We start from the raw sequence: 54,001 nt of genomic DNA, 5'->3' as shown, positions 1-54,001 counted from the left end.
GTGTACGAGGCCGGGCACCCGCAGGGGCTGAGGTTCAGCGCCGCCTACACCGACGCCGGGCGCTGCGTCGGCGCCGCCGGCTGGCGGATCGTCGACAACACCAGCTCCCTGCGCCAGCTCTACGTCGACGACCTGGTGACCGCCGCCGCCGACCGCTCCACCGGCGTCGGCCACGCGCTCATCGCCTACCTGGAGGGCCACGCCCGCGCGGCCGGCTGCCACGAGCTCAACCTCGACTCCGGCACCCACCGCACCGGAGCCCACCGCTTCTACCTGCGCGAGCGCTTCGACATCGTCGCCTTCCACTTCACCCGGTCGCTGACCGCGCAGGAAGACGCCTCCTAGCCGGCAGCTGGCCCCGGGTCGGGGCGCAGGTCGAGCCGCCAGTCGTTGCAGAGCATCGGACGGCCCGGCGGGTACTCGAAGTCGCGCTCCCCGAGCAGCTCGAAACCCGCCTTGCGGCACACCGCGTTCGACGCGATGTTGTCCGCCGACGGGAACGCGTGCAGATGGCGGCGGAGGCTCGCGGCCCGGGCCTCCGCCGCCACCGCGCGCGTGGCGGCCGTCGCGACGCCCCGGCCCTGGAAGCCGGGCAGCACGGTCCACCCCGTCTCGTACACCGCCTCGCCGTCCCAGGTCTGCGCCCAGAAACCGATGCTGCCCACGACCACGTCCTCCGGCAGCAGCCGGATCCGGAACATCCGCCCCGCGCCCGTGTCGTCGGCGCTCAGCGCCACGTACCGCCGGTGGCGGCCGGCGAGCTGTTCCTCCGTCTCCGGGCCGCCGAGGTGCTCCATCAGCTCCGGTGCGTTCAGCGCGCGCAGCAGCCCCGCGTCCTCTTCGGACCAGGGCTCCAGGCGTACGGGAGAGGTGTCGTCGTCCATGGTCCGTACGGTAGGTCAGGGCACTGACACCCCGCGGGCGTACGCCGTCGGCGGCACCCCGATCGTCGCCGTGAAGTCCCGTACGAGATGGGCCTGGTCGCTGTAGCCGAGCTCGGCCGCGAGCCGGCCCCAGTCGGGGACGACCGCCGTCCCGGCGGACTCGGCACGCTCCAGGGCCTCGTGGATGCGGTAGCGCAGGATGACCCACTTCGGCCCGACGCCGACGCAGGTGGCGAAGAGGCGCTGGAGCGAGCGGGCCGACAGGCCGGAAGCGGCGGCCAGCCCGGACACCCTGCGGAGCCCGCGGTCCGCGCGGATCAGGTCCACGAGCTCCATGGCCTGTTCGGCGGCCGGGTCGGGCGCCGGGCCGTGCGCCAGGAGGAAGGCGTCGAGCGCCGCCACGCGCGCGTGGTCGCCGTCGGGGGAGAGGACCGCGGACAGCGGGTCGGGACTCCCGTCCTCGCCACCCTCCGGGAACACCTCGGTGAGGGGAATCCGGCGGCCCGTCCACGTCGAGACCGGCCACGCGGGCGCGAACGGCCGGAAGCCGCCGGGCCGGAACTGCACCCCGCAGACCCGGCCCACGCCGGTCAGCTTCTGCGTGAACAGGCCGAGCCCGATCCCGGAGACCTCGGCGGAGATGTCGGCGGACGGATGGGCCCCGCCGGGGGAGCCGTCGAGCGGGGCGTACCGCTGGAAGACGACGTTCACCGACGGGTGCGGGACGACATGGCTCGCGTACGGCTCCGTCAGCTCCCAGTCGATCAGCCAGTAGTGCTCCAGGTAGGGCCGCAGCTCCGGCGCCGGCGTGTGGCGGCGGAAGCGGACGCGGGCGAGCAGCTCGGCGGGGTCGACGATGCCCCGGGTGTCCCGGCGCGGGGCGGAGGCGGCGGAACCGGAGGAATCGACGGACATGATCCGCATGCTAGGGGCCGTCGGCGGCGGCTCGGGGTCTTCCTTAGGGGATCTTTCGGGGGCGGGGGCCGGCCTCGGCGCGTTTCTTCAAGACCGGGGCGGGCAGATTCTCTAGCGTCGACGCATGACCTACGACGCCCCGCCCCGCATCGGCGATCTGCTTCGCACCGCCGCCGCCCACGCCGCTCCCGTGGTCGGTGGCACCACCGACGCATCGCTCGGCGCGCCCACGCCCTGCGCCGCGTACGACGTGCGTGCCCTGCTCAACCACCTCTTCGCCGTCGTCGTGAACTTCCAGGCCCTCGCGGCCAAGGAGGAGGCCGACTTCACCGAGACCCCGGACCGGCTCGCGGAGGACGGCTGGCGCGAGCGGTTCTCGGTGGAGACCGGGAAGCTCGTCACCGCCTGGTCGGCGCCCGGCGCGGAGGAGGGGACCTCCGGGGCCATGGGGCTGCCCGCGCGGACGGTCGGCTCGATGGTCCTGCTCGATCTGACCGTGCACGCATGGGACCTGGCCCGTGCCACCGGACGCGGCTTCGAACCGGATCCGGCCGTGGTGGCCGGCCTTGTGGAGGAGGTGGAGCGGATGGCGCCGATGGCCCGGAAGATGAACGTCTTCGGGGAGGGCGTCGACCTGCCCGCGGGGGCGACGGCGTTCGAGCAGCTCCTCGCGGCGACGGGGCGCGACCCGCGCGCCTGGGCGGCCTGAGGTCGCGTGCCTGGGGGCGCGAGCGTGAGGTCACGAGCCTGAGGTCACGAGCCTGAGGTCACGAGCCCGAAGTCGCGAGCCTGGGGGGCGCGAGCCCGAAGTCGCGAGCGTGAGGTCATGAGCGTGCCGCAGCGAGCCTGGGGTCACGAGCGTGCCGTCGCGAGTGTGCCGGGCGCGGCTCAGCGCAGGCGGCCCGGGGCGCCCAGGGAGAGGCGGGAGACGACCTGGCCGAAGGCGTGCTCTTCCGCGGGGGTCAGCGGCACCGACTCCTGCGGGTGCCAGACGCGCGCCAGCGGCCCGGCGGCCCGGTCGCGGCGCGCCCGGGCGCGGGCCCGCAGGCCCAGCGTCAGCCACACGGCCGTCGAGACGGCGAGCAGGCCGAAGAGCGTGAGGACACGGGGGTCGGAGAACTGGCCGGGCAAGGACATGGCTCACTCCATGGCGTGAGGGCCGTCCGTACGCGCTGCGCCCCGGCAGGTGGCGCGCGGGCACGAAGGCGCTGGCGATTCCTACTACTTCCTCCCGATCTGTTCAGTTAACACCACGCCGGGGGCCTTTCGGCAGGGGGGTTCGGGACCAAAGTCCCGGGCGGTCGGCGGGCGGCGGGGGCGCTCGCGGGTGGTCGCAGGCCCTCTTGTGCGGGCCGGGGAACCGTTCCAAGGTGGCGGAGGAGGCAGTCTCGGCCGGGGAGGGAGCAGCCGCATGTCCGGAGCGCAGCCATGGGGATTCACGGACGACAGGGGTACGGAACTGGGGGCGGCCCGCGTGCCGGAGCGCGTCGTCGCGTACGTACGGGCCGGGGCGGCGCTGCTCGACCTGGGGGTGACACCGGTCGCCGTCTACGGCTCCGGGCACGACGGCCCCGGGTACGACCCGGCCAAGGCGGGCGGCCTCGACGCTGCCGGGGTGCCGTACCTCGGTCCCGGCCGGGCCCTGGACGAGGGGCTCCTGCGAGAACTGCGGCCGGATGTGATCGTCGACGTCACGTACGACGGGAAGAGTCCGTACGCGCTGGACGAGGCGGTCGCCGACCGGCTCGGGGTGCCGCTCGCCGCGCTCTCCGTCGGCAACGAGCTCACCCTTCCGGAGATCCTCGACCGCTTCGGTGAGCTGAGCGGCTCGCTCCGGGCGGCCGGGGTGGCCGGGGTGGCCGGGCCGGTCCCGTCGGCCGGGGCGGCAGACGGGACCGGCCCGACGGCTCCGACGGCTCCGGCGGGGCTGAGGGATCTGGTGGAGGCCGAGGCCGTCCTCCGGGGGGTCGCCGGGCGGACCGGGCTCGCCGTGCTCGCGCTCTCCGGGGCCGGCCCCGACCAGGTCCATCTGGCCCGCCCGCAGGCCTGGCCCGAGCTGGCGCGCCTCGCGGCGCTCGGCGTCCGGCTGCTCGACCCCGGTCCGGGGCCCGGCGCCAACTGGCTCACCGCCGACTGGGGCCGGGTCGCCGAGCTCCGTCCCGATCTGATCCTCTTCGACGACCGCTTCCACGCCGTCCCGCCGTACGAGACCCCGCCCGGTACCCGCCTCGCCGCGTGGAACCCCGAGACCCCGCCGAGCCCGGCCGCGTACGCCCGCTTCTTCCGCGATCTCGCGGAGGTCCTGGCCGCGTAGGGCTCCGGGGCTCAGGGGCTCAGGGTCAGGCCGGGGTGGACGTGAGGCGGCCGCGGAGGGACGTGGCGAACTCCTCCGCGCGGGCCAGCTGGGTCCGCAGTTCGGTGACCCGCTCCGCGGCCGCCTGCTCGTAGCGGCGGACGCGGGTCACGAGCGCGGCGCGGTCCTCCGGGGCGAGCTCCGTGTCCGTGCCCGGGCGGTCGGCGGTGAGCCGGTCGATGGCCGTGAGCAGCTCGCGGGTCTCGTCGAGGGTGAAGCCGAGCGGCTTCATCCGGCGGATCACCATCAGCCGGGAGACGTCCGCGTCCGTGTAGAGGGGGAATCCGCCGGGCGAGGCCGCCGACGGCACCACCAGGCCGTTGTCCTCGTACTGGCGGATGGTGCGCAGGGACAGTTCCGTCCGTGCGGCGACCTCGCCGATCTGCATGGGTTCGCCGGCCATTCGTACTCCGCTCACGCGTGACGTCCTTCCTCGTACAGGGCGTACAGGGCTCCCACAGGGCGCGGCTTCCGCGCATTACATACCATTCGTCCTAACTTCAGCACTTATGAGAGCTGGAAGTGCGGCGAAACGCCTGCTCGTAGGACGTCCGTTGGACAGCGGTCGGCTCGGTGAGACCCTGCTGCCGAAGCGGCTGGCCCTGCCGATCTTCTGCAGCGACCCGCTCTCCTCCGTCGCCTACGCGACCGAGGAGATCCTGCTGATCCTCGCCCTCGGTGGCCTCGCCGTGCTCCATCTGACCTGGTACGCGGCGGCCGGCATCGTGATCCTGCTGCTGGTCGTCGTCGCGTCCTACCGGCAGACCTGTTACGCCTACCCGGGCGGCGGCGGGGCCTATGTCGTCTCCGCCGAGAACCTGGGGCAGACCGCCGCGCTCACCGCCGCCTCCGCCCTGCTCATCGACTACGTGATGACCGTCGCCGTCTCCGTCGTCTCCGGGGTCGCCGCGATCACCTCGGCCGTCCCCTCGCTCGACGGGCACGCCGTGGCCCTGTCGGTGGGCTTCGTGGCGGTGCTGGCCTGGCTGAACCTGCGCGGTGTGCGCGAGTCGGGGCGGTGGTTCGCGCTTCCCACGTACGCCTTCATCGCCGTCATCTACGTCATGTTCGCCGTGGCGGCCGTCCGCATGGCGACCGGGACCACGATCCGCGCCGAATCCGCCGACCTGCCCGTCAACGCGGTCTCGTCCTACTCCGGGCTCGCGCTCGTCCTCCTCGCCCTGCGCGCCTTCGCCTCCGGCTGCACCGCGCTGACCGGCGTCGAGGCCGTCAGCAACGGCGTCCCCGCCTTCGCCAAACCGAAGAGCCACAACGCGGCCATGACCCTCGCGATCATGGGCGTGCTCTCGGCGACCATGTTCTCCGGGATCACCGTGCTCGCCATGGTCTACGAGGTCCACGTCGCCGAGGACCCCACCGAGCTCGGGCTCGCTCCCGGCACCCCGATGTCCACGGCGCTCGCCCAGATCGGCCGGGCGACCTTCGGCGACTGGCACGTCCTCTTCTACGCGCTCCAGGCCGTCACCGCGGGCGTCCTGATCCTGGCGGCCAACACCGCCTTCAACGGCTTCCCGATGCTCGCCTCGGTGCTCGGCCGCGACCGCTACGCGCCCCGCCAGCTCTTCCACCGCGGGGACCGGCTCGTCCACTCCAACGGCATCGTCCTTCTCTCGCTCGCCGCGATCGTCCTCATCGTCGCCTTCGACGCGCAGCTGACCCGGCTGATCCAGCTCTACATCATCGGCGTCTTCGTCTCCTTCACCCTTTCCCAGGCCGGGATGGTCAAGCACTGGCGGCGAGAACTCGCCGCGCCCACCGGGGCCGACCGCCGCCGCCCCGCCCCGGCCCGCCGCCCTGCCCCGTCCCGTAGCCCCGCCCCGTCCCGTAGCCCCGCCCTGACCCGTCGCTCCATCAGGATCCGCCTCGCGATCAACGCCTTCGGTGCCTGTCTGACCGCGGTCGTCCTCGTCATCGTCCTCATCACCAAGTTCACGCACGGCGCCTGGCTGGTCGTCATCGCGATGCCGGTGCTCTTCGCCGGGATGAAGGGGGTGCGGCGGCACTACGACGCCGTCGCCGCCGAGGTCGCCGTCGGCCCCGGCGCACGCCCCCACGCCCTCGCCGAGAACCACGTCCTCGTGCTCGTGGCCTCGGTCAACGCGCCCAGCCTGCGCGCCCTGTCGTACGCGAAGACCCTGCGACCGGCCTCCCTCACGGCCGTGACCGTCGCCGAGGACCCGGCGGAGGTGGAGGTGCTCCGCGCGACCTGGGAGGCCCACGGCATCGACGTGCCGCTGCGGGTGCTCAGCTCCCCGTACCGCTCGCTCGTCCAGCCGATCCTGCGGCACGTCAGGGAGACGACCGAGCGGGCGCCCGACTCGGTCGTCTCGGTGGTCATCCCCGAGTACGTGGTGGGGCACTGGTGGGAGCAGCCCCTGCACAACCAGAGCGCGCTGCGCCTCAAGACCCGGCTGCTGTTCATGAAGCACGTCGTGGTCATCGACGTGCCGTACCGGATCGCCTCCGCCCGCGAACTCGCCGAACAGGAGCGAGAGCAGAGAGAGCAGCGAGAGCAGAGCGAATGACAAGGCTTCCAGTTCCGCCGGTTGCGCCCTATCCGTGATCGATACCGTGACCGCATGCGCCACTACTCCGAGCCGCGGCGGGGCCGCAGGGCCCTCGTCATCGGCCTGATCACGCTGGTGGTCCTGGCCGTGCCGGCCGCGCTCGTGTTCCTCTGGGTCGCCGTCGTGCGCGGCATGTCCGACCCCGTCGGCCCCAGCCTCCTCGGGCTGCGGATCGACGGGGACACGGTCACGGTGAAGGCCGCCCAGTGCCCGTCGGAGCGGGTGCGGCGGGTGGAGCTCCGGGACAGCGACAAGGAGAAGCTCGTGTGGCGGGCCGACGGGCCGCTGACCGAGGAGGGGCGGGGCGGGGTGCTGCGGCTGTGGGCCGCGGAGGAGTACCGGACGTCCCTTCCGGCCACCCGTCCCGCGGAGCTGCCGAAGCTGCTCGACGTGTCGGTCGGCTACGGCTCCGAGGACGGGGCGGGCGCGGTCTTCGACCTCGCGGCGGTACGGGCGGCCGCGCCGCCCGCCGGCTCGTACTGGACTGCCCAGGGGGTCGTGACGGGCCGGGAGCTCGACGAGCTCGTCGACTGCGGCGGCGGAGGCGGGACGGCTCCGTAGAAGTGCAAGGCCGCCTGTGGTCGTACCACCGGCGGCCCTTTCCTCTCGGAGCGGGGTTACGGCCAGACCAGGCAGTACGGCTGGTGGCCCGCCTCGTGGAGGCGGACCGAGAAGTCCTGCCACTCGTGGAGCAGCTGGTAGACGTCGAAGGCGTCGCGCGGGCCGCCGCGGTCGGGGACCGTGGACCAGATGAAGGCGGCGGCGCCGACCGACTCCTCGCCGATCCCGCGCAGCGGGTCGACCACGGTCATCGGGAGCTTTACGACGGCGTAGTCAGGGTGGAGGACGACGAGCTCCAGCGGGGGCACCTTGTGCAGGGGCATGCCCTGGATGCCCGTCAGGACCATCGCCGCTATCGTCTCCGGCTTGATCTTGGTGAACATGCCACCCATGCCGAGCTCGTCACCGCCGAGTTCCTCGGGGCGCATCGAGATCGGGACGCGGGCCGCCGTGGCGCCGTCGGGCGCGCCGAAGTACTTGTACGTCACTCCCAACGACCGGCCACTCCCGCTTCCGGGTCCGGGATCCGCCTCGGGGCCCTGGCCGCCGGGGTTCCCCGGAGTGCCGGGCGCGCCCGGAGTCGGCCCGTCCGCCCGCCGGCGCCGGTGCCTCCCCCGCCGGGCAGACTCCGGACCCAGGTCGTCCGTCCCCTCGCCCGGTCCGCCACCGCGATGCATATCTCCACCCGACTGCTTTTTCTCGGCAACACGACCCCGCCGCGCAACCCGATCATCGTGTCAGTGACCTCCCCCACGTTCGTACGGTGAAACACCTGTCCGCAAGAACGCCGTGGCCTCTGACACCATGGATTCCGTGAGCCATCCCTATGACGCCCCAGTTTCGCAGACGCGGCGGACAGCCGCCCCGGCGTCATACCAGGGTGTTCACGCCGTTCCTCCGAACTCGATGCCGTACCCGAAGTAGCACCCGAAGCCGTTCCCGAAGTCGTCACCGAAGCTGTAACCGAAGTCGTACTCGCAGCCGTACTCGCAGGTCAGGATCACAGTGCCGTATTCATACGAAGCCCCAGTCTCACAGACGCTTTTCGACCGCGCGTCCCTCGTGACGCCCGGCGGCGTGAACTCACCGGTGCGTGCCTTCCGAGCCGTGGGCGGTACGCCCCGGTTCATGGTCTCCGGTACCGGTCCGTACCTCACCGACGCCGACGGTCGTGAGTACGTCGACCTGGTCTGCTCGTGGGGGCCGATGATTCTCGGCCACGCGCACCCCGAGGTCACCGCCGTGGTGCAGGCCGCCGTGGCCCGCGGCACCTCCTTCGGTACGCCGGGCGAGGGCGAGGTCGCGCTCGCGGAGGAGATCGTCGCGCGCGTCGAGCCGGTCGAGCAGGTCCGCCTCGTCTCCTCCGGTACGGAGGCCACGATGTCCGCGATCCGGCTCGCCCGCGGGTTCACCGGGCGGGCAAAGGTCGTCAAGTTCGCCGGCTGCTACCACGGTCACGTGGACGCGCTGCTGGCCGCGGCCGGTTCCGGTGTCGCCACCCTCGGCCTCCCGGACACGCCCGGCGTGACCGGCGCCCAGGCCGGGGACACGGTCGTGCTGCCGTACAACGACCTCGAAGCGGTGCGGGCGGCCTTCGCCGCGCACCCGGGCGAGATCGCCTGTGTGATCACCGAGGCCTCGCCCGGCAACATGGGCGTCGTGCCGCCGGCGGAGGGCTTCAACCAGGGCCTGGCGGACCTGTGCCGGGAGAACGGCGCGCTGTACATCTCCGACGAGGTGATGACCGGTTTCCGTACGTCGCGGGCCGGCTGGTACGGCGTCGACGGCGTCAAGGCCGACCTGCTGACCTTCGGCAAGGTCATGGGCGGTGGCTTCCCGGCCGCCGCGTTCGGCGGCCGCGCCGACGTCATGGGACACCTGGCCCCGGCCGGGCCGGTCTACCAGGCGGGCACGCTCTCCGGTAACCCGATCGCCACCGCCGCCGGTCTCGCGCAGCTGCGGCTGCTCGACGACGCCGCGTACGAGAAGGTGAACGCGGTGTCGAAGGAGATCCAGGGGCTGGTCACGGGCGCCCTCGCCAAGGAGGGCGTCGCGCACCGGCTGCAGACCGCCTCCAACATGTTCTCGGTCTTCTTCACCGCGGACGAGGTGCGGAACTACGACGAGGCGAAGCAGCAGGAGGCCTTCCGCTTCAACGCCTTCTTCCACTCGATGCTGGCCGACGGCGTGTACCTGCCGCCGTCCGCCTTCGAGTCCTGGTTCGTGTCGGCCGCCCACGACGAGCGGGCGATCGAGCGGATCGCCGCCGCGCTGCCGGCCGCCGCCCGCGCCGCCGCGGAGGCCACGGCATGAGCGAGACGACGAACACGCGGAGGGCCGGCGAGGACATCACCGTCGTCCACCTGATGCGGCACGGCGAGGTCCACAACCCGGACGGGGTCCTCTACGGCCGCCGCCCCGGCTACCACCTCTCCGAGCTCGGCCGTCAGATGGCGGACCGGGTCGCCGAGCACCTGGCCGGCCGGGACGTCACGTACGTCGTCGCCTCCCCGCTGGAGCGGGCGCAGGAGACGGCGATGCCGGTCGCCAAGGCGCACGGGCTCGACCTGGCGAGCGACGAGCGGCTCATCGAGGCGGCGAACGTCTTCGAGGGCAAGACCTTCGGCGTCGGCGACGGGGCCCTGCGCAAGCCGGGGAACTGGAAGCACCTCACCAACCCGTTCCAGCCGTCGTGGGGCGAGCCGTACGTCGAGCAGGTCGTCCGGATGATGGGCGCGCTGGACGCGGCGAAGGACGCGGCCCGCGGGCACGAGGCGGTCTGCGTCAGTCACCAGCTGCCGATCTGGATCGTCAGGAGCTTCGTGGAGAAGCGGCGCCTCTGGCACGACCCGCGGCGCCGGCAGTGCACGCTGGCCTCGCTGACCTCGTTCACGTACCAGGGCGACCGGATCGTCTCGGTCGGGTACAGCGAGCCGGCCCGGGACCTCGTCCCGGCGCACCTCCTCGCCGGGGCGAAGCCGGTGAAGGGGAAGTCGAAGGCTTTCGGGGCGTAATTCCGAGGGAATCTTCGGAGCGTGGTTCCGAGGGTCTTCGGGGCGTGGTTCCGGGGATCATCGGGACGTGGTTCCGAGGATCTTCGGGACGTGGTTCCGGGGATCTTCGGGGCATAGCCGTAGTCCTGGGATCTTCGGGAACGGCCCCACTGGACACGGCGCGCGAAGAGGTCCATCGTCAGGGCGGTCAGGTGGTGTACATGCCATCCGGCCGCCCTTGAAATTTATGTGCGAATTTCCGGAACCTCCGTGTTCCTCCCTGCATCTCACTCATTGTCGGTTTGGATGACGTTTAGGTCATACGTCAGCGCGAATGGGGATGTCATGCGCGGGATCAGCGGAATCAGTCGAAGGGGGCTCCTCGGGGCAGGCGTTGGCGCCGCCGCGGCGATGGGAATCGCCGGCTGCGGCAGCAACAACGAGGACAAGCCGGGACGTTCCGGACCCGGCAAGGGGGGCGACGCGTCAGCGCAGCCGACCACACCCGCTCCGACCAAGGACGACGCCAAGCTCATCGGCGACGGTTCCACCGCCGACACCGGCAAGCAGCCGCACCAGCCCGACGCCCCCGTGCCGCTCGAACCCGGCCAGACCCCGCCGCAGTTCGTGATCTTCTCCTGGGACGGCGCCGGAGAGGTCGGCAACGGCCTCTTCCCCCGCTTCCTCGAACTCGCCAAGAACCACGACGCGGCGATGACCTTCTTCCTCTCCGGGATCTACCTCCTCCCCGAGTCGAAGAAGGACCTCTACCGCCCGCCGAACAACCGCGTCGGCGCCTCCGACATCGGCTACCTCACCGACGACCACATCAAGGACACGCTGAAGTACGTCCGGCAGGCCTGGCTCGAAGGCCACGAGATCGGCACCCACTTCAACGGGCACTTCTGCGGCGGCTCCGGCTCCGTCGGCAACTGGACCCCGGCCCAGTGGCAGAGCGAGATCGACCAGGCGATGAAGTTCGTCACCGAGTGGAAGACCAACAGCGGCTGGACCGACCTCGACCCGCTGCCCTTCGACTACTCGAAGGAGCTCGTCGGCGGCCGTACCCCCTGCCTCCTCGGCCAGGACAACCTGCTCCCCACCGCCAAGCGGCTCGGCTGGCGTTACGACGCCAGCTCGCCCGGCGGCCGGCAGACCTGGCCGGTCAAGCGCCAGGGCATCTGGGACCTGCCGCTCCAGGCGGTGCCCTTCCCCGGGCACTCCTTCGAGGTCCTCTCCATGGACTACAACATGCTCGCCAACCAGTCGAAGAACACGACGAAGGGCATGCCGTCCCGCTACCCGGGCTGGCGCAAGCAGGCCACCGACGCCCTGCTCGGCGGCTTCAACCGCGCGTACGAGTCGAACCGCGCGCCCTTCTACATCGGCAACCACTTCGAGCAGTGGAACGGCGGCATCTACATGGACGCCGTCGAGGACGCCATCAAGGGAATGGCCGGAAAGAAGGACGTCCGGCTCGTCTCCTTCAAGCAGTTCGTGGACTGGCTCGACGTGCAGGACCCGAAGATCCTCGCCACGCTGCGCTCGCTGGAAGTGGGACAGAAGCCCACAGGCGGGTGGAACACCTTCCTCAAGCCCACCCCGACGCCTTAAGCGACCTTGACAAGGGGCTTTACGGGCACGTAGGGGGGTGCCCAAGATCCCCCAAACGCCCATGCGAAACTTTTCACATGAGCCTTAGCCGTGCCAGCCGTGCCCCACGACGCACCCTGCTCGCCGTCGGAGTGCTGTCCGCCGCCCTCACGCTCTCGGCCTGCGGCGGCGACAGCAACGGCAAGTCCGGCGGCGGTGGCAACACCAACTTCGTGACCAACACGGGCGGCATCTCCACCGCCGCCAAGGGCGAGCGGGCGAGCACCGGGAAGCTCGCCGGCGAAACCCTCGACGGCAAGCAGCTCGACGTCGCCGACCTCAAGGGCAACGTCGTCGTCCTCAACGCCTGGGGCTCCTGGTGCGCCCCCTGCCGTGCCGAGGCTCCCCACTTCGCGAAGGTCGCCAAGGACCTGGAGGGCAAGGGCGTCGAGTTCGTCGGACTCAACACCCGCGACCCCAACAAGCAGCCCGCGCTCGCCTTCGAAGAGGACTACGGGGTGCCCTACCCGAGCCTCTACGACCCGCAGGGCAAGCTGATCCTCTTCGGCTTCCCCAAGGGCACCCTCAGCCTCCAGGGCATCCCCTCCACCGTCGTCCTCGACAAGGAGGGCAAGATCGCCGCCCGTTCCCTCATGGCGCTCGACGAGGAGAAGCTCCGGTCGATGATCGAGCCGCTCCTCAAGGAGAAGTGAGCCCGTGATCGAGACGGTCAACAGCGGAGCCCTGCTGCTCGCCCTGCCCATCGCGGTCCTCGGCGGTCTGGTCTCCTTCTTCTCGCCGTGCGTGCTCCCGCTCGTCCCCGGTTACCTCTCGTACGTCACCGGGGTCACCGGCGCCGACCTCGCGGAGAGCCGCCGCGGCCGGATGACCGCCGGCGCCGTCCTCTTCGTCCTCGGCTTCACCGCCGTGTTCGTCTCCGGCGGCGCCCTCTTCGGCTACTTCGGGTCGACCCTCCAGAAGTACAGCGAGACGCTCACCACGATCCTCGGCGTGCTCATGATCCTCATGGGCGTCTTCTTCGCCGGCCTGATGCCCTGGTTCACGCAGCGCGAGTTCCGCTTCCACAAGAAGCCCGCCGCCGGACTGATCGGCGCCCCGGTGCTCGGCGCGCTCTTCGGCATCGGCTGGGCCCCGTGCATCGGCCCGACCCTCGCCTCCGTCCAGGCGCTCGCCTTCCAGGAGGCCAGCGCCGGACGCGGCGCGATACTCGCCTTCGCGTACTGCCTCGGCCTCGGCGTACCGTTCGTGCTCGCCGCCATCGCCTTCCGCAAGGCGCTCGGCGCGTTCGGATGGGTCAAGAAGCACTACGTGTGGGTCATGCGGATCGGCGGCGGCATGATGATCGTCACCGGCCTCCTGCTCCTCACGGGCGCGTGGGACGACATGGTCGCCACGATGCAGGGCTGGTCCAGCGGTTTCACGGTGGGGATCTGAGTTCCATGAGCACGACCGATACATCCGGTAGGCCCGGCGCGGCTGACACGCCCGACACCCCCGGTGCACCCGGCACGGCTGACGCGTCCGGCACGGCTGACGCGTCCGGCGCGGCGGAGACCGAGCGCAAGGCCGACGAAGCGGCCGGCGCCCAGCTCTCCACCGCCCCCGCCGAGGACCGCGGCGAGACCCCCCTCGGCGGACCCGTCCTCGGGGTCGTCGGCTGGATCCGCTGGTTCTGGCGGCAGCTGACCTCCATGCGGGTCGCGCTGATCCTGCTCTTCATGCTCTCCCTCGGCGCCGTCCCCGGCTCCCTCATCCCGCAGACCAGCGCGGACGAGCTGAAGGTCCAGGCCTTCAAGGACGCCCACGAGACGCTCACGCCGATCTACGAGAAGCTCCAGTTCTTCGACGTCTACAGCTCCGTGTGGTTCTCCGCGATCTACATGCTGCTGTTCGTCTCCCTCATCGGCTGCATCGTGCCGCGCAGCTGGCAGTTCGTCGGCCAGCTCCGCAGCCGTCCGCCGGGCGCCCCCCGCCGCCTGGACCGGCTCCCCGCGTACACCACCTGGCGCACCGAGGCCGAGCCCGAGCAGGTCCGCGCGGCCGCGCTCGCCGTCCTCAAGGGCCGCCGGTTCCGCGCCCACACCGCCGGCGACGCGATCGCCGCCGAGAAGGGCTACCTGCGCGAGGCGGGCAACCTCCTCTTCCACGTCGCCCTGATCGTGATCCTCGTCGCCTTCGCCTGGGGCCAGCTCTTCAAGTCCGAGGGCGGCAAGCTGATCGTCGAGGGCGACGGCTTCTCCAACACGCTCACGCAGTACGACGACTTCAAGTCCGGCTCGCAGTTCGGTACGGAGGAGCTGGAGCCGTTCACCTTCACCCTCGACGCCTTCGACGGCACGTACGAGAAGAGCGGCCCGCAGCGCGGCACCCCCCGCACCTTCGAGGCGAAGGTGCGGTACTCCGAGGCCGACGGCGCGGAGAAGAAGGCGGTCATCCGGGTCAACGAGCCGCTCAAGGTCGGTTCGTCCAAGGTCTATCTGATCGCCCACGGCTACGCGCCCGTCGTCACCGTCAAGGACGGCAGCGGCAAGACCGTCTACCACGGCGCCGTGCCGCTCCTGCCGATCGACAACAACATCACGTCGACCGGCGCGATCAAGGTGATGGACGGCTACCGCGCCGGGAACGGCAAGGGCAAGAAGGAGCAGCTGGGCTTCCAGGCCTTCTTCGTGCCGACCTTCGCGGGCGCGGGTGCGGGCACGATGTTCTCGCAGTTCCCGGCGCTCGACTTCCCGGTCATGGCACTCACCGGCTACCACGGCGACCTGCGCGTGAACTCCGGTCTGCCGCAGAACGTGTACCAGCTCGACAAGTCCAAGATGACCCAGTTCACGGACGAGTCGGGCAACAAGCTCGCCGACCGCCTGCTGCCCGGCGAGACGATGAAGCTCCCCGACGGGGCCGGCTCGATCACCTTCGAGAAGGACGTCAAGGAGTGGGCCAGCTTCCAGATCTCGCAGCAGCCGGGCAACGGCCTCGCCCTCGCGGGTGCGATCGCGGCGATCGCCGGTCTGGCCGGTTCGCTCTTCATCCAGCGGCGCCGGGTCTGGGTCCGTGCCGTACGGGGTGAGGACGGCGTGACCGTCGTCGAGATGGCCGGCCTCGGCCGGAGCGAGTCCGCCAGGCTCCCGGAGGAGCTGGGCGACCTCGCGGTCGCGCTCACGGCGCAGGCGCCCCCGGCTCACGACGCGCCGCCGCCCACAGCGCCAGAACCCGCGCCAGAACCCGCGCCAGAACCCGCGGAAGAACCCGCAGAAGACCCTGCCCCTTCTGGAGAGGCCGACAAGTGATCCTCGCCGCCACCACCAACGAAGGCCTGGCGAAGATGAGCGACCTGCTCATCTACTCCTCCATGGCCGTCTACACCCTGGCCTTCTTCGCGCACATCGCCGAGTGGGTCCTCGGCAGCCGCAGCAAGGTCGGCCGCACCGCCGCCGCCCTCACGCGGCAGACCCCGGCCGCGGCTGCCGCCGTGACCGTCCAGGTCAAGCAGGCGGCCGGCTCCACCGCGGTCCTCGACAAGCCGAAGATCGTCACGCGCTCCGCGGCCGGCACCCGGGACGTCCCGGACGGCCCCGGCGCGTCCGGCGGCACCTTCAAGGGCGACCTGTACGGCCGGATCGCCGTCTCGCTCACCGTCCTCGCCTTCGCGGTCGAGGCGGCGGGTGTGGTCAGCCGGGCCCTCGCCGTGCAGCGCGCCCCCTGGGGCAACATGTACGAGTTCTCCACCACCTTCTCGACGGTGGCGGTCGGCGCGTACCTCGGCTTCCTCCTCGCCAAGAAGAACGTGCGCTGGATCGGCCTGCCGCTGGTCACGACCGTCCTGCTCGACCTGGGCCTCGCCACCACCTGGCTGAAGACCCCCAGCGACCAGCTCGTGCCGGCGCTCGACTCGTACTGGCTGTGGATCCACGTCTCGACCGCGATCTTCTGCGGCGCGGTGTTCTACCTCGCGGCCGTCGGCACCGTCCTGTACCTCTTCCGCGACTCGTACGAGAGCAAGCTCGCGAGCGGCGGCTCCCCGAGCGCCTTCGCCCGCTCCGTCCTGGAGCGGCTGCCCTCGGCGGCCTCGCTCGACAAGTTCGCGTACCGGGTCAACGCCGCCGTCTTCCCGCTGTGGACCTTCACGATCATCGCGGGCGCGATCTGGGCCGGCGACGCGTGGGGCCGCTACTGGGGCTGGGACGCCAAGGAGGTCTGGTCCTTCATCACGTGGGTCGGCTACGCGGCGTACCTGCACGCGCGCGCCACGGCCGGCTGGAAGGGGCGGAAGGCCGCGTACATCGCGCTCATCGCCTTCGGCTGCTTCCTCTTCAACTACTACGGCGTCAACATCTTCGTCACCAGCAAGCACTCCTACGCGGGCGTGGAGTAACGGAGCAGGTAGCGGAGTCGCGGTAGGCGCGGAGTCGCGGGCGGGGGACCCCGGGGCCACGCTGGAGGTATGAGCGAGATACCCCGGGGCAGGTGCGAGACCCACGACGGCGACACGCACCTGCTGCGGTACGTCATGGAGCTCCCGCATCCGCCGGCGGAGGTCTGGGAGGCCGTCTCGACCCCCGAGGGCCTGCCGGGCTGGCTGTGCGCGGCGGACCCGCTGGAGCCCCGGCTCGGCGGCCGGGTCACGCTCCGCTGGCTCAACAGTGAGACGGAGGTCTCGGGGCGGGTGACCGCCTGGGACCCCGAGTACGTCGCCGAGTACACGGTCGATCCGCCGCACGGCCGGATCCGGTTCCATCTGGAGCCGGGGTCCGGGAGCGGCGGGTCGACCGTGCTGCGTTTCACCAACGAGTTCCGGGGGACGCGGGAGTACCGGCTGGACTGTTTGGCGGGGTGGCACGACCACTTCGAGCGGCTCGCGGCGGCGCTGGAGGGCCGCCGGACGGACTGGGCCGCCTGGTCGCCCGAGCGGTGGCGGGACCTGCGGGCGCTGTACGAGCGGGACGAGGCGCCCTGGCCGAAGTGGGTGCCGTAGGCGAGCTCCTCACCCCCGCTTCGGCGGGAGGCAGGACGTGCTCGGGGGGTTCTTCTCCGGCCAGGCGATCTGGACGAAGCGCTGGGAGCCGTCCAGGGCCAGCTCCACGATCGGGACGGCCTTGTTGTACGGGTTGCCGTAGTTGTCGAGGCAGATCCAGCCGCTCGCGCCCTGCACCCGCAGCGAGCCCTTCACCTGCGGCCACTGCGTGACCACGTCCGAGAGCTCCGGGTACCGGGCGTCGAGCGGTGTGGCCTGGCGGATCGCGTGGACGGCCGTCGCCATCGCGTCGTACGCGACGATCGCCTGCCCGTCCGCGAGCGCCACCGGCTTCTTCGAGGCGCGGGCGATGTCCGTCTCGAAGGTCGTGTACGCCACCACCGAACCGCCCGTCGCCGGGACCGTCCGCCCGGGCGCCGGCTTCCAGGCGTCGGGGTGGGCGAGCGCGGCGTAGCGGACGGTCAGCTTCGCCTTGAGCGCGTTCCGGTCGAGCTGCTTGTCGGCGCCCAGGTACGAGCCCTCGTCGCCGGTCAGGATCGTGAAGGCGCGGTCGGTGCAGCCCCGCGATCCCAGCGCGTTGATGAACTGGCGCAGCTGGGTGTGGCGGCCCGCGAAGAAGACCGTCTCGGCGCGGGTGTCGCAGATCAGGTGGGTGATCTGGCGGAAGGTGTTGGCGGTGGTGCCCTCGTCGGTCGGATCGGGCGGCGAGGTGAACAGCTGCGGCTCGTAGGGCGCGCCCTTGAGGGAGGCGGCGAAGGCGGACTTGAGGGTGTCCGTGTAGTGGTCGCCGCTGCGGGTGTCCTGGACGAGGAGGGCCTTGGCGGCGTTGACGCGGCCGAAGTGGGCGAGGGCCTTGGCCTCGTCGCTGTTGGTGGGGGAGACGCGGGCGAGGCCGGGGTAGCGGTTGTTCCCGGCGCCGGGGCCGTTGGCGATGTCGTCGGCGGTGATGGTGGTGCCGACGACGGCGATCCCGCCCTGGGTGAGGGCGGTCACGGCCTCCCGCATCGCGGTCGAGGAGGTGGCGACGCCGGAGACGACCCGCAGCCGGTCCGGGGCGCCGGTCATCGACGCGAGCTGCCGGGTGGTGGCCTGCCAGTGGGCGTTGCCCCGGCCGGTGTTGGCGAGGACGAGCCGGATCTTCGGGGTCTGGCTGTTGGACTCGTGGTTGGCGCGGTACTGGTAGGCGTAGGCGCCCTGGACCTCGTGGAGCACTTTGGTCCGCATGCCTCCGTCGGGGGAGGTCAGGGGCAGGAGCACGGCGACGGTCGCGTACTCGTCGGGCTTGAGCGTGGCGTTCTCGCGGCCGATGGCGCCGGCGACCTCGGTGAGTTCGGCGATGCCGAAGTCGTGGCCGTCGCCGTTGACGCCGACGCACTCGGAGCTGCCCTCGGGGCGTTCGACGCCGGCCGCGCAGGAACGGTCCTCCGGGGTGGTGAGCCGGGCGATCCCGTATCCGCCGAGACCGATGACGACGGCGGCCGTGGCGAGTGAGGCGACGAGCTTCTGGCGGGGGGTACGGACGCGGCGGCGCAGCCGGCCGGGAAGGCTGCCGGGGATGCGGCCGGGGACACGGCCGGGGGCACGGTCGGGCATGGCGTCAGACTCCGTCCTCGCGGCCCGGCGGCAGCGAGAGCTCCCGCCAGGCGCGGATGTCGCGCGGCCAGTGGGTGGCCGCGTCCCAGAGCGAACCGCTGCCCGTCAGATGGCGGCCGGAGAGCCTGCGCAGTTCGTGCGCGAGGCGGTCGGCCACGTCGTCGTCGGGCAGTGCGAGCGGATCGGTGAGCAGCCATACGGCGTGCAGCAACCGCCGTACGGACAGGTGGAGTTCGGTGCTGTCGGGGTCGAGCCCGGAGAAGGCCGGGTCGCCGACCGGTTCCTGGCCCAGGGCGATCGCCCGGCGCGGGTCGGGCCCCGGCCGGCCGCGCTCGCGCGGGTACGGGGCGGCGGCGACGAACCGCAGCCGCCCGAGCCAGCCGAGGACGTCCTGCTCGGGGAAGGTGACCCGCAGGTGGGTGACGGCCTCCTCGGTGCGGCCGAGCGCGAGGTCGTGATGGAGGCGGTACGGGCCGGGCGCGGGCCCGTAATGCCGGTGCAGGGTCTCGTGGGCGGCGCGCCAGGCCGCGTAGCGCGGATGGTCGTCGTCCTCGAAGCGGAGCCGGTGGAGGAGCAGGGATCGCAGGAGGGGGTCGGCGACGAAGTGGCGGGGTCCCTCCTGCCAGTCCTCGGAGCGGAGCTGGTCGCGGACGCGCAGCGCCACGTCCCCGTCCAGGGACTCGCCCTGGAGGCGGGCGTGGGCGAGGAACCGCGCGGACTCCTCGTCGTGGGTGGCGGCGAGCACGGCGTACGGTCCGGGCCGCCGTACCGGGAGGAGTTCGGCGAGGAGGGTGGGGGCGACGGGCACCGGCGGGGCGTCCTCGCGCAGTTCCACCGTCAGGTCGAGGAGCCCGCCCGGGGTGAGGTCGGCCCGGAGCTCCGCGGGGGCCTCGCCGGCGGCCCGGCCGAGGAGGGCCACGCCGAGCGGCCGGCCGCCGGTCAACCGGTGGACGGCGCGGGCGAGTTCGGCGGGGGTGCGGCCGGCCGGGTCGTGGTGGTCGAAGGCGGTGCGGGTCTGGGCGGGGGAGAGCGGCGTGAGCTCGACGGCGAGGATGCCGGAGCCGACGCTCGTCCCGCGCGGGCAGGGCGCGCGGTGCGCGGTCTCCGGTAACCGGGTCCGGACGGCGTGCCGCAGGCCCTCGTGCTCGCGGACCCGGGAGGTGGCGAGGACGACGACCCGGTCGCGGCGGCCGTCGGCGCGGGCGCGCAGGATCGGCTCGACGAGCTGCCGGCCGAGCGGTTCGTGGGCGTTGTCGAAGAGCAGGAGGGGCCTCCCGATCCGGGTGCCGCGCCGGAGCCCCGTATAGGCGTGGAGCAGGTCCTCGGTGAGGGCGCCGACGAGGAAGTCCTCGGCCTCGCGGCGGCGCCGGCCGCCCTGCTCGAAGTCGATCGCGAGCTGCTGGAGCCCGGCTTTGCCCCGGCCGCCGGCGTTGCGATAACTGCCGTACCAGTTCTCGGAAGTGCGCTGGAACCGCCCGAAGACCTCCTCCAGGACGGTCTCCACCGTCGCCTCGGCGAGCAGCCCGGCGAGCGGCGCGGCGCTCTCCGCGAAGGTGGCGGCCAGCTTGGAGAGGACCTTGGAGACCCAGTTCCCGGCGGCCCCCTTCGTCGCGTCGACGGTCGCGAGCAGCGGCCCGAGCCGCTGGAGGTCGGTACGGGCCCGCTCGTCGTCCTCCTGGGACCAGCCGAGCGAGGCGACGGCCACGAGCCCCAGCGAGAGCCTCGGGAACTGCACGGGCTTCGCCGCGAGCACCTTCGGCGACAGCTGCACGGCCAGCTCGGTGAGCGCCCCGGTGACCTCGCTCCAGCCGGGCCCGTGCTCGGCGGGCGGCTCGACGTGGGCGCAGTCGAGCAGCGCGAGCGGCGTGTACCCCTTGTACCGGTTGCGGACCTCCTTGAGCAGGGCGGTCTTCCCCATGCCGCGCCCGCCGGTGAACACGGTCACGGGCGGATCGTCACCGTGCTCGTACGCGACCCGCGCGGCACCGTGCCGGGTGAGCCCGCTGAGCCGTGCGACCAGACCACCGTCGTGCAGGACCGCCTCGCGGCCGTAGAGCTCCCTGTCCACCCGCCACCCCCCTGCTTCCCCCTGCTACCCCACGAGATGCGCCCCGTCACATCTCAAATCAAGGATATCGACAGGGTGTTGGGATCACGTCAACCTTTGCGAGGTTGTTGTGAGGACCCGTCAGGGACCTTCGGCAGGGATCTGCCCAGCGGGGCAGGCCGCCTCACCGGGGCGAGCGCCTCGGTCGAGCGCCTCGGGCGCGCACCCCGGTCGAGCGGCTCAGGCGAGGCCGTCCCAGCCCCAGCGCGGGGTGGGGCCGGGTTCGCCGAGGTCCGTACCCGGGGCGGAGGCCGAGACGTCCTCGGCGATCCGCGTGCCCCAGTCGAAGTACTCCAGCACCCGGCGGCGCAGCAGGGCGTCGTCCGGCAGCTCCTTCTCCACGGCCGCCGTCATCAGCTCCATCCAGCGCAGCCGCTGCTCCTCGGTGATGCCGAGCCCGAGATGGGCCCGGAGGAGGGCCTGGTGCCCGCCGTGCTCCGCCGTGAACTCGGCCGGCCCCGAGAAGACCTCCGCCAGCCACACGGCCACGTGCTCCACATGGGTGGCGGTGAAGTCGGCGAAGACGGGTGCGAGGAGGGGGTCGGCCAGGACCCCCTCGTAGAACGTCTCGGAGAGCCGGCGCAGCGCGTCGGCGCCGCCCACGGCCTCGTACAGGGTGTTCGTGTGCTCGGCGCTCATGGAGGGCCTCCGGGATCAGGGATGTGTCCCGCCCCAGCTTTCCCGCAACAGGGCCTGGATCCAAGGATGTTCACTCTCGGCGGGGCTGATCGGTCTGCTGCCTCGCCGTCGCCGGATGGGTAACGACCGACGCAACGACCCACCACGTCACAGGTGTTCTGTCCCGGGAGGTTGTGGACGGGTGAGCCAGGTCTCGGCTGAGGGATCTTGAAGGGGCGTGACCCGGATGCGCGAAACCCGCCAGAACGTGATCTTGGCCTGCTGAGTGCCTGACGCTGTCGGGGATCTTGGCGATGACGGTCGGCCATGCCCTCGACATCTCAGTCTCCAAGATCCCCGACCTCGTCACCCGCGATCAGCTCTGCGTCTCCTCGCGGCGTCCAACAGCGGCCGCATCGGGTATGACGAGCAGCTTGCCGGTGGTACGCCGAGCCTCCAGATCACTGTGGGCCCGGGCGGCCTCGGACAAGGCGTAGCGGCCCGTTACGGTGACCTCAAGCGCCTTGGAGCGCACCCACTCGAACACATCGGCGGCCCGTCGGAGCAGTTCGGACCGATCGGCGACGAAGTCCCCGAGGCTGGGCCGGATCAGGGTCAGCGAACCGCCGTGGGCGAGCCGAATCGGATCAAACGGCGGCACGGCACCGCTTGCCGCGCCGAAGAGCACGAGATGGCCGCGGGGTCGCAGGCTGGCGAGGCTCGCATCGAAGGTGTGCGCGCCGACGCCGTCGAAGACAACCGGCAGTCCCTGACCGCCGTTGAGCCGCCTCACCTCGGCTGCGAGATCGTCGACCGCGGAGGAAAGGATCACCTCAGCGGCCCCGGCACGCTTCGCCAGCTCGGCCTTCGCCGTGGTCGACGTCGTGCCGATCACCCTGCCGCCGAGATGGGTGATGAGCTGGGTCAAAAGCAGCCCCATGCCGCCGGCAGCCGCATGCACGAGCACCGTGTCGCCCCCCTGAACCGGGTAGGCGTCCTTGACGAGATAGTGCGCGGTCATGCCTTGGAGGAGCACGGCGGCGGCTGTCTCGAAGCCGATGTCGTCGGGCAGCGGCACCAGCCGGGAGGAGTCCACGACGGCCCGCTCGGCATACGTGCCGGGAATCTCCACCCAACCGACCCGGTCCCCGACTGCGACGTCAGCGACGCCGGGTCCGACTTCGACGACCGTGCCGGCGCCCTCAGCGCCCGGGGTGAAGGGCAGCGGGAGGCTGTACCGGCCTTCGCGGTGGTAGACGTCGAGGAAGTTGACCCCGGATGCGGCGACCTCCACGATCGCCTCGCCCGGACCCGGCCGCGGCTGGTCCACCTCGGCCTCCTGCAGCACCTCGGGACCGCCCACTTCGTACACCTGAATCGCTCGCATGACCCTCCAATTAACGGCTCGTCCCCCACCAACCCCGTTGATGGCGATCCGATTCCCGGCAAGCAGACCAGCCCGCTACCCCCGCCGAGAGCCGAGACGCCTGCTTTGCACCCGGGTCCGGGACAGGAGACCGAGGCCGTCAAGGGTCGAGGAATGCACCACCCGCCGCTTCCGCACCGCCGTACGGCCACCCTCCATAACCGGCGTAGCCTCACGGCAGCTCCACCGCGCGGCGCACGAAATCGACCACCGCCTCCGGATACTCCTCCGGCCTCGGGAACCGGCCCCCTGCTCGACGAATGGGCCTACGCCCGCCCCTACCGGTCAGACATCGAACTCCGCGAAGCGTTCCCCGGCTGGCTCCGCTCCTGCAATCACCACCGCGGACACACCGCACTCACAGGCAAACCACCCGCAAGCCGCGTCCCCAACCTAGCGAGGCAATACAGCTAGGGCTCTTCTCCGATGTCCTCGTGCCAGAGGGCGGGGTGCGCGGCGATGAATTCGGTCATGAGCGTGACGCACGCGGGATCGTCGAGCACGATCACTTCGACGCCGTGCCGGGCGAGCCAGTCGTGCCCGCCGTGGAAGGTCTCGGCCTCGCCGATGACGATCCGTGAGATCCCGAACTGCCGGACGAGGCCGGAGCAGTACCAGCACGGCGACAGGGTGGTGACCATGGTCGTCCCCCGGTACGAGCGCTGCCGGCCGGCGGCCCGGAAGGCGGCGGTCTCGGCGTGCGTCGACGGGTCCCCGTCCTGCACGCGCCGATTGCGCCCGCGCCCGAGGAGCGCGCCGTCGGCCCCGTAGAGCGCGGCGCCGATGGGGATGCCGCCTTCGGCGAGCCCGGCCCGCGCCTCGTCGAGGGCGGTGCCGAGCCACTGACGTGCCTGTCCCCAGTCCATGAGGGGGCTGTTTCCTGCCGGACCGCCGGCGTCATGCCTTGGTGTTTCCAGGGGTGGCGTGACGTAGGAGCCCTTGCCGGGAACGGTGACGATCAGGCCGCGTTCGCGGAGTTCGCGCATGGCCCGGCGGGCGGTCAGTACGGCGATGCCGTACTCCTCGGCGAGGCGGGCGGGCGTGGGGATCATTCGGTCGGGGGCGTACTCCCCGGTGCCGATCCACTCGGTGATCATGTCGGCCAGCTGCAGGTACAGCGGGCGTCCCGAGTGCGGGTCAAGGCTCATGGGTCAACGCTAGATAGTCATACAAGGCCACGTTTGGATGGATCTAGCTACATAGTGATGCATCACTATGTAGCTAGCGCTACGTTGAGTGCGAATGTGAAACCCCGGCGACCGCTGGAACGGCCCCGGGGCATGGCCACCAACTACTAAGGGAGTTGATGACGTGCGGAACACTATCGCGCGCGTACTGGGCAGGGCGCTGATCCCCCTTTTGCTCGGGCTGCTGATGCTGAGCCTGCCGCCCACCGGCAGGCACCGGCCTCGCCCGGTCACCCACCCGCGCCCGGCGGCGCCGACCCCCGGGCCCCGCCACCGCGCACCGACCCGGCGATCCCCCTACGCCCGGGAGCAGACCGCGCTCCTCGACGGCGCCCGGTCACCGCTGGAGCGCCCATACCTGGCGGCGGACTCGGCCCGGGCCGTGCAGCGGCGGCGTCGGCGGGCGTTGTGGCTGGCCACGGTCGGGGTGGACGTCGACCACCGCAACATCCACGCCGGGAGCGCCCGATGAGCCGCTGCGGGGCGAGGCGGTCCGTGCTCGACGTCGCCGAGGTGGTGCGGCCGGTGTGGGGCGGCTCGGTCTGCGTACTCACCGCGGGGCACGAGGGCCCGCACCGCGACCGCGCGGGCGACGGCTGGTGGGTGACGCCGGAGGTCGCCGACGCGGTGACCGTGTCCCTGCTGACCCGCGCCCTCGCCTCCGCGCCGGAGCCGGAGTTCCGGTCGCCACGGTGCATCGTCGGCCGCCACGACCGCTGCCGGGACGGGGTCCCCCGCGACAGCGGCGTACCGGGGGTCCGCTACCTCGTGTGCGGGTGCCTCTGCCACCCGGCGGCCCTCCCCTGACCGACGACTGGCCCTGTGCCGCCGCCCTGGCCGGGGCGGCGGCACAAGGGCCTCAGGGGTCAGAGTGCCCCGGCCTCGGCGTCCTGTCGCGCACCCTCGTCCATGCCGGGACTCTTCCCCCGGCGGACCGCCGACAGCACGGGCCGCTGCCGCCGATCGGTTGAGGCTCCGGGCCGTACCGGCCGGGTGCGGGGACGGCGGGCGGCGGGTGGCCTTAGCTGGCGGGGTGCTCTGCCGTCCTACTGAGAGGTCTCTGCCATGCGTTCCCTGCTGACCGCCCTCGCCGCCGGTGCCATCGTCTTCGGCACCGCCGGCGTCGCGAGTGCCGATGTGTACGTCGACTTCGAGCCGGAGGCCTCGCACACCATCGTCTTCGGTGACTGGCTCCAGTTCGCGAAGGACGACGTGTTCAACGCCGGCCGCGACAACACCGTCGGCTCCGACAACTGACGCCTCCCGTTCGTCACCGCGCCCCGGGGAGCAGGCTTTCCGGGGCCGCAGGCGGGGTTCGGCGTAAGCCGCGTCCAGCAGGCCGGCGCGTAGAGGCGTCCTGCCCTCATGCGGTCAGCGTCCGCCGCACGCTTCTGATCAGGTTCTGGGCGTCCGTTCCGAAGGCGGCGGATTCGCGGAGCGTCTTCCACGCTCGCAGGTAGAGCGCGAGGGAATCGGCATCGTCGAGCCATAGCTCCGCGTGCCAGTCCTCGGTGATCACGAGTCTCTCGTCGAGGACCCAGAAGCCGTTGGCGGTCGGGATCTTCAGGGGTGCCCCGAGCGGGATGATGCCGAGTTCCACCGTGTCCATCCCGATCACGCCTGTGAGACGGTCGAGCTGGGCTGCCAGCACCGAGGGAGGGCAGATGCGGGCGTGCAGCGCGGCTTCCCATACGAGCGCACGGAACTTCCTGCCCGACTCGTAGAGCCAATCCTGGCCCTTCACCCGCGCACGCACGGCCGACTCGGTGTCCCGCGGCGAGTTCTGGAGCTCTGCGGAGCGCGTGAAGACGTGCCGCGCGTATTCGGCTGTTTGCAGCATGCCCGGGACGACGGCCTGTTCCCACGCGTGGATGACCGTGGAGCGCGAGACCTCGGCGCTCCAGTTCTCCTGTACCGGCCGGTGTCCTGCGGCCAGCTGGCGGCGCCATGAACGGATGTGGGACTCGAACCCCCTGAGCCGGTTCTCCAGCTCTTCGCACGCCTCCGGCAGGCCGGTTGCCTCGGCCCAGGCCCTGAGGTCCTCGGGTGTCGCTGTCTGGCGTCCGTTCTCCAGCTTGGAGATCTTGGAACGGGGCCAGCCCAGCTGCTGAGCCAGCGCCGTACCGGTGAGCCGGCCGCCAGGGCCGGAGACGCGCAGTTCCCGGAGTCTCGCCCCGAGGGCTTCCCGCGCCTGCTGGTAGTCCGTGCTCACCGGTACACGCTAACCGCTATTCGCGTTGGGGCAGTTGTGCCGCAAACCGGCTGTACGGGGTGGCGTGGTGCATCGCAGCATCGCGCACCTGGACGTACCGCAGGACCTCGGACGGCTCCGTGATCACCTCGATGTCGAGCAGGTTGTCGGCGTCGTCGAAGTCGAGGAGCGCGACCAGGCGCGAGTCGAAGATCCAGAAGTCCTCGGCGGGCAGCCGAATCCGGTCGGCGTCCGCCCGCCACAGGTTCCGCACGTCCTCGCCCGTGGCGGCGTTGCACGCCGCGTAGCCCAGCAGGAACAACTGCCCTTGGGTGGGAGGGTCGTCGACGACGCGTACCCGCCCGACGGTCTTGCCGGTCGAGGTCTGGTGCCGGATGTTCGTGCACCACTCGCTGTCGAGGTCCCAGCGTCGCGGCATGGGTGTCCTCTCCACAGGTGGATGTCCGTTCAGCATCCCCGGAGCCCGGAGCCGCACACCAGAAGACGAAGGGCTTCGCATGAGAACGTACGAGAACATCTCGCCGGGAAGCGAGAACAGTCGAGAACACTGCGTGGTGCGCGTCAACTCCTCGTCCCTAGCGTCAGGTTCATGGAGAACGCCAAGACGACCATGTGCGACCCCGTCCACCTCACTCTCCCTTCCCCCGACCCGGAGCCGGTCGAAGGCTGTGCCGGCTGCGTCGAGCTCGCGAACGTGCGGGACCGCGCGCGGGCCGGCGGGGACTTCACCACCGTGTCCGACTGCAACGTCTTCCTGCGGCGGCACCCTCAGGGGCACACGTGATCACGGCCGACGACATCGGGAGGCGCGTCCAGGGCGGTGCCGGACGGGTCGGCATCCTGCGCGATGTCATCGCCGACTACGAGGACCCGGCGGAGCTCCCCGGTGAGCGCCGGAAGCGGGCCATGGCGTTCCTGGGGGCCGAGCGCGGGGGCAGGGAGTGGGCGGTCCCGCCGGACGCGGTCGCGCCGGCCGCGGCGGGCCCCCGGGGAGGGCGCCCTGTCGGCCCTTCACCAGCGCGATAGGGGGCGTGAACCGGCGTGCGGAGGAGGTGAAGGGGAGTGCGGCGGGCGGTGGGGTGGCTGCTGGAGGTGGGTCATTACGCGACATCGTCACGGAACGCTATCGTCCGGTGACTATGAGGATGGATGACTTAGCTCTGGCAGCCGCTTCCGCCGCCGTCGTCCTGCTTGCCGTCCCGGCGCCCGTGCACGCGGCTTCGGTTGCGGCTCCGCACAAGTGCGAGAAGGGAGAGGTCGATTCCCGTGGCCGCTCCTCCGTCGACGGCAACGAGATCGCGTGGGACGACGAGTCGAAGTTCGACGACGCGCGCAAGCATGCGGTCAAGGTCTGGACGGCGGGCACGCTCAAGCAGGTGAAGATCAAGGCCGACGGGGCGACGTCGTACGCCGACCTGGAGTGGCGGGACGCCAACAGCGTCACCGGCAAGTGGAGCGACGTGTACGGCATGTGGGCCGCGAGGCACGGGACGGATCACCTGTTGCTCAATCGCGCCTACCTGGACGACGGGAAGCGGTACGGCAAGACCGAGCATCGCAGGCGGGTCGCCGCCCACGAGCTGGGCCACGCGCTGGGGTTCTGCCACAAGGAGTACGGGTACGGGATGTACCCCTCGCTGCTGTGGGCGGACTACGGCCACATCGAGGGGAAGCGGATCGACGCTCCGACCTCGCACGACGTCAATGCCTATCACGCACTGTGGGGATGAGTATGAGCACGAGCAGGAAAGCGATGGCTTTGGCGGCGGGAGCCGTGGTCGCCGGGGCGCTGGCGCTGGGCGGCTGGTTCGGCTACCAGCAGCTGGAGGAGCAGGTCGGGGCGGGCGAGGTCCTGCGGGGCTATGACGCCACCAGCCCGGCCGGCACCGCCCCCCACACCGAGAACGTCTTCGCCGGACGCGTCGCCGCGTTCGAGGAGCAGCGCGACATCGAGGGGTGGACACAGGACGTCTACCAGGTCGAAGTCGCCTCCGTCCTGCGGGGGACCGTGCACGGGACGGTCCGCGTGACGTACGGCCTCGACGAGGGCACCGCCGACCGGCTGGAGGAAGGCAGCACGTACGTGTTCGCCACTCACGCCTGGGCGGACGCCACGAAGGACGGTCACGCGCAGCTGTACCAGGGCGACATGAAGCCCGTGGACGACGCGCAGTTGGCCGTGTGGCGGGAGGCGGTGGCCCTTCCGATGGCGCCGCGGTAGTCGGGCGCGGGCGGCCCCGGGGGATTACCTGGCAGGTCATCGACCCCTGTGCGTGTCGATGCCACGATCAGTTGCACAAGGAGCCCGAACGACCGGAAGGACATCACCACCATGACCGCCTACGCCATAGCGAAGCTGTTCAACGTGACTCCGCACATCGAGGTCGTCGAGTACATCGAGCGCATCTCCGCCACCTTCGAGCCGTACGGCGGCCGCTTCCTCGTGCACGGGGCGACGCACGAGGTGAAGGAGGGCAACTGGCCCGGGCCGGTGGTGGTGATCGGGTTCCCCGGGATCGCCGAGGCGCGGGCCTGGTGGGACTCGCCCGCGTACCAGGAGATCGCGCCGATGCGGTTCCGGCACATCGACGGCGACATCGTCCTGGTCGACGGCACCCCTGACGGCTACGACCCGGCCGCCACCGCGAAGGGCCTGCGGGACGCCCTGCCCGCCGACTAGGCCGCGCCCATCGGCCGCCCCGCATCGGCTCTGCCGATGGACCGCCCATCGGCCGCGCCGATCGGCGTCATCGGGAGGACGCCCCACTGGCTCGTGGACCGTCCCCGGCCCCCGCTCGTAGCGTCGCAGTCATGAGAAACGAGACCAGGGGAACCGTCGAACTCACCCTCGCCATGGTGCTCTCCGGCACTCTCGGCGTCTTCGTCGTCGAGTCCGGGGCATCGCCCTTCGAGGTGGTGTTCTTCCGGTGCTTGTTCGGGGCCGTCGCGCTCGGGGCGTACAGCCTCGCCCGGGGGTTCTTCACCGGGCACGGGTTCACCGCGAAGAAGCTGGGGCTCGCCGCCCTCGGCGGCGTGTTCATCGTCTTCAACTGGGTGTTCCTCTTCGAGGCTTACGAGGCCACCTCGATCTCCCTCGCCACCGTCGTCTACCACACGCAGCCGTTCTTCCTCGTGCTGCTCGGGGCGGTGTTCATGCGGGAGCGGATCTCCGCGGCCAAGCTGGGGTGGCTCGCTCTCGCCTTCTTCGGGCTCGTGCTCGTCTCCGGTGTGCGGCCCGGGGACACCGCCTCCCTCAAGGGGCTCGGGTTCGCGCTCGCCGCCGCCGTGCTCTACGCCCTCGCGACCTTCGTCACCAAGCGCGTCACCGGCGTACGGCCGCATCTCGTCGCGCTCGTCCAGGTCCTCGTCGGCCTGCCGCTGCTCCTGCCCTTCGCCGACTTCGGCGCCGCCGCCGGGCTCGGGGGCGGATGGTTCTGGCTCGTCGGGCTCGGGCTGATCCACACCGGGCTGATGTACGTGCTCATGTACGCCGCTTACGCCAAGCTGCCCACCGCCAAGATCGCCGTCCTCGCCTTCACCTACCCCGCCGTCGCCATGGGCGTCGACTGGGCGGTGTACGGGCACCACATCGGGCTCGTTCAGGCGCTCGGCGTGCCGCTCATCGTCCTCGCCAGCCTCAAGGTCACGCTGGCAGGCAAGGCCACGCCGGCCGCCACGGTCAGGTCGGCCGGCACGGTCAGGTCGGCCGCCGCGGTCATGCCGGCCGCCACGGTCACGCCGGGCGGCTCTGCTCGGACACCAGTCGCCGCGCCTGCTCCACGAACAGCCGGACATGCGCCGGAAGCTTCTTCCCCCGTCGCCACGCGAGCTGTGTGAAGAGGGTGAAGGGGGCTTCCCAGTCCAGGGCGATCAGGGTGCCCGACACCAGCTCCTCCGCGACCGTCACGCGGGGGAGCAGCGCCACGCCCAGGCCCGACGTCACTCCGCGCTTCGTCGCCTCGATCGTGCCGAACTCCATGAACGGCGGCGCCCACTCCCGCAGCTCCTCCTCGAAGAGGTCGCGGTACGGGCAGCCCGGTTCGGTGCCCACCAGGTGGGCCGCCGCCAGGTCCGCGCTCGTCAGCCCCGTACGGCCCGCCAGCGGGTGGCCCGGGCCGGCGACCAGGACCAGGGGTTCGGGTGCGAGGACCTCCGACTCCAGGCCCTCGTGCTCCGTGTCGGGCTCCATCAGGAAGCCCACGTCGTACGTGCCCTGCCGCAGCGCCTGCCGGGTCGCGTCGCCGAGCGTCGGGCGCAGCGTCAGCCGCACCTTCGGGTACCGGTGGTGGAAGTACTCCAGGAGCGGCGGCAGGCGGTACGAGGTGAGGGACTCCATCGTGCCGACCGCGATCGTTCCCGACGGGTCGCCCGCGCTCGCGACGGCCGCCCTGGCCTCCTCGGCCAGCTCCGTCATCCTGCGGGCGTACGGCAGGAGCCGCTCCCCGGCCTCGGTGAGCCGGATGCGGCTGCCGAGCCGCTCGAAGAGCTCCACGCCGAGCGAGGTCTCCAGGGAGCGGATCTGACCGGTGACGCTGGACTGGGCATAGCCCAGGTCGGCGGCGGCACGGGTGAAGGAGAGGACGTCGGCGACCTTCTCGAAGGTGACGAGGAGCCTGAGCTCCATCACGCGTCGGAGTCCTCGCCGCTCTCGCGCTTCTTCAGCTCTTCCTCGCGGCGGCGCAGGTCCGCCTCCCAGTCCTTGAGCGCGGCCGCCTCGTCCGGGCCCTCCTGCTTGAGGGCGGACGCCTCGTCCGGGCCCTCCTGCTTCAGGGACTTCAGGAACTCCGGGTTGTCGTCGGGGGCCACCCAGCCGCCCGCACGGCCCCGCGCTCCGGCGGGGCGCCGCACCTTGCCCGCGAAGAACCAGACGATCGGCCCGACGATCCAGAACAGCAGGATGATGATGACCCAGACCACCTTCGGCAGGTGCTTGGTCTCTTCTTCCGGCGTGTTCAGGCAGTCGATGAAGGCGTAGATCGTCAGCGCCAGCGGCAGGATGTACAACAGCGCCCTGAGCATGTGGGACAGCCCCCTGGAAGCGGTGGCGGAGGCGCGTTTCGGCGGCCCCGGTGACAGGTCAAGGGTAGCCGGTGACCGATACTGGCCCTTATGGCTTACGACGATCTCCGCTCGCTGCTCAGGGCCCTTGAGCGCGAAGGCGACCTCAAGCGCATCAAGGCCGAAGTCGACCCGTACCTGGAGGTCGGGGAGATCGTCGACCGGGTGAACAAGGCAGGAGGCCCGGCGCTTCTCTTCGAGAACGTCAAGGGCTCCTCGATGCCGCTCGCGATGAACGTCTTCGGGACCGACCGCCGGCTGCTCAAGGCCCTCGGCCTGAAGTCGTACGGCGAGATCAGCGAGAAGATCGGCGGGCTGCTCAAGCCCGAACTTCCGCACGGTTTCGTCGGGGTCCGCGAGGCCTTCGGCAAGCTCGGTTCGATGGTCCACGTGCCGCCGAAGAAGGTGAAGGCCGAGAACGCCCCCGTGCAGGAGGTCGTCCTCACCGGGGACGACGTCGATCTCGACCTGCTTCCCGCGCTGTTCACCTGGCCCAAGGACGGCGGCTCCTTCTTCAACCTCGGGCTCACCCACACCAAGCACCCCGAGACGGGTGTGCGGAACCTCGGGCTCTACCGCCTCCAGCGCCACGACAAGCGCACCATCGGCATGCACTGGCAGATCCACAAGGACAGCCGCAATCACTACGCCGTCGCGGCCGCCCGCGGCGAGCGGCTGCCGGTCGCCATCGCCTTCGGCTGCCCGCCGGCCGTGACGTACGCGTCGACGGCCCCGCTGCCCGGCGACATCGACGAGTACCTCTTCGCCGGCTTCGTGCAGGGCAAGCGGATCGAGATGGTCGACTGCAAGACCGTGCCGCTCCAGGTTCCCGCGCAGGCCGAGGTCGTCATCGAGGGGTGGCTGGAGCCGGGCGAGACGCTGCCGGAGGGTCCCTTCGGCGACCACACCGGCTTCTACACGCCGCAGGAACCGTTCCCCGCGCTGAAGATCGACTGCGTGACCATGCGGAAGCGTCCGCTGCTCCAGTCGATCGTCGTCGGCCGGCCGCCGACCGAGGACGGGCCGCTCGGGCGGGCCACGGAGCGGTTCTTCCTGCCGCTCCTCAAGATCATCGTGCCGGACATCGTCGACTACCACCTGCCGGAGTCGGGCGGCTTCCACAACTGCGCGATCGTCTCGATCGACAAGAAGTACCCGAAGCACGCGCAGAAGGTCATGCACGCCATCTGGGGCGCGCACATGATGTCGCTGACCAAGCTGATCATCGTGGTCGACAAGGACTGCGATGTGCATGATCTTCACGAGGTGTCCTGGCGGGCGCTCGGGAACACCGACTACGCCCGTGACCTGACGGTGGTGGAGGGGCCGGTCGATCACCTCGACCACGCCTCGTACCAGCAGTTCTGGGGCGGCAAGGCCGGTATCGACGCGACCAAGAAGCTGCCCGAGGAGGGCTACACCCGGGACGGCGGCTGGCCGGACATGGTGGAGTCGGACCCGGCGACGGCGGCCCTCGTGGACCGCCGCTGGAAGGAGTACGGGCTGTGACCACGGCCGCCGTACCGGGCGCACAGCCGGGACGTACGAAGGCGTTCCTGCGCCTCGTGATGATCGAGCACTCGGTCTTCGCGCTGCCCTTCGCGTACACCGCCGCGCTCACCGCGATGTTCCAGCTCGACGGGAACATCCACTGGTGGACGCTCTTCCTCGTCACCGTCTGCATGGTGGGCCTGCGGACCTTCGCCATGGCCTGCAACCGGATCATCGACCGCGAGATCGACGCCCGCAATCCGCGGACGGCGGGGCGCGAGCTGGTGACCGGTGCGGTGTCCGTGCGGTCCGCGTGGACCGGGGCCGGGATCGCCGTCGTGGTGTTCCTGGGGGCCGCGGCCCTCCTCAACCCGCTCTGCCTGGCGCTCGCGCCGCTCGCCGTCATCCCGATGGTCGTCTACCCGTACGGCAAGCGGTTCACGAACTTCCCGCACGCGATCCTCGGGCTCGCCCAGGCCATAGGGCCCATCGGCGCCTGGCTCGCGGTCACCGGCGAGTGGTCCTGGGACGCGGTCCTCCTGGGCCTCGCGGTCGGCGTCTGGATCGGCGGCTTCGACCTGATCTTCGCCTGCCAGGACGTCCAGGCGGACCGCGCCCACGGCGTGATGTCCGTCCCGGCGCGCTTCGGCATTCCGGCGGCCCTGTGGGGCGCGCGCGCCTCGGCGGTCGTGACGACGGGTCTGCTCGTCTGGTACGCGCTGGCGACGGACGCGGGCGGCTTCTTCTGGGTCGGCCTCGTGATCGTGGCGGCCGCGTTCTGTTACGAGCACTCGATCGTGAAGCCGACCGACCTGTCCCGGCTGAACCGGGCGTTCTTCACGGTCAACGGCTTCATCGGGATGGCGCTCTTCGTGTGCGCCCTGCTGGATCTGCTGGTCCGCGGGCTCACGCCGTAGCCCGGGCCGGTTGACGGATGACGGATAGGCTCGACCGCATGAACGACGGCAAGCGGACCCCTTGGGTCGTGGGGGTCTCCGGGGCATCGGGTACGCCGTACGCGGCCTCCGTCCTGCGGGGGCTGCTCGCCGCGGGGGAGAGCGTCGACCTCGTCGTGTCGCGGTCCTCGCGGCTCACGCTCCTCGACGAGACGGGGATCTCCTTCCGGGACGCGCACTGGCGCGAGGACCTGGCGGCCTGGCTGGCGCGGGGCGCCGACGGGAAGCCCGACATGTTCGACGTGTCGTCGGCCCTCGGGGACGTGCGGTACTGGGCGGCCGGCGATCTGGCCGCGGGGCCGTCGTCGGGCTCGTACCCGGCGAAGGGGATGCTGGTGGTGCCGGCCTCGACCGCCGCGGTGGCGGGAGTGGCACTGGGGCTCTCGAAGGACCTGTTGCAGCGGGTCGCGAGCGTGACGCTGAAGGAGCGGCGGCCGCTGGTGGTCGCCGTGCGGGAGACCCCGCTGAACGGTCAGACGCTCAGGCACATGGTGACGCTGGACGAGGCGGGCGCCGTGGTGCTGCCCGCCTCTCCGGCGTTCTACGCGGGGGCGACGCACATCCAGGATCTGGTGGACTTCGTCGCCGGGCGGGTGCTGGACGCGGCGGGTGTGCCGCACCAGCTGTACCGCCGGTGGGAGGGAGAGCTGGGCGGAGGCGGTGCCTCGGCGCGAGCTCTCCCGGCCGATCGGGCCGATCAGCGCGGTGTGCGCGATCAGCGTGACCGGCGTGATTAGCGCTTCTTGGCGCGCTTCTTCGCGGCGCGCTTCGAGGCGGAGGTCGACTGGTGGGCACGCGAGCGGTTGGCCAGGTCCTGCAGCTCGCGCATACGGGCGTAGGCCATCTCGATCGTGTACACGGTGAACACCACTCCTGAAAGATCGTCTTTGATCAGCTGAAAGATTCGCAGGGCTTCTTCCCTGTGTACCTTAGATTCTACACCTAAACTCGCGGTATCGCTGGACAATGGAAGGCTTCATACCTATGGACGCCGTGGACAGGCAGCTCATCCAGGCTCTGCGCGAGAACGGTCGTGCCTCGTACGCCGAGCTCGGCCGGCTCGTCGGGCTCTCCGGCCCCTCCGTCACCGACCGCATCAACCGCCTTGAGGTCGCCGGGGTCATCACCGGCTACCGCGCCACCGTCGACGCCGCCTCGCTCGGCCTCGGCGTCACCGCCCTCATCGGCATCTCCCTCTCCGACGCCGCCGACCACGAGGACGTGGCCCGCCGCCTCAAGGACCTGGCCGAGATCGAGGACTGCTGGTTCATCGCCGGCGACGACTCCTTCATGCTCAAGGTCCGCGTCGGCGACGTCGACGGCCTGGAGAAGACGATCCGCCGCCTCAGCGGCACGAAGGGCGTCTCCCGCACCCGTACGACGATCGTGCTCTCCACCAAGTGGGAGAACCGGGTCGGGGACCTGCCCGAAGAGGGCTGAGAGTACGGTGGTGGAGCCTGATTTCGGAGACGTTGGAGACAGAAAAGGGAGGCGGCCGTACATGGACGCTGGACTCAAGCGCGAACTTGAGCAGAAGGTCCGGGACGGTGAGCGGCTGAGCCGCGAGGACGGCATCGCCCTGTACGAGTCCGACGACCTCGCCTGGCTCGGCGGTCTGGCCCACGAGGTCCGGACCCGCAAGAACGGCGACGTGGTCCACTTCAATGTCAACCGGCATCTGAACATGACCAACGTCTGCACCGCCTCCTGCGCCTACTGCTCCTTCCAGCGCAAGCCGGGCGAGAAGGACGCGTACACCATGCGCATCGAAGAGGCCGTGCGCCTCGCGAAGGCGATGGAGAACGACAACCTCACCGAGCTGCACATCGTCAACGGGCTCCACCCCAACCTGCCCTGGCGGTACTACCCGCGCTCGCTCTCCGAGCTCAAGAAGGCCCTGCCGAACGTCTCCCTCAAGGCCTTCACGGCCACCGAGATCCACCACTTCGAGACGATCTCCGGGATGTCCGCGTCCGACATCCTCGACGAGCTGATCGAGGCCGGTCTGGAGTCCCTGACCGGCGGCGGCGCCGAGATCTTCGACTGGGAGGTCCGGCAGCACATCGTGGACCACCGCACCCACTGGGAAGACTGGTCGCGGATCCACCGCCTCGCGCACTCCAAGGGCCTGAAGACCCCGAGCACGATGCTGTACGGCCACATCGAGGAGCCGCGCCACCGCGTCGACCACGTGCTGCGGCTGCGCGAGCTCCAGGACGAGACCGGCGGCTTCCAGGTCTTCATCCCGCTGCGCTACCAGCACGACTTCGTCGACATGCAGGACGGCAAGGTCCGCAACAAGCTCCAGGCGCGTACGACGATGGCCACCGGCGCCGAGGCCCTGAAGACCTTCGCGGTCTCCCGGCTCCTCTTCGACAACGTGCCGCACGTCAAGGTCTTCTGGGTCATGCACGGCGTCCAGACCGCCCAGCTCGCGCTCCAGCACGGCGCGGACGACATGGACGGCTCGGTCGTCGAGTACAAGATCACGCACGACGCCGACAACTACGGCACGCCCAACAAGCTGGGCCGCGAGGACCTGCTCGAACTGATCAGGGACGCGGGCTTCCGGCCGGTCGAGCGGAACACCCGGTACGAGATCATCCGCGAGTACCCGGGCCCGGACGCGGACCGGCGCGAGACGCCGCAGTCGATGCGGTTCTGACGACGTGTGACGCGTAGGGAAGAGGGCCGGCGGGGACATCCCGCCGGCCCTCTTTCTCATTCCTCCGTGCGCTCCACCGGGATCCACAGCTCCGCCCGCGCCGTCGTCCAGTCCGCCGACGGCGCGACGGTCAGCAGCTCGGGGCCCGGCCGGCTCGCGTACGGGTTCGACGGGAACCACTGGGTGAAGATGTCCCGCCACAGGTACTGCAGGGTCTTCGGGAACGGTCCCTCGTTCTCGAAGACGGCCCAGGTCCCGGCGGGCACGTCGAGCGCGTCGAACTCCTCGGGGACCGCGCCGCCGCTCACCACCCCGTGCCAGTAGTCCAGCTCCGCCCCCTCCTCCCGGCTGTCCGTGAGGTGGACGACGGCCGAGAGGACGCCCGCCGGTTCCGCGTCCGACAGGCGCGCGAGCCGGTCCAGGGCCTCCTGGCCGATGGACCGGATGTGCGCGGCGATCGCCGGGTTCTCGCCCTCGTGGACGAGGGGCACCCGGGCCCCGCGCCCGACGATCCGGAAGTCTTCCCGCTCCACGATCCTGTACCGCATGGTGCTGTTCCCTTCGACGACGAGGCGGAAGGACATCCGCGGCTGGGAGCGGAGCGCGGCGCCCGTGCGACGGGCGTCGCCGGGGCCGATGCCGTGCACCGCGCGGAACGCGCGGGCGAAGGCCTCCCCGGAGCCGTAGCCGTACCGGACCGCGATCTCCAGGAGCGTCCGCTCGCCGGCGAGCACCTCGGCACCGGCGACGGTGAGCCGCCTGCGCCGTACGTACTCCGACAGGGGCATCCCCGCCAGCGCCGAGAAGAGGCGCCGGAAGTGGTACTCCGAGGTCATGGCGATCCGGGCCAGCTCGGCCGTGTCGAGGTCGCCGCGGTCGCCGCGGAGATGGTCCTCGATGTGGTCCAGGGCCTGGTTGAGTCGCTCCAGCACGTGGGGTCCTTCCTCTGCTGTGCCTTCACCGTAGGAAGGGTCAGTGGGCGCCGACCCGACATCCTGTGCCCGTTCCGGTCGGGTGCGGGCCGCCCAGGGCCTGATCCGCCGGACCGGCGCTAGTTCAGGGGCAGCAGCATGATGATGTCGTCGCGGTCGTCGCCGGGGGCGACCCGGATCGCGTCGGGGACGCGGCCGACCTCCTTGTAGCCGGACCTGGCGTAGAAGCCGTCGACGCCGGTGCCGCCCCGGCAGGTCAGGCGGATCGCCTCGATCGCCTCGAAGCCCACGGCGGTACGGGCGGCGTGCTCGACGGCCGCCATGAGGTCGGTGCCGTACCCCTTGCCCTGGTGGCGGGGGTGGACCATCACCGTGTAGAGCCACACCCAGTGGGTCATCAGCGGGTGGGTGTTGAAGGTGAAGAAGGCGGTGGCGGCGACCTCGCCGTCCTCGTCGCGGCCGACCAGCAGGCGCGTACCGCCCTCGGCCATGCCGACGAGGTGCCTGAGGAGCGCGGGGCGGATCTCGTCGGGGGTGACGGGGGGTACAAAGCCGACGGCGCCGTCCGCGTTGGAGACGTCGGCCCAGAGGGCGAGCACGCCGTCGCGCAGGGTCCGGTCGACTGCCGGGTCCAGCTCGAAGGTAAGGGTCATGTGTAGATCTTAACTATTACTTGGGGGAGGGCTCAAGAGGTGGCGACCTCGGCCGGAGCGTGGATCAACGGCGGGCACCCCACCGAGGGCTTCCTCCTCCACGGCACGAGCGGCCCCTTCGCCCACCTCTTCGACTCGGTCGCCGGAGCCTGGTGGCTCGACACCCTCTTCATGCTCGGCCTCCTCGGCGTCGGCCTCGCGATGATCCTCGGGATCGGCATGCGCGTCGCCGCCGGCGCGGGCACGCTGATGATGGCCTTCATGTGGCTCGTCACCCTCTGGCCCGGCGCCAACCCCTTCATGGACGACCACTGGATGATCGCCCTGGTCCTGCTGATCACGGCCGCGACCGGCGCCGGGAGCCACTACGGCCTGGGCGCGAAGTGGGCCCGGCTCCCGATCGTCCGCGACCACCGCTGGCTGGTCTGAGCCACGGAACCTCCGGGCTCGACCCCCCGCTCCCGGCGAGCGCCCCTCCCCGTGCTTCACTGGAGGGGCGCTCGTCCCGTATGGGAACTTTTCGGAACGGAAGAGTGGACTGACTGACATGCTCCGCTACACGCTGATGCGGCTCGGCATCTTCGCCGGGTGCTTCTTCGCCCTGTGGGGTCTCGTCTACGTCGGCGTGCTGCCGCGCGGCCTGGGCGACTCGAACCTCCTCTGGGTCCTCGTCCTCGCCATCGTCGTCTCCGCCCCGCTCAGCTTCGTCCTCCTGCGCAAGCAGCGCGACGACATGAGCGTCGAGATCGTCGAGAAGGTCGACCGCGCGAAGGGCCGCCTGGCCTCGAACAGGTCCCAGGAGGACGCGCTCTAGCCCTGTAAGGGCTGCGTAAGCTTCATCACAGATCCCCACAGATCCACCCACCCCAGTCGGAGCTTCCCAGGCTCCCGCCTGGGGTGTTCTGCGTTTCGGAGGCGCGGAGGCCTCTTCAGGTCCCAAAGAATGGCTTTGAGGATCTCAAAGTTCAAGTGTTAACGTGTTCGACATGACGACAGCAGTGCGCCCCTCTCATGCCGCGAGCATCCCGCTCGTGGCGCGCCTGCACGTCGATCTGTGCCGCTGTATGTCCGCGGTCTGTTGCCGCGAGCTCTGACCCGGCATCATGCAGCGGCCCGCGTGAAAACGCGTGTGTGCCGCACCCCCGTCCCGTATTTCCCGATACGCACCTGTGGAGTGTGTCTGTGTCCGCGTCCGCGACCACACCCGAGCAGAAGTCCCCGGCTTCCTCGCGCATACCGAAGGTCCCCTTCTGGGCCCAGATCATCGCCGGCCTCGTCCTCGGCGCCCTGCTCGGCTGGATAGCCCGCAGCCAGGACGTCGCCTGGCTGAAGGAGACCCTCGGCCAGATCGGCGACATCTTCGTCCAGCTGCTCAAGCTGGCCGTCGCCCCGCTCGTCTTCTTCGCGATCCTGGTGTCGATCACCAACCTGCGGAAGGTGAACAACGCCGCCAGGCTCGCCACCCGCACGCTGCTCTGGTTCATGATCACCTCGCTGATCGCGGTCGCCATCGGCCTCGCGATCGGCCTGATCACCAACCCGGGCGCCGGTACCGGCCTCACCCCGCAGGACGGCAAGCTGCCGAAGCGCGAGGGCTCCTGGATCGACTTCCTCACCGGCATCATCCCGTCGGACGTCATCACGCCCTTCACCGAGCTGAACGTCCTCCAGATCGTCTTCATGGCCGCCGTCGCCGGCATCGCCGCCCTCAAGCTGGGCGACAGGGCCAAGCCGATCCTCACCCTCTCCGAGTCGATCCTGGAGCTGCTCCAGAAGGCCCTGTGGTGGGTCATCCGCCTTGCCCCGCTCGGCACCGTCGGCCTCATCGGCTTCGCCATCGCCGACTACGGCTGGGACCTCATCGGCAAGTACGCGACCTTCACCGCCGACGTCTACGTCGGCTGCGCCCTGGTGCTCTTCGGCGTCTACCCGCTGCTGCTCGCCACCGTCGCCAAGGTCAACCCGATCCAGTTCTTCAAGGGCGCCTGGCCCGCGATCCAGCTGGCCTTCGTCTCCCGCTCCTCGGTCGGCACCATGCCGGTCACCCAGAAGGTCACCGAGCGCCTCGGCGTCCCGAAGGAGTACGCCTCCTTCGCCGTCCCGTTCGGCGCCACCACCAAGATGGACGGCTGCGCCGCGATCTACCCGGCGCTCGCCGCGATCTTCATCGCGCAGATCTTCGACGTGCAGCTCGGCATCGGCGACTACCTGCTGATCGCCTTCGTCTCGGTCATCGGCTCGGCGGCCACCGCCGGCCTCACCGGCGCGACGGTCATGCTGACGCTGACCCTCTCCACCCTGGGCCTCCCGCTGGAGGGCGTCGGCCTCCTCATGGCGATCGACCCGATCCTGGACATGATCAGGACGGCTACGAACGTGGCCGGACAAGCCCTGATCCCGGTAATCGTCTCTGCCCGCGAGAAGATCCTCGACCACGACAAGTACGAGGCCGTGACGGCGTCCCCCGTGGACGAGCCGCAGCCCGTACTTGCGGCCTGACATCCCGCGCTCGTAACGCCGCGTGCCCCCACCCGTGATCCGGGTGGGGGTACGCGGCGTTCTGCGGGGTCCTATGAAGCCGGAGTGACCGTGATCGAGGTGGTCTCCGGCGGCTTGCGCCTGCCTCGGCCGACGCTGAACACGTCGACGTGGTCGATGACGGTCGCCACGATGGCGCGGCGCCGTTCGAGGTTCTCGGCGTCGTTCCTCCAGGCTGTCAGTGTGTCGGTCTCGGCCCGAGTCCGGCGGATGGTCGCCGCGTTCTCTCGTGACCGCAAGGCCCGGAGTTCGGTACGCAGGTGGGCCAGCGAAGCGAAGTAGTCCTCGTCCTCCATCCGTCCCTCCTTCCAGTGGCTTCGGAGGACCTGGACGCGGTGCTCCAGGAGGTCGATCTCCCCCGTGAGATCCTCCGCGGGCATTTCTGCCTGCTGGGGTGGTGTGCGGGATACGAGCGCGGCTTCGACCACTGCGTCGAGCTGCTCTTCGATCCATGCGTACGAGCGGCTGACCTTTCCGCAGCCGAGGCGGCCGCCCGTGCCGATCTGGCCGGAGTGGCACAACGTTCGTCGGAAGGTCCGGCCTTGGACGGTCGCCCACTGGACCCGCATCACCGAGCCGCAGTTTCCGCACCTGAGGAATCCGGAGTACACGTGCCTGCGCTTCCCTGAAGCCTGGGCCGCCGGTGTGGACCGGCTGTCGAGGACGGTCTGGACGCTCTCCCACTGCTGCCGAGTCAGTGGGGCGCCGTAGACGCTGTCTCCGATGTCCTGGCCCTTGTAGGTGATGATTCCGCCCGTCCGCTCGGACCGGTACACCCGTTTCACCGACTGGATCGTCCAGGCGCCGCCCTGCGGAGTCGTGGAGCCTTCGGCATTCCAGTACCGGGCCACGTCCCCGGGGGTCTTCGGGCTCGGGCCGGTGAGCATCCTCCAGCCCTCGCGGATGAGGCCGGTCTCCACCTCGTCCAGCTCCTGGAAGTGGGTTCCCGCCTTGAAGCCGAACTGCCTCTTCCCGCCGGCGTGCGGCTTGCCCTGTTCCCTGCGCTGCAGAAGCGAGTTGTTGATGCGCTCTGACATGCGCTCGGTCTCCTGCTGGGCCACCGCACCCTTGATCGTCAGGATCATGCGTCCGCCGGCGGTCGAGGTGTCCTCGCCCTCTGTCGTGGCGAACGCGAAGCCGTGTTCCTTCTGATCCTCCAGAAAACTGCTCAGTTCGCTGATCCGACGTGTAAGGCGGTCGATGGAGTAGACGACGATGCCGTCGATGAGGCCGTCACGGGCATCGCGAAGCATCTCCGCGTACGCGGGACGTCGCCGCTTGCTCGTGGTCGACGCCGAGACGTCGTTCTCCGGGTAGACGTTGTGGACACCCCATCCCAGGCGCTCACACAGGTCACGGCACGCTCTTTCCTGACGCTGGATGCCGAGCTCCCGGCCCTTGAGGTCCTTGCTGATCCGGACGTAGATCCCCACGCGCTTTGGCTTGGCCATGTCCCACCCCTGGTCACGGACGACGTACCTGTGGTTTGCCAAACGTGCATTGACGTCATGCGGTTACGGCTGTCTCTGTACAGGTGCTTGTCCCGGCGTAGGCTTTCGCGGGGCATCCGGTTGATCTTGGAAACAGGGGTGGGCGCCATGGCCGACGGCGTGAAGGTGCGGCGGCTGCCGCGGGTCGTGCGCGAGCGGCAGATGATGGACGCGGCCGTGACGTGCTTCGCCCGGCACGGGTACCAGTCGGCGTCCATGGACGAGATCGCCGAGCTCGCGGGGGTCTCCAAGCCGCTGGTCTATCTCTATCTCGGCTCCAAGGAAGAGCTGTTCACCGCCTGCATCCGGCGGGAGGCGGGCGCGCTGCTCGCCGCCGTGGCCGCCGGGGTCGAGGACCGGAGCCGGCCCGCCGACGAGCAGCTGTGGGCCGGGCTGCTCGCCTTCTTCACGTACGTGGCGGACCATCCGGACGCCTGGGTGGTGCTCAGCCGGCGGGCGTGGACGCAGGGCGAGCCGTTCGCGGGCGAGGCCTCGCGGATGCGGGAGGAGATCGCCGCCTTCGTGGCGGGGCTGATCGGGGACGTGCACGGGGGTGTCGCGGGGCCGGGGGTGGAGGTGCGCGGGGGTGGTGCCGGGCCGGACCCGGATGTGCACGGGGGCGGGGTCGGCCGGGGTGTGGACGCGCTCGCGCTGGCGCTCGTCGGGGCCGCCGAGTCGCTCGCCGACTGGGCCGCCGAGACGCCCGGGACCACGGCGAGGGACACCGCCGCGACGCTGATGAACTTCGCGTGGGCGGGGCTCGGAAACCTCGTGAAAAGCGAGCGCTGGTCTCCCCCTTGAGGCTTACCCCGCAGTAAGGTTACCGGCTAGTCAACACCTGGCACGGCCACCGTCACGGGTCCCCAGGAGCGCAACGTACCGACGCACGACCTCAGTTCATCGCGAAGACCGAGGAGTCGCACGTGTCCGTCGTCACCGCCGCATCCGGGATCGAGCCGGTCGAGCCGCAGAAGATCCTGGTGGACGGGCGGGTACGGGAGGTCTCCGTCCCCGCGCTCGTGCCCCGGGTGGCCCGCGGCTCCCTCGCCGACCTGCCCTACGACAACGCCCGCCAGGACCCCGAGGCCCCGCTCTTCTCCCGCAAGGGGCCGCAGGGCGAGTGGTACGACGTCACCGCCGCCCGCTTCGCCGCCGACGTGCACGCCGTCGCCAAGGGGCTCATCGCCCACGGGCTCCGCCCCGGCGACCGGCTCGCCCTCATGGCCCGCACCACCTACGAGTGGACCCTGATCGACTTCGCCGCCTGGGCCGCCGGACTCGTCACCGTCCCCGTCTACCCCACCTCCTCCGCCTTCCAGACCCGCTGGATCCTCCAGGACTCCGGCGCCGCGGCCTGTGTCGTCGAGGACCCCGAGCAGGCCCGGCTCGTCTCCGCCGAGCGCCGCCAGCTGCCCGGCCTCGCCCACCTCTGGGTCCTCGACACCGGCGCCGTCGACCTGCTCCGCAGGGCCGGGACGCGGGTCGCCGACGAGGCCGTCACCGCCCGGCGCGGACTGCTCACCCCCGAGACCCTCGCCACCCTCGTCTACACCTCCGGCACCACCGGCCGCCCCAAGGGCTGCGCCCTCACCCACGCCAACTTCTTCGCCGAGGTCGACAACGCCGTCCGGCTCCTCCACCCCGTCTTCGTCTCGGAGAGCAAGGACCCCGCCGCCACCCTCCTCTTCCTGCCGCTCTCCCACGTCTTCGGACGGATGGTCTCCATCGGCTGCGTACGGGCCCGGGTCCGCGTCGGCCACGCCCCCTCCGTCGAGGGCGAGGAGCTCCTCGCCGACCTCGCCGCCTTCCGGCCCACCTTCCTCCTCGCCATCCCGTACGTCCTGGAGAAGGTCTTCAACACCGCCCGCGCCACCGCCGAACGCGGCGGCAAGGCCGCGGCCTTCGACCGGGCCGCCAGGATCGCCCGCCGGTACGGGGGGACGTCCGCGCCCTCGCTCCCGCTGCGGGCCGCGCGGGCGCTGTACGACCCGCTCGTCTACCGGCGGATCCGGGCCGCGCTCGGCGGCCGGGTGAAGTACGTGGTCTGCGGCGGCTCCCCGCTCGGCGCCCGGCTCGCCGAGTTCTTCACGGGCGCCGGCGTCGAGGTCTTCGAGGGGTACGGCCTGACGGAGACCACGGCCGCCTCGACGGTCACCCCGCCGCAGCGGCCGCGCACCGGCACCGTCGGCTGGCCGCTGCCGGGCACGGCCGTCCGGATCGCCGGCGACGGGGAGGTGTGGCTCAAGGGCGCCCACGTCTTCGCCGGGTACTGGGACGCCCAGCGCGGGGCTGCCGTGCCGTACACCGACGACGGCTGGTTTCCCACCGGGGACCTGGGCTCGCTCGACGAGGACGGCTATCTGCGGATCACCGGCCGCAAGAAGGACATCCTCATCACCTCGGCGGGCAAGAACGTGGCCCCGGCCCCGCTGGAGGACTGGCTGCGCGCGCATCCGCTGGTCTCCCAGTGCATGGTCGTGGGCGACGACCGCCCGTACGTCACGGCCCTGATCACCCTCGACCACGAGGGGCTCACGCACTGGCGGCGGATGCGGCACAAGGACCATCTGGCGCTCTACGAGCTGACCGGGGACGAGGAGCTGGTCGGTGCGGTCCAGCGGGCCGTGGACGACGCCAACCGGCTGGTCTCGCGGGCCGAGTCGATCCGCGCCTTCCGGCTCCTGACGACCGACTTCTCGGAGAGGTCCGGGCACCTGACCCCGTCGCTGAAGCTCAAACGGCGGGCGGTGCTGCGGGACTTCGCGCGGGAGATCGAGGAGATGTACGGGGCGGGGGGCGCCCTCTAGGGGGTGTCTTGGGCCTGTCAGGGCCAGAGCAGCTCGCGGGCCCAGCCGGTGCCGGTGCCCGTCGCTTCTTCCCGGCGGTAGCGGAGGCGGAGGTGGCGGCGCCGGGCGTCGCCCTGGAAGAACTCGACCTCGGTCGGTTCGACCACGTACAGGGTCCAGGTGGGGGCGTGGGCGGCCGGTTCGGCCTCGGCCCGGAGCCAGGCCGCCGCGCTCGCCTCGGCGAGGGCCTCGGGGGAGTCCAGGACCTCGCTCTGCCGGCCGACGAGCGCCGAGGCGAGGGCGCCGGTGGTGCGGGCGTGGAGGTCCGCGTACGCCTCCTCGGGGGTGGCGGTGGTGACGTGGCCCCGGATCCGGACCTGGCGGCCCTGGACCGGCCAGTAGAAGCCGAGCGCGGCCTCGGGGCGGGCGGCGAGCTGGCGGCCCTTGGCGCTGGTGGCGTGCGAGGCGAAGTGCCAGCCGCGCTCGTCGGCGTCGTGCAGCATCACCGTACGGACGTCGGGCCTGCCGTCCTCGTCGGCGGTGGCCAGGGAGAGGGTGTGCGGCTCGGTCTGGCCGGCCGCGACCGCCTCCGTGAACCAGCCGTGGAAGAGGGCGAGGGGCTCGGGCGGGGCGCCCGCCGGGTCGAAGGAGGGGAGCTCGGTGTCCCAGACCCGGAGGGAGTGGAGGGCTTGCTGGAAGTCGGTCATGCCGTCACGGTAGGGCGCGGGGCGGCCGGGGCGGGAGTGGCGTTCCGCGTGGTGGTCGGTGCGGCGGGCGTCGTGGTGGCCGGTGCGGCGGTCGGCGTGGCGGTCGGTGCGGCGGTCGGCGTGACCGTCAGTGCGCTGTAGTCCTCGATCGGGACCGCGTTGGCCGCCGACTGGATCCCGTCGCGGATCTTCTTCGCGATGAGGTTCTTCCAGGGGGTCTTCGGCAGGGTCCGCACCATGAGCATGCGCAGGGCGATCTTCCACTTGGAACCGACGGTCATCTCCTTGACGAAGCCCTCGGCCATCTTCTGGTTCTGCTCCACGCCCGGCCGCATCCGCTCCTCGTAGCGGGCGAAGGCGACCGTGTGGTCGCCGCCCGCCCGGGCCAGCTCGCCCGCCAGGACGTACGCGCCGGTGAGGGCGAGGCCGGTGCCCTGGCCGGAGGCGGGGGAGGAGCAGTGGGCGGCGTCGCCGAGCAGGACGACGCGCCCCCGCGACCAGCTGTCCATCTCGACGATCGACATGGAGTCGAGGTAGAAGTCGTCGGCGTCGGCCGCGTGTCCGAGGAGCCGGGGGACCTCCCAGCCGTCGCCCGCGAACGTGTCGGCGAGCAGCCGCTTCTGGTCGGTGACGTCCCGGAGGTCGTAGGGGACGTCCTCGGGCGCGGAGAAGATGAAGAGGTTCTTGGCGTCCGTCTCGCCGCCGGCGCTGTAGACGCAGAGCAGCTTCTTCGGGAGGGCGTGGTACGTCTCCCAGCGGTCCAGGCCCAGGTGGTTGGGGGCGGTGAAGATGGAGATGTACGCGCCGAGGTGGCGCTTGAACCGCTGCTCGGGGCCGAAGGCGAGCTTCCGGGTGTTCGAGTGGAGTCCGTCGGCGCCGACGACCAGGTCGAAGCGGCGGACGGTGCCGCTCTCGAAGGTGACGGTGACGCCGTGGGCGTCCTCGTCGAGGGCGGCGATCGAGTCGTCGAAGAGGTACTCGACGTCGTCGCGGGTCCGGTCGTAGAGGATGCGGGCGAGGTCGCCGCGCATGATCTCGTCGTCCTCCTCGACGCGGCCGCCGAAGATGTCGGCGGGCAGCTCGCCGATGGTGCGGCCGGCGTCGTCGACGTACGAACCGCCGCGCATGTCCGTGGACTTGGCGCGGATCTCGTCGAGGACGCCCATCCGCCGGCAGACCTCGATCGCGGTGCCGCGGATGTCGACCTTGTAGCCGCCGGTGCGGAGTTCGGGGGCGCGCTCGACGACGGTCGGGGCGAAGCCGTAGCGGTGCAGCCAGAGGGCGAGGGCGGGGCCGGCGACCGAGGCGCCGGAGATCAGGACGGTCTTGGCGGTGGTCTTGGCGGCGGTGCCGGTGGTGTTGCTGTTCATGGCAGGACTCCTTGTCGGGTGTCTGCGGGCCGTTCCCCTGCCCGCAGACATGACTATACGGATGTCCTACACGGTTGTCTATGACGCTTGTATAGATTCTTGCCCGGGGGTCGGCCGGGGTCAGTCGCGGCCCAGCACCACCGTCCCCGAGGAGCAGAACCAGCCCCCCGTCCCCGAGGCCACCGCCAGCCGCGGCAGCGAGCCGTCCGGCCGGCGCACCTGGAGTCCGGGCGCCTCCCCGCGCAGCTGCCGTACCGCCTCCACCAGCAGGAACAGCCCGCGCATCCCCGGATGGCAGGCCGAGAGGCCGCCGCCGTCCGTGTTCACCGGGAGGTGGTCCTTGTCCGCGAAGAACGCCCCGCCCTCGCCCTTCGCGCAGAAGCCCAGGTCCTCCAGGGTCACCAGCGTCATGTAGGTGAAGGCGTCGTAGACCTCGGCGAGGTCGATGTCGGCGGGGGTCACCCCCGCCCGCTCGAAGGCGAGCCGCCCGCTGACCGCCGCCGGGGAGACCGTGAAGTCCTCCCACTCCGACATCGTGGTGTGCGAGACGTGCTCGCCGGTGCCGAGGACCCAGACGGGCTCGGTCCTGCAGTCCTGGACGTACTCCTCGGCGACGAGCAGCACCGCGCAGCCGCCGTCGCTGCGCAGGCAGCAGTGCAGCTTGGTGAACGGGTCCGCGATCATCGGCCCGTCCAGCACCTCGTCGACGGTGATCGGGTCCCGGAACATCGCCTCGGGGTTGAGCGCCGCGTTCGCCCGCGCCTGCACGGCGACCTCGGCGAGCTGCTCCAGGGTCGTCCCGTACTCGTGCATGTGGCGGCGGGCGGCCATCGCGTACTTGGCGATCAGGGTGTGCCCGTACGGGACTTCGAACTGGAGCGGGCCGCGCGAGCCGAAGGAGAGGTTCGCGGTCCTGCGCCGGGCCCGGATGTCGGCGCGGGCGGTCGAGCCGTACACGAGCAGGACCGCGTTCGCGTGGCCCGCGGCGATCGCGTCGGCGGCGTGTGCGGCCATGACCTCCCAGGTGGCGCCGCCGACGGCGGTGGAGTCCACCCAGCGGGGGCGCAGGCCCAGGTACTCGGCGACCTCGACCGGGGCGAGAGTGCCGAGCCCCGCCGAGGCCAGGCCGTCGATCAGCGAGCGGTCGAGGCCGCTGTCCGCGAGGGCGCGACGGGCGGCCTGGGCGTGGAGTGCGTACGGGGTGGCCTCGTCGACGCGGCCGCAGTCGGAGAGGGAGACGCCGACGACGGCGACGCGGCGGGGGCTGCGTGGAGTGGCAGGCATGAATCTGACGGTACATCAGATTTGCTGAATCGGGACCGGCGCTTCTCTGGGCAACCGGCCCCGTACCGCCCTAGCATGACGCACCGTCAGATACGGAGGGAGCTCCATGGACGCCGCCGACACCGCAGCGCTCGCCGCCGCGCTCACCGAGGAGCAGCAGGAGATCCGCCGCACCCTGCGGGACCTGCTCACCGAACGGGCCGGGCCACGCGAGAACCGCGAGGCCACCGCCACCCCCGAGGGATACGACACCGCGCTCTGGGCCCGGCTGTCCGGCACCCTAGGCCTCGCCGGGCTCGCCCTTCCCGAGCGGTACGGAGGCGCCGGCCGCGGGCCCGCCGAACTCGCCCTCGCCTGCGAGGAGGCCGGCCGCGCCCTCGCGCCTTCGCCGCTCCTCGCCACCGCCGTGCTCGCCGCCCCGCTCATCGCGGCCCTCGGCACCCCCGCCCAGCGCGCCGAACTCCTCCCGCGCATCGCCGACGGGAGCCTGACCTGCGCCCTCGCCGTCCCGGGCGGCTCGCTCGCGCTCGCCCTCGGGCTGACCGGCGACAACACGGCGGAGGACTGGTCGGGCGGCGGCCGCGCCGGCGGGATCCAGGCACGGGCCGCGGACGGGGGCGGGGAGGGGAGTGGGGCCGGGGCCGGAGCTGGGGCCGGGGCCGGGGGCCGGGCCGAGTCCGGAGTCGGAGCCCGGTCCGGGGTCGGGGGCTGGCGGCTTTACGGGGAGGCCGCCCAGGTCCTCGACGGGCACAGTGCGGACCTGCTGCTCGTCGCCGCCCACGCCGGCGGCTTCGCCCGGAGCCGTACCCTCCTCTTCCTCGTACGGACGGATCCGGCGACCCCCGGGCTCGTACGGACCCGGCGGACCGCCCTCGACCCCACCCGCCCGCAGGCCGCCGTCGAACTCCGGGACGCCGAGGCCGAACTCCTCGGCGAGGAACCCGTCGACGCCCTCGGCGCGCTCGCCGCCGCCGGCCGCACCGCCGCCGTGATGCTCGCCGCCGAGGCGGTCGGCGCGGCCGGGGCCGTACTCGACCGGACGATCGCCCGCCTCGGCGCGCGCGAGCGCTTCGGCCGGCCCGCCGGCCCGCTCCAGGCGGTCAGGGGCACCCTCGCCGACCTGTACGTCCAGGTCGAGGCCGCCCGCTCCCTGACGTACGGCGCGGCCCGGGAACCCGGGCCGGGGCCCGAGGGCGGGCCGCTCGCGCTCGCCCAGGCCCTGGAGGCCCTGCGCGCCACGGCGGGCGAGAGCGTCCGCCTCGACGACGGCGCCGGTGCCGGTGCCGGCGGCGGCGGGGAACACGAGGCGCAGCTCTTCTTCCAGCGGGCCGCCTCCGACGAACTGCTCTTCGGGCCCGCCCGGCGACTGCGCGCCCGGGCGGCGGAACGGACCGGACTCTTCGGAGAGGTGGCGGCGTAGATGCCCGTCGGCGTGAGACTGATGCAGAAGGTGTCCTCGACGAGGACGTTCGCCCGGATCGCCCCGCACGTGATCCCGGCGATGGACAGGACCGTGCACCGGCTGACGCGGGGGAAAGTGCTGCTCAGCGCCCGGATGCTGCCGGGGGTGATCCTCACCGCCCGGGGCGCGAAGACCGGACAGCCCCGGGTGACGCCGCTCGCCTGCATGCCGGAACCGGACGGCGGCTGGCTGCTCATCGGCTCCAACTTCGGCCGACCGGGTCACCCGGCCTGGACGGCGAACCTGCTCGCCCATCCGGACGTCGAGGTCAACTGGCGGGGCGAGGACGTCCCCGTACGGGCGGAGCTCCTCGCGGGGGAGGCGCGGGCGGCGGCCTGGAAGGCGGCGCTGGCGTTCTGGCCGCCGTACGCCACGTACCAGCAGCGGGTGGAGCGGGAGATCAGGCTCTTCCGGCTGACCCGACGCTGAAAGCCGGCGCTGAAGGCCAGGGGTGAAGGCCGGGGACGAATGAGGGGGAAACGCCGACGCCGACGGCAGTCGTGCTCCGTGGGGGCGGAGCGGGACCGCCGTCGGCGTCGACGACAGGACGGGGGAAGGAGGGGTGGGGGAGGGGCTATCTGGTCGGCTTCTTGCCGGTGATGCCCAGGTGCACCAAGAGGGCGAGGTTCGGCTTGAGTTCGGCCTGCTTGACGCCCCAGGTCTGGAAGCCCTTCTGGTGGCCGGCGACCGAGGCCAGCATCGCCACCAGAGAGCCCGCCATGGCGGCAGGGTTGACGTCCTTGTCGACCTTGCCCTTGGCCTGGAGCTCCTTCACCGAGTCCGTGAGGGAGTTGGTGACCGAGTTCAGGATCTTCATGCGGATCTTGTAGAACCGCTTGTCTCCCTCGGCGGCGCCGAGGTCCACGACCCGGAGGATCGCGTCGTGCTTGCGCCAGAAGTCCAGGAAGCCTTCGACGAGTTCCTCGGAGGTCTGCCAGCCGGCCTTGCCGACCCAGGAGCGGCCGGAGACCAGCTCGGTCAACCCGGCGCCCTCCTTGGCCATTTCCTCCGCGATCTCGAGAACCGCGCCCTCGACGTCCGGGAAGTACTGATAGAACGTCGCGGGTGAAGTACCCGCCTTCCGGGCCACATCGATGACCTTGACGTCCCGGTAGGGCGAGGAGCTGAGCATCTCACCGAGGCAGTCGAGCAGCTTCTGCCGCGTCGCCTGGCCGCGTCGTCCGGCCACGCGGCCGTCGACGGTGCGTACTTGTCCTGTCATGCCGTCAGCTTACCGAGGGGCGATCGGCGCGCGATTCGGCCGACTGCAAATGGGGTGCGGCCCTGCGCCGGGAGTGTTCCGGGAGGTGGGGGCGGGTCTGCGGCCCGGGGCGGAGGGGCGGGTTCAAGCCACGTCGGTGGCGTCACGGTGTCGTGGCGGTGGCGTCTCCGGGGCGGCCGGGGGAGTCCCGTACCCGAATAGGCTTATGAACAGCCTGTGGAAAACTTCGGTGGACAACTCAAGCGCCCCAAGGGTTCCGGACCCATAAATCGCCTTTATGTTCCCATGTCAGGGCGTGCGGGAGATCCCCCGCCGACCTAGCGTGGAACCATGGCGGCACGCACTGAGGGCACCCCCTGCTGGGTGGACGCACAGCTCCCCGACCTGGAAGCGGGCAAGCGCTTCTACGGCGAGCTCTTCGGCTGGACCTTCGACCCCGACCGTGACGAAGCCCTCCTCGACGGGCGCCGGGTCGCCGGGCTCCTCCCCAAGCGGGACGGCCGCATGCCCACCACCTGGACCCTCTACCTCGCCACCGAGAACGCCGGCACCCTCGCCGAGCGGATCAAGGCCGCCGGCGGCCAGATGGTCATGGAGCCGTACCCCGTCGGCCCGTTCGGCGTCCTCGCGCTCGCCGCCGACCCCGGCGGCGCCGTCTTCGGACTCCGCCAGTCCGGCGACGACGACGGCTTCGAGAAGACGAACGAGCCGGGCGCCTTCTGCTGGATGGAGGTGTACACGCGGCGGCCGGACGCCGTCGACACCTTCTACGCCACCGTCTTCGGCTACCTCGGCCGCCAGGCCGACCCCGACGAGGAGGGCCGCAAGGCCGGCTTCGACTACCGCGTCTGGTCGCCCCCCGGCTCCCGCCCCGGCGACGACAGCGCCTTCGGCGGGCGGGCCGTCATCACCGACGACTTCCCCGCCGAGATGCCCGGCCACGTCCTCGTCTACTTCGTCGTCGACGACTGCGACGAGGCCTGCGCGACTACCGTCCGCCTCGGCGGCCGGGTCGCCACCCCGCCCTTCGACACCCCCCACGGCCGCATCGCCGTCCTCCACGACAACCAGGGCGCCCGCTTCGCCGTCCTCGAGGAACCCGCCGATACGCCCTGATCCACCCCGATACGCCCCTGCCGGGGGGCCCGGAGCACCCCGCATCGGCCGACCCGATATGACCTGTGACACCCCGATCCGCCCCCGGGTTCGCAACCGGGCCCTCGGACAGGAAGAATCAGGGCCACGGGGCCGTACCCTCATGGCCCGTACGGGGAGGTGGCAGGCAAGTGGAACAGCTGACGCAGCACGACCCGAGACGTATCGGGCCCTTCGAGGTGCTGGGCCGGCTCGGCGCGGGCGGAATGGGCCTGGTCTATCTCGCGCGCTCGGCCTCGGGCCGGCGCGTGGCGATCAAGACCGTGCGTACGGAGCTCGCCGAGGACCAGCTGTTCCGGGTCCGTTTCACCCGGGAGGTGGAGGCCGCCCGGGCGGTCTCGGGCTTCTACACGGCCGCCGTGGTGGACGCCGACCCGCGGGCCGCCGTGCCGTGGCTGGCCACCGCCTACGTCCCGGCGCCCTCCCTCGAAGAGATAGTGAACGAGTGCGGGCCGCTCCCGGCCCAGGCCGTCCGCTGGCTCGCGGCCGGTGTCGCCGAGGCCCTCCAGTCCATCCACGGCGCGGGCCTCGTCCACCGCGACCTCAAGCCGTCCAACGTCCTCGTCGTCGAGGACGGCCCCCGGGTGATCGACTTCGGCATCGCGTCGGGCGTCTCCAACACGCGCCTGACCATGACCAACGTCGCCGTCGGCACCCCCGCCTACATGTCGCCCGAGCAGGCCCGCGACTCGCGCAGCGTCACCGGCGCGAGCGACGTCTTCTCGCTGGGCTCGATGCTGGTCTTCGCCGCCACCGGCCACGCGCCCTTCCACGGCGCCAACCCGGTCGAGACCGTCTTCATGCTGCTCCGCGAAGGCCCCGACCTGGAGGGCCTGCCCGACGAGCTGCGGCCCCTCATCGACTCCTGCATGCAGATGGACGTCACCCGGCGACCCAGCCCGGCCGACCTCCAGGCCCAGCTCGCCCCGCACCTCTTCGGTCCCGGCAGCGACGACAGCGGCACCGCCTCGGCCTGGCTGCCCCGCAGCGCCACCGAGATGATCGAGATCCGCCGCAACGGCGGCCGTCCGGCCCCCGGGCCGGCCGCGCCCCCGATGCCGCCGCGCCCGCCCCGCGAGCCCGCGGACTGGTCCGGCGACCCGCGCTCCCCGGAGCCCGCCGCCCGGCAGCCCTCGCACGTCGGTGGCGGCCGGCAGCCCGAGCCCGCGCACAACGGCGGCCGGCACGCGGGCCCCGCCGAGAGCGCCGGCGGCCCCGTCCGGCTCGGCGGCGCCACCGTGCCGATCGGACCCGGCCCCCGGGTCTCCGACACCCGCGCCGCGCTCGCCGTCGGCCGGAGCGCCGACGCGGGCCCGGCGACCGGCTGGATCCGGCCGCCCGCCGGCGGCCCGCACGGCGCCGAACCCGGCCCGCTGCCCGGCTCCCGCCCGGTCTCCGTGCCCTCCCAGGGCACCGAGCAGGCCGCCCCGCCGTCGGAGCCGGGACCCTGGCGGCCCTGGCGCTTCCGGATGTCGAACGACGTCTGGGGCACCCCGGTCGTCGACGGCGACCTGCTCTACGTGACCTCCTTCGAGGTACACGCCCTGGACACCGGGAGCGGCCGCCGCCAGTTCAAGACCCGGGACGTGGCCTGGTCGATGGCCGTCGCCGCGGGCCGTATCCACGCCTCCGACGGGCCCACGCTGTACGCGCTCGACGCGACCGACGGCAGCGAGCGCTGGCGGCTGCACACGGACGCCTGGGTGTACTCCCTCCGGGTCGACCGGGGCACGGTCGTCACCGGTACGCGCGGCGGCGGGGTCCAGGGCTGGGAGGCCTCCAACGGCGCCAAGCTGTGGGAGGTCACCGGCGCCCAGACCGACTTCGAGACCCCGGAGGCGGGGCCCGCCGTGCACGGCGACACCGTGTACGTGTGGCGGGAGGCCCGGCTCCAGGCCCTCGACGCCCGGACGGGTGTGGAGCGCTGGTCGTACCCGATCGGCGACGCCGCCTCCTGCGCCAACGTGCCCGTCCGGGTGGCCCCGGCCGAGGACGGCTGCGTGTACGTCTCCGCCGGCACCCGGGTCCTGTCGATCGACATCGCCTCCGGGCACGTCCGCTGGCACTTCGAGGCGCCCGCCGTCTTCCTCTCCCCGCCAGTGTTCGCGCCGGGCCCGGCCGTCACGGGCGGCGGGGTGTACCTCTCCGACCACCTCGGCACGGTGTACGCGCTCGACGCCACGACCGGCCAGGACCGCTGGCGGAT

The 54,001-nt window shown here is 71.4% G+C and carries 57 protein-coding genes and 3 pseudogenes (2 of these 60 running past the window's edge); 37 read left to right on the top strand and 23 right to left on the bottom strand.

The annotated features are described in order from the left end of the window. A protein-coding gene (locus ACFC0G_RS15850; RefSeq protein ID WP_376403209.1) for a GNAT family N-acetyltransferase crosses the window boundary here: on the top strand, positions 1–345 show its 3' portion. It extends 105 nt beyond the left edge of the window; the window shows 345 of its 450 coding nt (coding positions 106–450); its start codon lies off the left edge, out of view; its stop codon occupies positions 343–345. On the opposite strand, the gene ACFC0G_RS15845 is transcribed toward ACFC0G_RS15850, so the two are convergent. Both ACFC0G_RS15845 and ACFC0G_RS15840 read right to left on the bottom strand, forming a co-directional pair. Then, positions 342–884 (bottom strand): GNAT family N-acetyltransferase, encoded by a 543-nt coding sequence (locus ACFC0G_RS15845; RefSeq protein ID WP_376403205.1) that lies wholly within the window; start codon positions 882–884, stop codon positions 342–344. The two genes, ACFC0G_RS15850 and ACFC0G_RS15845, sit on opposite strands and share 4 nt — an antisense overlap. A 15-nt stretch (positions 885–899) precedes the next feature. Then, positions 900–1,799 (bottom strand): DUF6597 domain-containing transcriptional factor, encoded by a 900-nt coding sequence (locus ACFC0G_RS15840; protein ID WP_376403202.1) that lies wholly within the window; start codon positions 1,797–1,799, stop codon positions 900–902. Positions 1,800–1,923: 124 nt separating this feature from the next. On the opposite strand from ACFC0G_RS15840, the gene ACFC0G_RS15835 reads away from it, so the two are divergent. Further along, positions 1,924–2,508 (top strand): TIGR03086 family metal-binding protein, encoded by a 585-nt coding sequence (locus ACFC0G_RS15835; RefSeq protein WP_376403199.1) that lies wholly within the window; start codon positions 1,924–1,926, stop codon positions 2,506–2,508. A 179-nt stretch (positions 2,509–2,687) separates the two neighbouring features. On the opposite strand, the gene ACFC0G_RS15830 is transcribed toward ACFC0G_RS15835, so the two are convergent. Beyond that, positions 2,688–2,936 (bottom strand): hypothetical protein, encoded by a 249-nt coding sequence (locus ACFC0G_RS15830; RefSeq protein ID WP_376403196.1) that lies wholly within the window; start codon positions 2,934–2,936, stop codon positions 2,688–2,690. Between the two features lie 274 nt (positions 2,937–3,210). Here ACFC0G_RS15830 and ACFC0G_RS15825 point away from each other — a divergent pair, with 274 nt between their 5' ends. Further along, positions 3,211–4,113: an ABC transporter substrate-binding protein gene (locus ACFC0G_RS15825; RefSeq protein ID WP_376403193.1), complete on the top strand. Its 903-nt coding sequence runs from the start codon at positions 3,211–3,213 to the stop codon at positions 4,111–4,113. Positions 4,114–4,138: 25 nt separating this feature from the next. Here ACFC0G_RS15825 and ACFC0G_RS15820 read toward each other — a convergent pair whose 3' ends face one another. Then, positions 4,139–4,555, bottom strand: a complete 417-nt coding sequence (locus ACFC0G_RS15820; RefSeq protein ID WP_376403349.1) for a MerR family transcriptional regulator — start codon at positions 4,553–4,555, stop codon at positions 4,139–4,141. A 106-nt stretch (positions 4,556–4,661) separates the two neighbouring features. Here ACFC0G_RS15820 and ACFC0G_RS15815 point away from each other — a divergent pair, with 106 nt between their 5' ends. Next, the gene (locus ACFC0G_RS15815) at positions 4,662–6,698 is read left to right on the top strand and encodes an APC family permease (protein ID WP_376403190.1); all 2,037 of its coding nucleotides are present in this window, start codon (positions 4,662–4,664) and stop codon (positions 6,696–6,698) included. Positions 6,699–6,752: 54 nt separating this feature from the next. Next, positions 6,753–7,301 carry a hypothetical protein gene (locus ACFC0G_RS15810; RefSeq protein ID WP_376403187.1) on the top strand — a complete coding sequence of 183 codons (549 nt, stop codon included), beginning with the start codon at positions 6,753–6,755 and terminating at the stop codon, positions 7,299–7,301. Between the two features lie 56 nt (positions 7,302–7,357). Here the strand turns inward: ACFC0G_RS15810 and ACFC0G_RS15805 are convergent, their stop codons facing one another. After that, entirely contained in the window at positions 7,358–7,978 is a 621-nt protein-coding gene (locus ACFC0G_RS15805) for a hypothetical protein (protein WP_376403184.1), read from the bottom strand. Between the two features lie 328 nt (positions 7,979–8,306). On the opposite strand from ACFC0G_RS15805, the gene hemL reads away from it, so the two are divergent. From hemL to ACFC0G_RS15765, 8 genes are all read left to right on the top strand, one after another. After that, on the top strand, positions 8,307–9,614 hold the full coding sequence (hemL, locus tag ACFC0G_RS15800) for a glutamate-1-semialdehyde 2,1-aminomutase (RefSeq protein WP_376403181.1): 1,308 nt from the start codon (positions 8,307–8,309) through the stop codon (positions 9,612–9,614). Next, on the top strand, positions 9,611–10,315 hold the full coding sequence (locus tag ACFC0G_RS15795; RefSeq protein WP_376403178.1) for a histidine phosphatase family protein: 705 nt from the start codon (positions 9,611–9,613) through the stop codon (positions 10,313–10,315). The genes hemL and ACFC0G_RS15795 overlap by 4 nt, the downstream gene beginning before the upstream one ends. A gap of 333 nt (positions 10,316–10,648) precedes the next feature. Beyond that, positions 10,649–11,908, top strand: a complete 1,260-nt coding sequence (locus tag ACFC0G_RS15790) for a hypothetical protein (RefSeq protein WP_376403346.1) — start codon at positions 10,649–10,651, stop codon at positions 11,906–11,908. Positions 11,909–11,985: 77 nt separating this feature from the next. After that, positions 11,986–12,600, top strand: coding sequence for a TlpA family protein disulfide reductase (locus ACFC0G_RS15785; protein ID WP_376403175.1), 615 nt, complete (start codon positions 11,986–11,988; stop codon positions 12,598–12,600). Positions 12,601–12,604: 4 nt separating this feature from the next. Beyond that, complete coding sequence (locus ACFC0G_RS15780) at positions 12,605–13,342, top strand: cytochrome c biogenesis CcdA family protein (RefSeq protein WP_376403172.1); 738 nt, start codon at positions 12,605–12,607, stop codon at positions 13,340–13,342. A 5-nt stretch (positions 13,343–13,347) separates the two neighbouring features. Next, positions 13,348–15,198, top strand: coding sequence for a cytochrome c biogenesis protein ResB (locus ACFC0G_RS15775; RefSeq protein WP_376403169.1), 1,851 nt, complete (start codon positions 13,348–13,350; stop codon positions 15,196–15,198). Beyond that, positions 15,195–16,283, top strand: coding sequence for a c-type cytochrome biogenesis protein CcsB (gene ccsB / locus ACFC0G_RS15770; protein ID WP_376403166.1), 1,089 nt, complete (start codon positions 15,195–15,197; stop codon positions 16,281–16,283). The genes ACFC0G_RS15775 and ccsB overlap by 4 nt, the downstream gene beginning before the upstream one ends. A 69-nt stretch (positions 16,284–16,352) precedes the next feature. Next, positions 16,353–16,883: an SRPBCC domain-containing protein gene (locus tag ACFC0G_RS15765; protein WP_376403163.1), complete on the top strand. Its 531-nt coding sequence runs from the start codon at positions 16,353–16,355 to the stop codon at positions 16,881–16,883. Between the two features lie 9 nt (positions 16,884–16,892). On the opposite strand, the gene ACFC0G_RS15760 is transcribed toward ACFC0G_RS15765, so the two are convergent. The 4 genes from ACFC0G_RS15760 to ACFC0G_RS15745 form a co-directional block, all read right to left on the bottom strand. Next, a complete protein-coding gene (locus ACFC0G_RS15760; protein ID WP_376403161.1) occupies positions 16,893–18,476 on the bottom strand; it encodes a hypothetical protein in 1,584 nt (527 codons plus the stop codon). A 4-nt stretch (positions 18,477–18,480) separates the two neighbouring features. After that, positions 18,481–20,544 (bottom strand): hypothetical protein, encoded by a 2,064-nt coding sequence (locus ACFC0G_RS15755; protein ID WP_376403158.1) that lies wholly within the window; start codon positions 20,542–20,544, stop codon positions 18,481–18,483. 219 nt (positions 20,545–20,763) lie between these two features. Beyond that, positions 20,764–21,222 (bottom strand): group II truncated hemoglobin, encoded by a 459-nt coding sequence (locus tag ACFC0G_RS15750; protein ID WP_376403155.1) that lies wholly within the window; start codon positions 21,220–21,222, stop codon positions 20,764–20,766. Between the two features lie 355 nt (positions 21,223–21,577). Further along, positions 21,578–22,588 carry a quinone oxidoreductase gene (locus tag ACFC0G_RS15745; protein WP_376403152.1) on the bottom strand — a complete coding sequence of 337 codons (1,011 nt, stop codon included), beginning with the start codon at positions 22,586–22,588 and terminating at the stop codon, positions 21,578–21,580. 288 nt (positions 22,589–22,876) lie between these two features. Between ACFC0G_RS15745 and ACFC0G_RS15740 the strand changes: the two are divergent. After that, positions 22,877–23,041 (top strand): annotated as a pseudogene (locus tag ACFC0G_RS15740) (IS481 family transposase); the annotation flags it as partial. On the opposite strand, the gene ACFC0G_RS15735 reads toward ACFC0G_RS15740, so the two are convergent. Then, entirely contained in the window at positions 23,038–23,493 is a 456-nt protein-coding gene (locus ACFC0G_RS15735; protein WP_376403343.1) for a nucleoside deaminase, read from the bottom strand. The pseudogene ACFC0G_RS15740 and the gene ACFC0G_RS15735 overlap by 4 nt on opposite strands. 72 nt (positions 23,494–23,565) lie before the next feature. Further along, positions 23,566–23,775, bottom strand: a pseudogene (locus ACFC0G_RS15730) (GntR family transcriptional regulator); the annotation flags it as partial. Between the two features lie 163 nt (positions 23,776–23,938). Between ACFC0G_RS15730 and ACFC0G_RS15725 the strand changes: the two are divergent. The 3 genes from ACFC0G_RS15725 (at position 23,939) to ACFC0G_RS15715 (ending at position 25,071) form a co-directional block, all read left to right on the top strand. Then, entirely contained in the window at positions 23,939–24,286 is a 348-nt protein-coding gene (locus tag ACFC0G_RS15725; RefSeq protein WP_376403150.1) for a hypothetical protein, read from the top strand. After that, entirely contained in the window at positions 24,283–24,621 is a 339-nt protein-coding gene (locus ACFC0G_RS15720; RefSeq protein WP_376403147.1) for a hypothetical protein, read from the top strand. Before ACFC0G_RS15725 ends, ACFC0G_RS15720 begins: the two co-directional genes overlap by 4 nt. Positions 24,622–24,879: 258 nt before the next feature. Further along, entirely contained in the window at positions 24,880–25,071 is a 192-nt protein-coding gene (locus tag ACFC0G_RS15715; protein WP_376403144.1) for a hypothetical protein, read from the top strand. A 106-nt stretch (positions 25,072–25,177) separates the two neighbouring features. Here the strand turns inward: ACFC0G_RS15715 and ACFC0G_RS15710 are convergent, their stop codons facing one another. Both ACFC0G_RS15710 and ACFC0G_RS15705 read right to left on the bottom strand, forming a co-directional pair. After that, entirely contained in the window at positions 25,178–26,026 is an 849-nt protein-coding gene (locus ACFC0G_RS15710; RefSeq protein WP_376403141.1) for a helix-turn-helix domain-containing protein, read from the bottom strand. Between the two features lie 16 nt (positions 26,027–26,042). Continuing rightward, positions 26,043–26,429, bottom strand: a pseudogene (locus ACFC0G_RS15705) (DUF6879 family protein); the annotation flags it as partial. 186 nt (positions 26,430–26,615) lie between these two features. Here ACFC0G_RS15705 and ACFC0G_RS15700 point away from each other — a divergent pair. The 6 genes from ACFC0G_RS15700 to ACFC0G_RS15675 all read left to right on the top strand — a co-directional run bounded on the left by ACFC0G_RS15700 (position 26,616) and on the right by ACFC0G_RS15675 (position 29,863). Further along, positions 26,616–26,810, top strand: a complete 195-nt coding sequence (locus tag ACFC0G_RS15700; protein ID WP_376403358.1) for a hypothetical protein — start codon at positions 26,616–26,618, stop codon at positions 26,808–26,810. After that, positions 26,807–27,052 carry a hypothetical protein gene (locus ACFC0G_RS15695; protein WP_376403139.1) on the top strand — a complete coding sequence of 82 codons (246 nt, stop codon included), beginning with the start codon at positions 26,807–26,809 and terminating at the stop codon, positions 27,050–27,052. The genes ACFC0G_RS15700 and ACFC0G_RS15695 overlap by 4 nt, the downstream gene beginning before the upstream one ends. Before the next feature lie 119 nt (positions 27,053–27,171). Continuing rightward, entirely contained in the window at positions 27,172–27,756 is a 585-nt protein-coding gene (locus tag ACFC0G_RS15690; protein WP_376403136.1) for a hypothetical protein, read from the top strand. A 23-nt stretch (positions 27,757–27,779) separates the two neighbouring features. Then, complete coding sequence (locus ACFC0G_RS15685; protein ID WP_376403134.1) at positions 27,780–28,247, top strand: hypothetical protein; 468 nt, start codon at positions 27,780–27,782, stop codon at positions 28,245–28,247. A 111-nt stretch (positions 28,248–28,358) separates the two neighbouring features. Beyond that, positions 28,359–28,706, top strand: a complete 348-nt coding sequence (locus ACFC0G_RS15680) for a DUF1330 domain-containing protein (protein ID WP_376403131.1) — start codon at positions 28,359–28,361, stop codon at positions 28,704–28,706. Between the two features lie 131 nt (positions 28,707–28,837). Beyond that, entirely contained in the window at positions 28,838–29,863 is a 1,026-nt protein-coding gene (locus tag ACFC0G_RS15675; protein WP_376403128.1) for an EamA family transporter, read from the top strand. Here the strand turns inward: ACFC0G_RS15675 and ACFC0G_RS15670 are convergent. Together ACFC0G_RS15670 and ACFC0G_RS15665 are read right to left on the bottom strand one after the other, a co-directional pair. Further along, positions 29,760–30,650, bottom strand: a complete 891-nt coding sequence (locus ACFC0G_RS15670; protein ID WP_376403340.1) for a LysR family transcriptional regulator — start codon at positions 30,648–30,650, stop codon at positions 29,760–29,762. The two genes, ACFC0G_RS15675 and ACFC0G_RS15670, sit on opposite strands and share 104 nt — an antisense overlap. After that, positions 30,650–31,045: a PLD nuclease N-terminal domain-containing protein gene (locus tag ACFC0G_RS15665; protein ID WP_376403125.1), complete on the bottom strand. Its 396-nt coding sequence runs from the start codon at positions 31,043–31,045 to the stop codon at positions 30,650–30,652. Before ACFC0G_RS15665 ends, ACFC0G_RS15670 begins: the two co-directional genes overlap by 1 nt. Positions 31,046–31,135: 90 nt before the next feature. On the opposite strand from ACFC0G_RS15665, the gene ACFC0G_RS15660 reads away from it, so the two are divergent. Genes ACFC0G_RS15660 through ACFC0G_RS15650 form a run of 3 tightly spaced genes read left to right on the top strand, consistent with a single transcriptional unit; the run spans position 31,136 to position 34,268 of the window. Then, complete coding sequence (locus ACFC0G_RS15660) at positions 31,136–32,593, top strand: menaquinone biosynthesis decarboxylase (protein ID WP_376403122.1); 1,458 nt, start codon at positions 31,136–31,138, stop codon at positions 32,591–32,593. Further along, on the top strand, positions 32,590–33,492 hold the full coding sequence (gene mqnP, locus ACFC0G_RS15655; protein ID WP_376403119.1) for a menaquinone biosynthesis prenyltransferase MqnP: 903 nt from the start codon (positions 32,590–32,592) through the stop codon (positions 33,490–33,492). The genes ACFC0G_RS15660 and mqnP overlap by 4 nt, the downstream gene beginning before the upstream one ends. 38 nt (positions 33,493–33,530) lie before the next feature. Further along, positions 33,531–34,268: a UbiX family flavin prenyltransferase gene (locus ACFC0G_RS15650; RefSeq protein ID WP_376403115.1), complete on the top strand. Its 738-nt coding sequence runs from the start codon at positions 33,531–33,533 to the stop codon at positions 34,266–34,268. Here ACFC0G_RS15650 and ACFC0G_RS15645 read toward each other — a convergent pair. After that, entirely contained in the window at positions 34,265–34,402 is a 138-nt protein-coding gene (locus tag ACFC0G_RS15645; RefSeq protein ID WP_267044219.1) for a hypothetical protein, read from the bottom strand. The genes ACFC0G_RS15650 and ACFC0G_RS15645 overlap by 4 nt on opposite strands. 113 nt (positions 34,403–34,515) lie before the next feature. Here ACFC0G_RS15645 and ACFC0G_RS15640 point away from each other — a divergent pair, with 113 nt between their 5' ends. Together ACFC0G_RS15640 and mqnE are read left to right on the top strand one after the other, a co-directional pair. Further along, complete coding sequence (locus ACFC0G_RS15640; RefSeq protein WP_376403111.1) at positions 34,516–34,971, top strand: Lrp/AsnC family transcriptional regulator; 456 nt, start codon at positions 34,516–34,518, stop codon at positions 34,969–34,971. Positions 34,972–35,032: 61 nt separating this feature from the next. Next, positions 35,033–36,196: an aminofutalosine synthase MqnE gene (mqnE, locus tag ACFC0G_RS15635; RefSeq protein WP_376403107.1), complete on the top strand. Its 1,164-nt coding sequence runs from the start codon at positions 35,033–35,035 to the stop codon at positions 36,194–36,196. Between the two features lie 56 nt (positions 36,197–36,252). On the opposite strand, the gene ACFC0G_RS15630 is transcribed toward mqnE, so the two are convergent. Together ACFC0G_RS15630 and ACFC0G_RS15625 are read right to left on the bottom strand one after the other, a co-directional pair. Continuing rightward, the gene (locus ACFC0G_RS15630) at positions 36,253–37,128 is read right to left on the bottom strand and encodes a GyrI-like domain-containing protein (protein ID WP_376403104.1); all 876 of its coding nucleotides are present in this window, start codon (positions 37,126–37,128) and stop codon (positions 36,253–36,255) included. Between the two features lie 119 nt (positions 37,129–37,247). Continuing rightward, on the bottom strand, positions 37,248–37,781 hold the full coding sequence (locus ACFC0G_RS15625) for a GNAT family N-acetyltransferase (RefSeq protein ID WP_376403101.1): 534 nt from the start codon (positions 37,779–37,781) through the stop codon (positions 37,248–37,250). Between the two features lie 39 nt (positions 37,782–37,820). Between ACFC0G_RS15625 and ACFC0G_RS15620 the strand changes: the two genes are divergently transcribed. The 3 genes from ACFC0G_RS15620 to ACFC0G_RS15610 all read left to right on the top strand — a co-directional run bounded on the left by ACFC0G_RS15620 (position 37,821) and on the right by ACFC0G_RS15610 (position 40,280). Continuing rightward, a complete protein-coding gene (locus ACFC0G_RS15620; RefSeq protein WP_376403098.1) occupies positions 37,821–38,210 on the top strand; it encodes a hypothetical protein in 390 nt (129 codons plus the stop codon). 118 nt (positions 38,211–38,328) lie between these two features. Next, on the top strand, positions 38,329–38,595 hold the full coding sequence (locus tag ACFC0G_RS15615; RefSeq protein WP_376403095.1) for a DUF4229 domain-containing protein: 267 nt from the start codon (positions 38,329–38,331) through the stop codon (positions 38,593–38,595). 368 nt (positions 38,596–38,963) lie between these two features. After that, a complete protein-coding gene (locus ACFC0G_RS15610; RefSeq protein WP_376403092.1) occupies positions 38,964–40,280 on the top strand; it encodes a dicarboxylate/amino acid:cation symporter in 1,317 nt (438 codons plus the stop codon). A 71-nt stretch (positions 40,281–40,351) separates the two neighbouring features. Here the strand turns inward: ACFC0G_RS15610 and ACFC0G_RS15605 are convergent, their stop codons facing one another. Further along, positions 40,352–41,770, bottom strand: a complete 1,419-nt coding sequence (locus ACFC0G_RS15605; RefSeq protein WP_376403089.1) for a recombinase family protein — start codon at positions 41,768–41,770, stop codon at positions 40,352–40,354. A gap of 147 nt (positions 41,771–41,917) precedes the next feature. Here ACFC0G_RS15605 and ACFC0G_RS15600 point away from each other — a divergent pair, with 147 nt between their 5' ends. Next, on the top strand, positions 41,918–42,610 hold the full coding sequence (locus ACFC0G_RS15600; RefSeq protein ID WP_376403086.1) for a TetR/AcrR family transcriptional regulator: 693 nt from the start codon (positions 41,918–41,920) through the stop codon (positions 42,608–42,610). 149 nt (positions 42,611–42,759) lie between these two features. After that, entirely contained in the window at positions 42,760–44,616 is a 1,857-nt protein-coding gene (locus tag ACFC0G_RS15595; RefSeq protein WP_376403337.1) for an AMP-dependent synthetase/ligase, read from the top strand. A 17-nt stretch (positions 44,617–44,633) separates the two neighbouring features. Here ACFC0G_RS15595 and ACFC0G_RS15590 read toward each other — a convergent pair whose 3' ends face one another. From ACFC0G_RS15590 to ACFC0G_RS15580, 3 genes are all read right to left on the bottom strand, one after another. Continuing rightward, positions 44,634–45,302 carry a pyridoxal 5'-phosphate synthase gene (locus tag ACFC0G_RS15590; protein WP_376403083.1) on the bottom strand — a complete coding sequence of 223 codons (669 nt, stop codon included), beginning with the start codon at positions 45,300–45,302 and terminating at the stop codon, positions 44,634–44,636. Then, positions 45,299–46,672, bottom strand: a complete 1,374-nt coding sequence (locus ACFC0G_RS15585) for an FAD-dependent monooxygenase (RefSeq protein WP_376403080.1) — start codon at positions 46,670–46,672, stop codon at positions 45,299–45,301. Before ACFC0G_RS15585 ends, ACFC0G_RS15590 begins: the two co-directional genes overlap by 4 nt. 120 nt (positions 46,673–46,792) lie before the next feature. After that, the gene (locus tag ACFC0G_RS15580) at positions 46,793–47,956 is read right to left on the bottom strand and encodes an acetyl-CoA acetyltransferase (protein ID WP_376403077.1); all 1,164 of its coding nucleotides are present in this window, start codon (positions 47,954–47,956) and stop codon (positions 46,793–46,795) included. A gap of 106 nt (positions 47,957–48,062) precedes the next feature. Here ACFC0G_RS15580 and ACFC0G_RS15575 point away from each other — a divergent pair, with 106 nt between their 5' ends. After that, the gene (locus tag ACFC0G_RS15575) at positions 48,063–49,376 is read left to right on the top strand and encodes an acyl-CoA dehydrogenase family protein (RefSeq protein WP_376403074.1); all 1,314 of its coding nucleotides are present in this window, start codon (positions 48,063–48,065) and stop codon (positions 49,374–49,376) included. Further along, positions 49,377–49,847, top strand: coding sequence for a nitroreductase family deazaflavin-dependent oxidoreductase (locus ACFC0G_RS15570; RefSeq protein WP_376403071.1), 471 nt, complete (start codon positions 49,377–49,379; stop codon positions 49,845–49,847). A 145-nt stretch (positions 49,848–49,992) separates the two neighbouring features. On the opposite strand, the gene ACFC0G_RS15565 is transcribed toward ACFC0G_RS15570, so the two are convergent. Continuing rightward, positions 49,993–50,640 carry a TetR family transcriptional regulator gene (locus ACFC0G_RS15565; protein ID WP_376403068.1) on the bottom strand — a complete coding sequence of 216 codons (648 nt, stop codon included), beginning with the start codon at positions 50,638–50,640 and terminating at the stop codon, positions 49,993–49,995. A 330-nt stretch (positions 50,641–50,970) separates the two neighbouring features. Here ACFC0G_RS15565 and ACFC0G_RS15560 point away from each other — a divergent pair, with 330 nt between their 5' ends. Then, the gene (locus tag ACFC0G_RS15560) at positions 50,971–51,756 is read left to right on the top strand and encodes a VOC family protein (RefSeq protein WP_376403065.1); all 786 of its coding nucleotides are present in this window, start codon (positions 50,971–50,973) and stop codon (positions 51,754–51,756) included. A gap of 170 nt (positions 51,757–51,926) precedes the next feature. Next, positions 51,927–54,001, top strand: the 5' portion of a protein-coding gene (locus ACFC0G_RS15555; RefSeq protein ID WP_376403062.1) for a PQQ-binding-like beta-propeller repeat protein. 376 nt of this gene lie beyond the right edge of the window; only the first 2,075 of its 2,451 coding nucleotides appear in the window; its start codon is at positions 51,927–51,929; the stop codon falls past the right edge of the window.

It is taken from the genome of Streptomyces sp. NPDC056169 (assembly GCF_042268445.1).
Taxonomy (GTDB): domain Bacteria; phylum Actinomycetota; class Actinomycetes; order Streptomycetales; family Streptomycetaceae; genus Streptomyces.
Note: the sequence above shows the minus strand (reverse complement) of the source record. Positions and strands in the feature narration are given on the sequence as shown.

Bases quoted from the DNA above. Each gene is read 5' to 3' on its own strand.
- ACFC0G_RS15845 (WP_376403205.1), bottom strand. From the start codon at position 884: ATGGACGACGACACCTCTCCCGTACGCCTGGAGCCCTGGTCCGAAGAG.
- ACFC0G_RS15840 (WP_376403202.1), bottom strand. From the start codon at position 1,799: ATGTCCGTCGATTCCTCCGGTTCCGCCGCCTCCGCCCCGCGCCGGGAC.
- ACFC0G_RS15835 (WP_376403199.1), top strand. From the start codon at position 1,924: ATGACCTACGACGCCCCGCCCCGCATCGGCGATCTGCTTCGCACCGCC.
- ACFC0G_RS15830 (WP_376403196.1), bottom strand. From the start codon at position 2,936: ATGTCCTTGCCCGGCCAGTTCTCCGACCCCCGTGTCCTCACGCTCTTC.
- ACFC0G_RS15825 (WP_376403193.1), top strand. From the start codon at position 3,211: ATGTCCGGAGCGCAGCCATGGGGATTCACGGACGACAGGGGTACGGAA.
- ACFC0G_RS15820 (WP_376403349.1), bottom strand. From the start codon at position 4,555: ATGGCCGGCGAACCCATGCAGATCGGCGAGGTCGCCGCACGGACGGAA.
- ACFC0G_RS15815 (WP_376403190.1), top strand. From the start codon at position 4,662: ATGAGAGCTGGAAGTGCGGCGAAACGCCTGCTCGTAGGACGTCCGTTG.
- ACFC0G_RS15810 (WP_376403187.1), top strand. From the start codon at position 6,753: ATGCGCCACTACTCCGAGCCGCGGCGGGGCCGCAGGGCCCTCGTCATC.
- ACFC0G_RS15805 (WP_376403184.1), bottom strand. From the start codon at position 7,978: ATGCATCGCGGTGGCGGACCGGGCGAGGGGACGGACGACCTGGGTCCG.
- ACFC0G_RS15795 (WP_376403178.1), top strand. From the start codon at position 9,611: ATGAGCGAGACGACGAACACGCGGAGGGCCGGCGAGGACATCACCGTC.
- ACFC0G_RS15785 (WP_376403175.1), top strand. From the start codon at position 11,986: ATGAGCCTTAGCCGTGCCAGCCGTGCCCCACGACGCACCCTGCTCGCC.
- ACFC0G_RS15775 (WP_376403169.1), top strand. From the start codon at position 13,348: ATGAGCACGACCGATACATCCGGTAGGCCCGGCGCGGCTGACACGCCC.
- ACFC0G_RS15765 (WP_376403163.1), top strand. From the start codon at position 16,353: ATGAGCGAGATACCCCGGGGCAGGTGCGAGACCCACGACGGCGACACG.
- ACFC0G_RS15760 (WP_376403161.1), bottom strand. From the start codon at position 18,476: ATGCCCGACCGTGCCCCCGGCCGTGTCCCCGGCCGCATCCCCGGCAGC.
- ACFC0G_RS15750 (WP_376403155.1), bottom strand. From the start codon at position 21,222: ATGAGCGCCGAGCACACGAACACCCTGTACGAGGCCGTGGGCGGCGCC.
- ACFC0G_RS15745 (WP_376403152.1), bottom strand. From the start codon at position 22,588: ATGCGAGCGATTCAGGTGTACGAAGTGGGCGGTCCCGAGGTGCTGCAG.
- ACFC0G_RS15735 (WP_376403343.1), bottom strand. From the start codon at position 23,493: ATGGACTGGGGACAGGCACGTCAGTGGCTCGGCACCGCCCTCGACGAG.
- ACFC0G_RS15720 (WP_376403147.1), top strand. From the start codon at position 24,283: ATGAGCCGCTGCGGGGCGAGGCGGTCCGTGCTCGACGTCGCCGAGGTG.
- ACFC0G_RS15715 (WP_376403144.1), top strand. From the start codon at position 24,880: ATGCGTTCCCTGCTGACCGCCCTCGCCGCCGGTGCCATCGTCTTCGGC.
- ACFC0G_RS15700 (WP_376403358.1), top strand. From the start codon at position 26,616: ATGGAGAACGCCAAGACGACCATGTGCGACCCCGTCCACCTCACTCTC.
- ACFC0G_RS15690 (WP_376403136.1), top strand. From the start codon at position 27,172: ATGGATGACTTAGCTCTGGCAGCCGCTTCCGCCGCCGTCGTCCTGCTT.
- ACFC0G_RS15685 (WP_376403134.1), top strand. From the start codon at position 27,780: ATGGCTTTGGCGGCGGGAGCCGTGGTCGCCGGGGCGCTGGCGCTGGGC.
- ACFC0G_RS15680 (WP_376403131.1), top strand. From the start codon at position 28,359: ATGACCGCCTACGCCATAGCGAAGCTGTTCAACGTGACTCCGCACATC.
- ACFC0G_RS15675 (WP_376403128.1), top strand. From the start codon at position 28,838: ATGAGAAACGAGACCAGGGGAACCGTCGAACTCACCCTCGCCATGGTG.
- ACFC0G_RS15670 (WP_376403340.1), bottom strand. From the start codon at position 30,650: ATGGAGCTCAGGCTCCTCGTCACCTTCGAGAAGGTCGCCGACGTCCTC.
- ACFC0G_RS15665 (WP_376403125.1), bottom strand. From the start codon at position 31,045: ATGCTCAGGGCGCTGTTGTACATCCTGCCGCTGGCGCTGACGATCTAC.
- ACFC0G_RS15660 (WP_376403122.1), top strand. From the start codon at position 31,136: ATGGCTTACGACGATCTCCGCTCGCTGCTCAGGGCCCTTGAGCGCGAA.
- ACFC0G_RS15650 (WP_376403115.1), top strand. From the start codon at position 33,531: ATGAACGACGGCAAGCGGACCCCTTGGGTCGTGGGGGTCTCCGGGGCA.
- ACFC0G_RS15640 (WP_376403111.1), top strand. From the start codon at position 34,516: ATGGACGCCGTGGACAGGCAGCTCATCCAGGCTCTGCGCGAGAACGGT.
- mqnE (WP_376403107.1), top strand. From the start codon at position 35,033: ATGGACGCTGGACTCAAGCGCGAACTTGAGCAGAAGGTCCGGGACGGT.
- ACFC0G_RS15625 (WP_376403101.1), bottom strand. From the start codon at position 37,781: ATGACCCTTACCTTCGAGCTGGACCCGGCAGTCGACCGGACCCTGCGC.
- ACFC0G_RS15615 (WP_376403095.1), top strand. From the start codon at position 38,329: ATGCTCCGCTACACGCTGATGCGGCTCGGCATCTTCGCCGGGTGCTTC.
- ACFC0G_RS15605 (WP_376403089.1), bottom strand. From the start codon at position 41,770: ATGGCCAAGCCAAAGCGCGTGGGGATCTACGTCCGGATCAGCAAGGAC.
- ACFC0G_RS15600 (WP_376403086.1), top strand. From the start codon at position 41,918: ATGGCCGACGGCGTGAAGGTGCGGCGGCTGCCGCGGGTCGTGCGCGAG.
- ACFC0G_RS15590 (WP_376403083.1), bottom strand. From the start codon at position 45,302: ATGACCGACTTCCAGCAAGCCCTCCACTCCCTCCGGGTCTGGGACACC.
- ACFC0G_RS15585 (WP_376403080.1), bottom strand. From the start codon at position 46,672: ATGAACAGCAACACCACCGGCACCGCCGCCAAGACCACCGCCAAGACC.
- ACFC0G_RS15580 (WP_376403077.1), bottom strand. From the start codon at position 47,956: ATGCCTGCCACTCCACGCAGCCCCCGCCGCGTCGCCGTCGTCGGCGTC.
- ACFC0G_RS15575 (WP_376403074.1), top strand. From the start codon at position 48,063: ATGGACGCCGCCGACACCGCAGCGCTCGCCGCCGCGCTCACCGAGGAG.
- ACFC0G_RS15570 (WP_376403071.1), top strand. From the start codon at position 49,377: ATGCCCGTCGGCGTGAGACTGATGCAGAAGGTGTCCTCGACGAGGACG.
- ACFC0G_RS15565 (WP_376403068.1), bottom strand. From the start codon at position 50,640: ATGACAGGACAAGTACGCACCGTCGACGGCCGCGTGGCCGGACGACGC.
- ACFC0G_RS15560 (WP_376403065.1), top strand. From the start codon at position 50,971: ATGGCGGCACGCACTGAGGGCACCCCCTGCTGGGTGGACGCACAGCTC.